General features: G+C 39.0%; 41 protein-coding genes (1 of these 41 running past the window's edge). 24 read left to right on the forward strand and 17 right to left on the reverse strand.

Annotated elements, in window-relative coordinates:
* Positions 1-406 precede the first annotated feature (406 nt).
* Genes HDE68_RS13320 through HDE68_RS13330 form a run of 3 tightly spaced genes read left to right on the forward strand, consistent with a single transcriptional unit; the run spans position 407 to position 2,869 of the window.
* On the forward strand, positions 407-961 hold the full coding sequence (locus HDE68_RS13320; RefSeq protein WP_183882716.1) for a PH domain-containing protein: 555 nt from the start codon (positions 407-409) through the stop codon (positions 959-961).
* Complete coding sequence (locus HDE68_RS13325; protein ID WP_183882717.1) at positions 962-2,470, forward strand: PH domain-containing protein; 1,509 nt, start codon at positions 962-964, stop codon at positions 2,468-2,470. It abuts the gene before it with no gap.
* A 33-nt stretch (positions 2,471-2,503) separates the two neighbouring features.
* Positions 2,504-2,869: a glyoxalase gene (locus HDE68_RS13330; protein ID WP_183882718.1), complete on the forward strand. Its 366-nt coding sequence runs from the start codon at positions 2,504-2,506 to the stop codon at positions 2,867-2,869.
* Here the strand turns inward: HDE68_RS13330 and HDE68_RS13335 are convergent.
* The 4 genes from HDE68_RS13335 to HDE68_RS13350 form a co-directional block, all read right to left on the reverse strand.
* Positions 2,866-3,288 carry a hypothetical protein gene (locus HDE68_RS13335; RefSeq protein WP_183882719.1) on the reverse strand — a complete coding sequence of 141 codons (423 nt, stop codon included), beginning with the start codon at positions 3,286-3,288 and terminating at the stop codon, positions 2,866-2,868. The genes HDE68_RS13330 and HDE68_RS13335 overlap by 4 nt on opposite strands.
* A 282-nt stretch (positions 3,289-3,570) precedes the next feature.
* A complete protein-coding gene (locus HDE68_RS13340; protein WP_221300732.1) occupies positions 3,571-6,690 on the reverse strand; it encodes a DUF4157 domain-containing protein in 3,120 nt (1,039 codons plus the stop codon).
* Positions 6,691-6,873: 183 nt separating this feature from the next.
* Positions 6,874-8,694, reverse strand: coding sequence for a DUF4157 domain-containing protein (locus tag HDE68_RS26365; protein ID WP_221300733.1), 1,821 nt, complete (start codon positions 8,692-8,694; stop codon positions 6,874-6,876).
* 321 nt (positions 8,695-9,015) lie between these two features.
* Complete coding sequence (locus tag HDE68_RS13350; protein ID WP_183882720.1) at positions 9,016-9,606, reverse strand: suppressor of fused domain protein; 591 nt, start codon at positions 9,604-9,606, stop codon at positions 9,016-9,018.
* Between the two features lie 244 nt (positions 9,607-9,850).
* Between HDE68_RS13350 and HDE68_RS13355 the strand changes: the two genes are divergently transcribed.
* The 7 genes from HDE68_RS13355 to HDE68_RS13385 all read left to right on the forward strand — a co-directional run bounded on the left by HDE68_RS13355 (position 9,851) and on the right by HDE68_RS13385 (position 18,932).
* Entirely contained in the window at positions 9,851-10,246 is a 396-nt protein-coding gene (locus HDE68_RS13355) for a helix-turn-helix domain-containing protein (protein ID WP_260171763.1), read from the forward strand.
* A gap of 79 nt (positions 10,247-10,325) precedes the next feature.
* The gene (locus tag HDE68_RS13360) at positions 10,326-11,492 is read left to right on the forward strand and encodes an FAD-dependent monooxygenase (protein ID WP_183882722.1); all 1,167 of its coding nucleotides are present in this window, start codon (positions 10,326-10,328) and stop codon (positions 11,490-11,492) included.
* 252 nt (positions 11,493-11,744) lie between these two features.
* Positions 11,745-12,266: a hypothetical protein gene (locus HDE68_RS13365; RefSeq protein WP_183882723.1), complete on the forward strand. Its 522-nt coding sequence runs from the start codon at positions 11,745-11,747 to the stop codon at positions 12,264-12,266.
* 155 nt (positions 12,267-12,421) lie between these two features.
* Entirely contained in the window at positions 12,422-12,754 is a 333-nt protein-coding gene (locus tag HDE68_RS13370; RefSeq protein ID WP_183882724.1) for a hypothetical protein, read from the forward strand.
* Between the two features lie 90 nt (positions 12,755-12,844).
* On the forward strand, positions 12,845-14,161 hold the full coding sequence (locus tag HDE68_RS13375; protein ID WP_183882725.1) for an alkaline phosphatase family protein: 1,317 nt from the start codon (positions 12,845-12,847) through the stop codon (positions 14,159-14,161).
* Complete coding sequence (locus HDE68_RS13380; protein WP_183882726.1) at positions 14,145-15,932, forward strand: cytochrome-c peroxidase; 1,788 nt, start codon at positions 14,145-14,147, stop codon at positions 15,930-15,932. The genes HDE68_RS13375 and HDE68_RS13380 overlap by 17 nt, the downstream gene beginning before the upstream one ends.
* Before the next feature lie 417 nt (positions 15,933-16,349).
* Positions 16,350-18,932 (forward strand): TonB-dependent receptor, encoded by a 2,583-nt coding sequence (locus tag HDE68_RS13385; protein WP_260171764.1) that lies wholly within the window; start codon positions 16,350-16,352, stop codon positions 18,930-18,932.
* A 285-nt stretch (positions 18,933-19,217) separates the two neighbouring features.
* Here HDE68_RS13385 and HDE68_RS13390 read toward each other — a convergent pair whose 3' ends face one another.
* The 3 genes from HDE68_RS13390 to HDE68_RS13400 form a co-directional block, all read right to left on the reverse strand.
* Entirely contained in the window at positions 19,218-21,668 is a 2,451-nt protein-coding gene (locus HDE68_RS13390) for an outer membrane beta-barrel family protein (RefSeq protein WP_183882727.1), read from the reverse strand.
* Between the two features lie 48 nt (positions 21,669-21,716).
* The gene (locus tag HDE68_RS13395; RefSeq protein ID WP_183882728.1) at positions 21,717-22,973 is read right to left on the reverse strand and encodes an MFS transporter; all 1,257 of its coding nucleotides are present in this window, start codon (positions 22,971-22,973) and stop codon (positions 21,717-21,719) included.
* Positions 22,974-23,153: 180 nt separating this feature from the next.
* Positions 23,154-24,008 carry a helix-turn-helix domain-containing protein gene (locus HDE68_RS13400; RefSeq protein ID WP_183882729.1) on the reverse strand — a complete coding sequence of 285 codons (855 nt, stop codon included), beginning with the start codon at positions 24,006-24,008 and terminating at the stop codon, positions 23,154-23,156.
* A gap of 385 nt (positions 24,009-24,393) precedes the next feature.
* On the opposite strand from HDE68_RS13400, the gene HDE68_RS13405 reads away from it, so the two are divergent.
* The 6 genes from HDE68_RS13405 (at position 24,394) to HDE68_RS13430 (ending at position 35,478) form a co-directional block, all read left to right on the forward strand.
* Positions 24,394-24,990 carry an RNA polymerase sigma factor gene (locus tag HDE68_RS13405; RefSeq protein ID WP_183882730.1) on the forward strand — a complete coding sequence of 199 codons (597 nt, stop codon included), beginning with the start codon at positions 24,394-24,396 and terminating at the stop codon, positions 24,988-24,990.
* A gap of 76 nt (positions 24,991-25,066) precedes the next feature.
* Complete coding sequence (locus HDE68_RS13410; RefSeq protein ID WP_183882731.1) at positions 25,067-26,020, forward strand: FecR family protein; 954 nt, start codon at positions 25,067-25,069, stop codon at positions 26,018-26,020.
* Between the two features lie 134 nt (positions 26,021-26,154).
* Positions 26,155-29,658 carry a SusC/RagA family TonB-linked outer membrane protein gene (locus HDE68_RS13415; protein ID WP_183882732.1) on the forward strand — a complete coding sequence of 1,168 codons (3,504 nt, stop codon included), beginning with the start codon at positions 26,155-26,157 and terminating at the stop codon, positions 29,656-29,658.
* 9 nt (positions 29,659-29,667) lie between these two features.
* Positions 29,668-31,428 carry a RagB/SusD family nutrient uptake outer membrane protein gene (locus HDE68_RS13420; protein ID WP_183882733.1) on the forward strand — a complete coding sequence of 587 codons (1,761 nt, stop codon included), beginning with the start codon at positions 29,668-29,670 and terminating at the stop codon, positions 31,426-31,428.
* 58 nt (positions 31,429-31,486) lie between these two features.
* Positions 31,487-32,398, forward strand: a complete 912-nt coding sequence (locus HDE68_RS13425) for a metallophosphoesterase family protein (RefSeq protein WP_183882734.1) — start codon at positions 31,487-31,489, stop codon at positions 32,396-32,398.
* A gap of 413 nt (positions 32,399-32,811) precedes the next feature.
* A complete protein-coding gene (locus HDE68_RS13430) occupies positions 32,812-35,478 on the forward strand; it encodes a TonB-dependent receptor (protein WP_183882735.1) in 2,667 nt (888 codons plus the stop codon).
* A 92-nt stretch (positions 35,479-35,570) separates the two neighbouring features.
* Here HDE68_RS13430 and HDE68_RS13435 read toward each other — a convergent pair whose 3' ends face one another.
* The 5 genes from HDE68_RS13435 to HDE68_RS13455 form a co-directional block, all read right to left on the reverse strand.
* Positions 35,571-36,827, reverse strand: a complete 1,257-nt coding sequence (locus HDE68_RS13435) for an aminotransferase class V-fold PLP-dependent enzyme (protein ID WP_183882736.1) — start codon at positions 36,825-36,827, stop codon at positions 35,571-35,573.
* A gap of 176 nt (positions 36,828-37,003) precedes the next feature.
* Positions 37,004-39,508, reverse strand: a complete 2,505-nt coding sequence (locus tag HDE68_RS13440) for a M1 family metallopeptidase (protein WP_260171765.1) — start codon at positions 39,506-39,508, stop codon at positions 37,004-37,006.
* Positions 39,509-39,887: 379 nt separating this feature from the next.
* The gene (locus tag HDE68_RS13445) at positions 39,888-40,328 is read right to left on the reverse strand and encodes a nuclear transport factor 2 family protein (RefSeq protein WP_183882737.1); all 441 of its coding nucleotides are present in this window, start codon (positions 40,326-40,328) and stop codon (positions 39,888-39,890) included.
* Positions 40,329-40,334: 6 nt separating this feature from the next.
* Entirely contained in the window at positions 40,335-41,168 is an 834-nt protein-coding gene (locus HDE68_RS26650; protein WP_221300734.1) for a helix-turn-helix domain-containing protein, read from the reverse strand.
* 4 nt (positions 41,169-41,172) lie between these two features.
* Positions 41,173-41,988, reverse strand: coding sequence for an SDR family oxidoreductase (locus tag HDE68_RS13455; protein WP_183882738.1), 816 nt, complete (start codon positions 41,986-41,988; stop codon positions 41,173-41,175).
* A gap of 222 nt (positions 41,989-42,210) precedes the next feature.
* Between HDE68_RS13455 and HDE68_RS13460 the strand changes: the two genes are divergently transcribed.
* A complete protein-coding gene (locus HDE68_RS13460) occupies positions 42,211-42,954 on the forward strand; it encodes an SDR family oxidoreductase (RefSeq protein ID WP_183882739.1) in 744 nt (247 codons plus the stop codon).
* 71 nt (positions 42,955-43,025) lie between these two features.
* Here HDE68_RS13460 and HDE68_RS13465 read toward each other — a convergent pair whose 3' ends face one another.
* Together HDE68_RS13465 and HDE68_RS13470 are read right to left on the reverse strand one after the other, a co-directional pair.
* Positions 43,026-44,567 carry a thiol-activated cytolysin family protein gene (locus HDE68_RS13465; RefSeq protein WP_183882740.1) on the reverse strand — a complete coding sequence of 514 codons (1,542 nt, stop codon included), beginning with the start codon at positions 44,565-44,567 and terminating at the stop codon, positions 43,026-43,028.
* Between the two features lie 130 nt (positions 44,568-44,697).
* Positions 44,698-46,638: a PAS domain-containing protein gene (locus HDE68_RS13470; RefSeq protein WP_183882741.1), complete on the reverse strand. Its 1,941-nt coding sequence runs from the start codon at positions 46,636-46,638 to the stop codon at positions 44,698-44,700.
* Between the two features lie 177 nt (positions 46,639-46,815).
* On the opposite strand from HDE68_RS13470, the gene HDE68_RS13475 reads away from it, so the two are divergent.
* The gene (locus HDE68_RS13475; protein WP_183882742.1) at positions 46,816-47,826 is read left to right on the forward strand and encodes a DUF4236 domain-containing protein; all 1,011 of its coding nucleotides are present in this window, start codon (positions 46,816-46,818) and stop codon (positions 47,824-47,826) included.
* Here the strand turns inward: HDE68_RS13475 and HDE68_RS13480 are convergent.
* Positions 47,815-50,031 (reverse strand): PAS domain-containing sensor histidine kinase, encoded by a 2,217-nt coding sequence (locus HDE68_RS13480; RefSeq protein WP_183882743.1) that lies wholly within the window; start codon positions 50,029-50,031, stop codon positions 47,815-47,817. The two genes, HDE68_RS13475 and HDE68_RS13480, sit on opposite strands and share 12 nt — an antisense overlap.
* 505 nt (positions 50,032-50,536) lie before the next feature.
* On the opposite strand from HDE68_RS13480, the gene HDE68_RS13485 reads away from it, so the two are divergent.
* Positions 50,537-52,504: a PAS domain-containing sensor histidine kinase gene (locus tag HDE68_RS13485; RefSeq protein WP_183882744.1), complete on the forward strand. Its 1,968-nt coding sequence runs from the start codon at positions 50,537-50,539 to the stop codon at positions 52,502-52,504.
* On the opposite strand, the gene HDE68_RS13490 is transcribed toward HDE68_RS13485, so the two are convergent.
* Complete coding sequence (locus tag HDE68_RS13490; protein WP_183882745.1) at positions 52,499-53,275, reverse strand: hypothetical protein; 777 nt, start codon at positions 53,273-53,275, stop codon at positions 52,499-52,501. The genes HDE68_RS13485 and HDE68_RS13490 overlap by 6 nt on opposite strands.
* Before the next feature lie 207 nt (positions 53,276-53,482).
* On the opposite strand from HDE68_RS13490, the gene HDE68_RS13495 reads away from it, so the two are divergent.
* Genes HDE68_RS13495 through HDE68_RS13515 form a run of 5 tightly spaced genes read left to right on the forward strand, consistent with a single transcriptional unit; the run spans position 53,483 to position 57,663 of the window.
* Positions 53,483-54,433 (forward strand): heme-binding domain-containing protein, encoded by a 951-nt coding sequence (locus HDE68_RS13495; RefSeq protein WP_183882746.1) that lies wholly within the window; start codon positions 53,483-53,485, stop codon positions 54,431-54,433.
* A 3-nt stretch (positions 54,434-54,436) separates the two neighbouring features.
* Positions 54,437-54,922, forward strand: a complete 486-nt coding sequence (locus HDE68_RS13500) for a hypothetical protein (protein WP_183882747.1) — start codon at positions 54,437-54,439, stop codon at positions 54,920-54,922.
* A 23-nt stretch (positions 54,923-54,945) separates the two neighbouring features.
* Positions 54,946-55,974, forward strand: coding sequence for a sensor histidine kinase (locus tag HDE68_RS13505; protein ID WP_183882748.1), 1,029 nt, complete (start codon positions 54,946-54,948; stop codon positions 55,972-55,974).
* Complete coding sequence (locus tag HDE68_RS13510; RefSeq protein WP_183882749.1) at positions 55,971-56,735, forward strand: LytR/AlgR family response regulator transcription factor; 765 nt, start codon at positions 55,971-55,973, stop codon at positions 56,733-56,735. Before HDE68_RS13505 ends, HDE68_RS13510 begins: the two co-directional genes overlap by 4 nt.
* A gap of 58 nt (positions 56,736-56,793) precedes the next feature.
* Positions 56,794-57,663: a cation diffusion facilitator family transporter gene (locus HDE68_RS13515; RefSeq protein WP_183882750.1), complete on the forward strand. Its 870-nt coding sequence runs from the start codon at positions 56,794-56,796 to the stop codon at positions 57,661-57,663.
* A gap of 5 nt (positions 57,664-57,668) precedes the next feature.
* Here the strand turns inward: HDE68_RS13515 and HDE68_RS13520 are convergent, their stop codons facing one another.
* Positions 57,669-57,671, reverse strand: the end of a protein-coding gene (locus HDE68_RS13520) for a LysR family transcriptional regulator (RefSeq protein ID WP_183882751.1). It continues 882 nt past the right edge of the window; only the last 3 of its 885 coding nucleotides appear in the window; its start codon lies beyond the right edge, outside the window — the gene reads right to left on this strand; the stop codon is at positions 57,669-57,671.

Raw genomic sequence — 57,671 nt, forward strand, 5'->3', positions numbered from 1 at the left:
TGAAACAATCAATGGAAACCGAAAAAAACAGGATCTTTCCTCCCCCTAAGAATTCCGCTGAAGCGTTGACCGATCTCTGATCAAAGTAATCAGGGTGTTTAATAATGATAAAATGAACTATAAAACAAGTGGTTCACTATACCATTATGTATTGAATTGCTAATCACAATTTACAGGCAATAACACTTTCAATACTAAACAGTGTAAACAAATTTGAGAGTTAGGGTATCAAGCTCTAACCCTTTATTCAAAAATAGCAATAAACTGATTCAAATTAACAGACAGTTACGTATCGGCGTTATCTCCTGTTTGCTGATCATTGCTCCGCTACTAACAAATTCATTCTGTTTTGTAACAAAACAATTCATCTTTCATCTATTAATAGATCAATTGTTTTATATATTTAATGGAAAGCTCAAACATCATGTCCCTATTTGAAAATGATCCGATCGATATTAGTAGAATTCCGCGCTACGAAGAAATTGAACTAAATAAACCACACCGGGATTACCTTAAAGTTATTTTCATCAACTTTACTATTTTTTTTATTGTTTTTGGAGCATTAATAGGTTTAGGAGTCACTTTTATTGATGAGCTTAAACTCAATATTGTTTTAATCCTATCTATATATCTGGTTTTTATGGGCCTGCTTATACTCCTATTTGTAGCGAGTTTTAAAAAAAGAGGTTATGCAATCCGGTCTAAAGATGTTATTTATAAAAGTGGGATAATCGCTGAATCTACTACGATTGTTCCTTTAAATAGGATTCAGCATATTGAATTAAATGAAGGGATTTTTTCCAGAATTTTCAAACTCGGCTCTATACAGGTTTTTACTGCCGGTGGCGATAGCGGACATTTAAAAATTAAAGGAATTCCTATTGATGAAGCTAAAAGCATTCGTGATTTGTTACTGAACACACTCAATTTGGCTGAAAATTCAACAATTATTGAAGAATAAATGGAAAACGATTTCAGTAAACCGCAGCGCCAATCAGCAGCAGGAATAATTATTATGGGAAGTCACACAGCTTTACAAATTGTGAAAATTTTTATTATTCCCTTTGCTATATCGCTGGTTAATATGAAAACCAATAGCTTAATATTCCTAATCTCCGGTTTGGTAATTGTTATTTTCCTGAGCTTTCTTTTTGCATATCTATGGTATTTAAAATTTACTTTCTTTTTAAATAAGGATAAGCAAGAATTCATTATTAACAAGGGAATTTTTAATAGAGATCAGATTATTATTCAACTTGATAAAATTCAGCAGGTAAACATCAATCAAACCATTCTTCAGAAAATTATTGGCGTTTATGGATTAAAGATTGATACTGCTGGCTCTAATGGTGTGGAAGCGAATATAATGGCTATTGATGAAAGTTCAGCTTATAATTTAAAAGAGCACTTACTTAATAAAAGCACTGATTTTGCACTTGATATTAAAGAAAATGATGAAGCAAATATCACCACAGAAGATCTCTCTATCCTTCAAATTAGTGCCTCGACTTTGTTTAAAGTTGGTTTAACTTCAAATTACGGAAGAAGTTCAGGTTTGTTAATCTTGTTTTTAGCCTCACTATTTCATGAGGGACAGCAAATTATTAAAGCTTTTAAAATCGATAGTATTCATTATATGTCGCTAATGAGCGGTATGGCTACCATGTTTTCTATTGCGATTCTAGTTGTTACGCTATTGCTGTTATTCTTAATTTTCAATTTAGTTAGCGTATTTTATAAATATTTCGAACTCAAAATTACCCGGCACAAGCACTCGTTACTAATATCTTACGGTTTATTTGCAAAGAAGAATACGTTAGTTAATCCAAAAAAAGTTCAGATTACAAAGTATACCCAAAATTTTTTGCAGAAAAAAATAAGGCTTTTAAATATGAGTTTAAAGCAGGCTCACTATGGAAAAAGTAAGGATGGTCATGAAATGCAAGGCAATACCCTGGAAATTGTAGGCTGCAATGCTAATGAACGAGATGAATTATTAAAAATGATATTGGGCAAAATTCCGGCTAAGGGTAAAATATTTATACCCAATTGGAGATTTTTAAACCTTCCAATCTTTTTCAATCTGGTTATACCAGTAGTTGTATTTTTAATTATTGGTTTCAACGTTGTAGAAATCAGTCCTTATTTACCGTTAGCAGGTTTTTACTTTTTAACAGGTGTATTGATGATTTACATTAGTTACAAAAGACATGATATTACTGTAAACGAAGAGTTTATCATAAAAAAAAGTGGCATTTGGGATATTTCACACGAAATTATCATGCCTGATAAAATACAAGCCATTACAACTTTTCAATACCCATGGCATAAAGGTGTAGATGTTGGTCATCTTTGTCTGCACACCGCCGCCGGACAAATCCGCTTTAAATACGGTAATTATACCGAAATTAAGCATTTGGTAAATTATTGGTTATACCAGGTTGAAAGTGGCAATAAAGGTTGGATGTAAATTAAGGAGCAAATAATTTTAAAATTTAATGCTATGGAACATAAAGGCAAATCAATCCGGCCATTTATCGGTGCTAAGGACTTTGAATTGTCCCGAAGTTTTTACCGTGACCTGGGATTCGAAGAAGGTGTAATAGACTCAGAAATGTCTGTTTTTCAAACTGGTACTTTATCTTTTTATTTACAGAACTATTATGCCAGGGAATGGATAGAAAACACCATGATCTTTCTGGAAGTTGACAGTGTTGATCGCTATTGGAAAGAGCTTGTTGCATTAGATTTACCTGCTAAGTATGAAAATGTCAGATTAACGCCTATCCGCATCGAAGACTGGGGTAAAGAATGTTTTCTGCATGATCCATCAGGAATCCTCTGGCACTTTGGAGAGTTTTTCATTTAATGTAATCTCTGAAATACAAATTTTGAGTGTTGATAATCTATCGGAACACCCTTTTTAAAGAAAGTTATATTCATATAAACTTCCATCTCCCCTATGCCCATGACTAGCTGATGATCTTTTTTTAATAAAGCTATCGGAATCCTTCGTTTTGGTCCTTTTCCATAACGCTGATAATAAAAACTCCCTTTTAAAGTATCCCCTTTTACAATCCCTGATACATCTCCGGAATCTTTATATAGCCCGCTATAGTTAACTTCCAGTTGACCATAAAACTCTTTCTTCTTGAGTATAATTTTAAGACTGGCTGTATCACTCTTGGCCACAGCCTGATAGGGTATTTTAATTTCATCCGAAGCGTTATTACAACCGGTTGCAGCTGCAACTATCCAAATATAAAGCAGTTTTATAGTATATTTCATTAATAGAGTTTGTTCCTTCATTTAACCTGAATAATCACGTGGATAAATTTGTTGTCCATATTTCTCATCAACCCCTTTGGTAATTATCTTCGGCAACGCTCAGTATTTCGCCCTGCAACTGATCAACAGTGCTGATATTCATTTCCATATTTTAATTGTGGATGATGATGAAACAGATGTTTTCTTAAAAAAAATCACATGATCCGGTTCAATGTTCTAAAATAAAGAAAATGTCCAGTTTTTCTTCTATTGTTCCAAAACACAAATGCAACTTTGTGCTAATTAATCTTCAGCTATAGCAACAGCTTCGTCTTTTATTGGGGCCGGTTTTCGAACATGATCCTGCAGCGCGGTAAAATGATTGATGCCATCATGATAAATATAAATCGGATGTGCTCCCCTTGTGGTAGTCTGGTCGGTACCATCACCGCCCTGGTATAAAACAATGACTCCCCGCGCCTGCAAGCCGAGTTGCAGGGTGATGATGTTTAAAATCCTTTCTGAGGCGTAAAGCATTTCACCCAGGGGTGCGCCTATAAGGTGCCGGATAGCAACCACCTGGTCGCCAGTCGCCCTTGCAATACCGGCCCCATCAGTAATGGCATTGATGAGGCAGTTATTAACGCTTGCCAGCCAATTACCATCATTTTTAAATGACTCCATCTCCTTGACATCGCTGGTGCTCAATTGTCTATCCGAGTCGTCTTCTTCAATATCCTGGGCAATGGGGGTTTTTGGAAGTTCTCTCTTTTCTACTGTGGATTCTCCTTTTGTAGCAAATAAATGAGCCTTTGGATAGGCCTGTCTAATAAAAGTGCCGTGTAAATCAAACATTTGCCCTGAACGGCCACCGTCATATAAGCCTGCAATTGCTGTTCGCAGTTCAGACTGGCTACCGTGCCCGTAAAACTCATACCGTAAGATTGTTTGTCGGTAAGTGCCTTCACCATGCCCGCTGGTGTTGATCTTATCAGTCGATACCCCAGGAATGAGATTATAAAATGAAAGAGTGGCATTGATCATTTGCTGAAGGACGATCAGATTAGAAGTGGCGGGATCTATGGCTGCGTACTTGTTCATCTCCGCGAATGATGTATCAAAAATATTAATAGCATTATCCCCCAGGTTTTTTTTGTTGGAGTATACCCTACTCTCCGCTAACGTCCGCACACTCGCCATCAAAACTAAAATTTCAGCAGTGGCCGCAGGAATATTTTTTCCGGCAATAATGTTCCGTATGCGGTCCAGATGTACAATCCAGGAAGTTGTATGTGCACCCATGGTTGCTTTAAATGGTGATGGTGGCCTGCCGCTTGATAGCATATCTCTAATTAGTCCGCCGGAGGAGTCCAGGACGATTTGTATAGACATGGTACTCATACCCATGGTCAGTGTGCTTATCGGAACTTTATTGTCGGAACCTGCTGATCCCTGCGGCCCCGGACGCTTATAACCACTCAGGTCCCGGGATGGAATATCTGATATAACCGGCTTAAAATCGGCAAGTGGGTTACCGTGCTGGTAAGCCTTGATATGATCAATTGTTCGTTTCGGGTCGTTACTGCTCGCGGTAAGTACTTTTGGCGCTTGAGAGGCAAGCATTTTCATAGCCATTTCACCTTCGATAGCCGGATCATATTGCGGGATCGTTCGGTTGACAGCCGCCTGGGTATTAAACAAAGTCTGTTCTATCTCACTGATATTGCCAGAAAACATTTTATCTGCTTGCCCATTAATTATATACATTTCTGACAAAAGTGCTCTGGCATCGCTTTGGTGCCCGTAAATACGCGCAATCGCTTCCAGTTTTTTCTGGTTTAATGCGCCTCTATAGACGATAGACCTGGTAAAATTCACCTGATAATCTCGCAAAGAGTTACCCAGAAGCGATAAATGTCTATTCATCTGAGTACGCAGGTCAATAAAGTTGATGGCTTTTACTGTCTCCAGGTTTTTAAGCAAATGCGTGGTATGTAAGCTGCCGTTTATTTTTGCATAGACTTTTGGGAACATTCTTTCAATGCTTCTTCTATGCTGCTCCCAAATGATCATAAACCTGGTTTCCATATCTTTGTAATCACCGAAAGACAAGCCGCCACTCATCCTCTGCACCATAGGTTCATATGGCTCCGCTGCGATCATGGCGGAAGACTGGTCATCAAATAATTTATATACTGCGTTAATGAGTGTAAAGTCTTCCAGTTTGTCGCCATTTCCGCGTTCGTAAGTACTTAGAATAGCTGCAGGACGGGATTCGCCGCGGCCCTTACCTGCCAATCCTTTACTTTTTGCCGCCACATTGATCGTACTGAATGGCACCAGTTCCCTTGCATTCAGATAGGCGCTCACGGCTAGTTGAATATGTTGCAGGCCCAGGTTAAAATCCACCATTTCACTGGTTAAAATGATCTTTAATGTATTAATATGGCCGTTTAATGCAGCGAATTCAGACATGAATCTTGCACCTGTTTCAGTTCCGACGCTGCCTGATGCACCGATTCCCATAAATTTCGCACCGGGTAAATGCTGCAAATCTTTCATCAGCAATTCAATATATACTCCGGCTTCCGGGAGTGTCTTACCCTGCAAGGCAATATTGATACCTTCTGTATGCACGATGAACGCCGTGGTGTGATCTCCCATAGAATCCTTGTGCACGCGCGGGGGGCGTCCACGAATGATCACCTGCGTTATCCGGTAACTATCATTCATGACGATCTGGGTCGTAATAAGTTGTATGACCTTACGCTGGCTGGTATCACCGGCTGTAGTTTTCATGTATACAGGCCGTGCAACAGGGCTTATGGATAAGGCTGCCTGCCCCATCTGATCCGCTTCCGCCTCCAGTCCGGTATCGTCATTGATCAGCACATCCTGCTTCAACTGCCTTGTCGCACTTACCCTGCCTTGCTTTTGCTGTACAACATGCCATGCCTCATGGGGTAAATGTTTTTCTTGCCCGTTGGCAATATGAATATCTGTCCCCTGTGCATAAGCGTGTGCATTGAGTTGTGCGGGTTTGCCGGAATTGTAATGCACCTTGACGTCACTTATGTCATAACCACTCAGGTTTTCTATTCCTGCTTTGAGGTTATCAGGTATGCCAGTGTTGTTAGCTTTCTTTTGAATAGGTCCGGATTTTTCATGAATAGGGTCTTCTTCAATATATTCTTTTCGTTGTTTTATTTTATGGGTATAACTATCAGCCATTTCCTGATAAGCTTTCAATTGCTGTATGCGGGGACTGTTATTTATAGTTTCCTGTAATTCTCTTTGTGCTATGGCTTCCGGTCTGTTATCAACAAAGTTAGCAGGTGAATTACTGCTGTTTTGTTTTTGAACAGTTATGTTAGCAGGTGCCTGAGCCTTGATTTGTTGAGTTTTGTCAGCGGGTAAGCTCATTGGGAGAGAATAATTTAACAGCAATATACAGATAAATATTCTCAAAAAAACGTACAAAGCTACAGTTCACTAATACTTCCGAAATATCGGAGCCAGGCAACTTCCATGCTACAAGTTGTCTGAATTTTGTCTGATAACTTTCTAACACAGCAATCCTTCTTTTAGAATAAACCGTATAAACCCCTATTTATAATAAATTCTTATCCAGCCACCACCGGCATTATCTAAACTCACTACAGTTACCGGAACAGATGAACCCGCAACTAAAATCTGACTACCAGGTTTCAGGGATAAGTCTGGTTTTCTGGTACTGATAAAATTTAAGTTCTTAACCGTATCCAATTTACTATGATTACCGGTATAGTCAATAGGTGGAGGAGCGCTACTGGAGCTGCTTAAAAATCCACTAGGCATCGTCGTAATATGACTTGAGGTGGGGACTATTTTAGAGGTCACCATAGCCGGCGAGGAGACAGATGGTTCATGCATCTGACCAGGTTGAGGAATTACGTTAGGAGTAGATTTACCACTGTTTAATGGAAAAAACAATCCATTATATTCTGTGGGTATATCAAAAGGTTCGTCACCTGCATTTTCGTATACCGATTGAATTTCATCCTGATGTTTGGCAAGAAATGCTATCCCTGCGGTACTCATTAATTGCCAGTGAAAATTAAACTTAGCGTTGATTGAATGTTGTCCGTTCTTTAATTTAACAGGAGCATCATGAGAAACTACAATTTCATATACGAGTACATAATTGTCTGAGATCTGTGCTTTAATATATTTTTCAACGAAAGCCAGGTGCTTCGCATTTGCATCGGCTGTAATAGGAAAAAGATTTAAACTTTCTCCTGGTCCGCCTACATGGTCATTCAACAGATGCCCTTTTATATATTTAGAATGATTAGAAACAGAGGTATTGCCCGCATTAGCCAATTGAGCCATCATAAGTGTTTGGTCACTATCAACAGTACTTTTGGAACCCGGTTCATGATCTGGAGCCAATGGCTCTGCAATCATTCTTTTTCCTACCATTGCTGCCTTAGTCCCAATAGTTAAGCTCTCAGATTCCCAATGTACATCAGTTATTGGCTTGCTGTGTATGCCAGTACCAATCATCCTCCAGATTACCTTTCCTGATGGGATTGCTTCTATAAACCAGGGGTTAATATGGAATTTTACTGCTGCCTGAGCTGTTCCAAGATCAACCATCATAATATCAATCAGGTTTAATTCATTTTTAATCGTTTCCAGGAAAGCCGAAAGTTCTATCGTGTCCTCACTTTTATCAATTGCCTTTCTGATTGAGGCTCTCGCTTCTGCTTCTTTTGCAGCGATAATGATTGTTTTACTTCTTGCAGTAGCTGCATTTTCTGCATCAACACCTTTTTCAGCGAGCGATTCAGTCAGCTTTTTTTTGGAATGAGAATCTGGTAAAAGGTTAATTTCTGGTATTCCATGATTGGGGCGAATTACCGATTCCAGCTGATGTACCTCAATACCCGGGGAAACATTTTTTAACAGTGGAAGAGATTGATCTCTGGCAATATTAAGCGCCTTTCCTCCCATTACATCCGCTTCACTTTCCAGTCCTTCATTATCATTTATTGCCAACCCTATACCTTTCATTTGCAAAGTTGGTTGTACTCTTCCTTGTTTTTGTTGCACCACATGCCAGGCCTCATGCGGAAGGTGTCTCTCCTGGCCGGGGGCAATATGAATATTTTCGCCCTGTGCAAAAGCATGTGCATTCAATTGTGCAGGTTGATTTGAATTGTAATGTACGTTAACATCATCAAGACTATAGCCTGAAAGCTGTTCCACACCAGATTTGAGTTGATCAGGTAAACCGGTATTATTCGATTTCATTTGTATAGGCTTTTCCTCCGGCTGCTGAAACACAGGAACGGCAGGCATACTGATTCCATTTGATGCAAAACGGTTATTGGATACTGCATTCGATGATTTTTCAGGTACCCTTTCTGTATGTTCGCTTTTCATTAATTCTGGGGATTTTATATTTTATTGATCATATAAAACGAGCTGAAACTGCCAAAGCTTTTTTGACTAAAAACAAAGATCAACAAGCAGCTCCAATCATTCTTTCGCATTTCTGACCAAAATATCATCTGAAATGACTTCTGCTATTTGATCTTCTTTTTGTTCGCGTATTTCAATACTTATAATTCTAATTTAGGAATTATATCTCTTTCATTCATAATGAATAGTCAATCTTATTTAACTTATGATGATGATGCGCAAACAGTTAAAAGTTCAGATCTTCGCGTTCATTGATCGTAATCATCTAATAGGATTTTCTCACTAAACAAGACTCTCTCTTCCCGAATTCAAATAATCAATCCCCTTATCTTCAAAAAGTTGTTCGAGTGCCTCAGTACCAGCTTCAATCTTATAATCCCTTTCTTGCTCCGTTATCGGAATAAGCCAATAACACCCTACTCCTTTCCCTTCAACTTCAAAAACAGCCAGATCTTCCCCATCCAAATAAGGCCATGAAATAAAACCATGGTCACATTTCGAATTATCCAGCCAGGGCTGGCCGATATTAACAGTATGATCCAAACCTAATGGAGATTTATTTCTGTGATACGATGCGCAAACTGTTAAAAGCTCAACCAACTGCATATCTGCTTTTGGAGCATAAACAAATAGTTCAATTAGATGATCATCGGATCTATCTACAGACATACCAACCGTACAATAACAGAACATTGCATTTTTATCAGTTGGTGGGAATTCCAAAACAACGAAATCGCTGTGTAATTTCTCAGTTGGTCCTTTAGTAAGTTTTAAAGGTTTACCTGGCAAACCAAAATAGGCTTGATAGTGTAAAGTCAATTCCTCAATATACCCTTCACAGACCCTATCCGAACTATTTGTAGTACTACTCATACTGTTTAAGATTAGAAATCAAATGTAATACAATCCTTCTGCAGATTGATTGAATAAAGAGATGAAAAACCTGTTTGATCTCCGCTTTCTGTATAATTTATTCAAAATCAAGGTAGTGTATACCTCTAAATATTTTTACAAACGAGCCATCAAAATCTAATTTTGATGGCTTAGGTCTACCAAAAAACTATCTTTACATCCAAAAACCCAGATGCCTAAAAAACCTTCCATTCCAATAAACCTGATGACCGACAAATTCGGCAAAGGAATTGCCATTGGAAAAGCATCAATTACAGAATTACGCACTTTCGACGAAGCATCACATGCGCACCGGGATGACTACCACTTATTCTTTCTCCAGGAAAAAGGTACCACTCCTATTGATGTTGACTTTCAAAAACTAAATATATCTACCCATTATCTAAACGAGTGCGTCAAAAATACAACTGGTCAATCCATTTCCTCACATATACAACAACGTATTATCCTGGAGGCAAAACGTTTACTTTACCATTCTGACAAATCCATAAAAGAAATTGCAGCTGAATTAGGCTATGATGATTATCCATATTTTTCGCGGCTGTTTACCAAAGTTGCAGGTATGTCCCCAAAGGTCTTTAAGAAGAAAAACTCCGTTTAGTCCAACACCTACTCCCTATTACCATATTTTATCCTATTTATACGACGTTCATTTGTAAATCAGATTAACTGTATAAAAAATGGAATCAATAAAAAAACACATACTCATCTCAGGTGCAGGTATCGCAGGGCTCAGCACAGCTTACTGGCTAATCAAATATGGCTTTAACGTCACAATTGCAGAACGTGCGGAACATATTCGTCCCGGAGGACAGGCACTCGATATTCGTGGTCCGGCATTACAAGTAGCTGCACAAATGGGGATATTAGAACTTATCCGTAACAACAGTACCAAACTAAAAGGGATGTCTGTAATTGATGCCACATCCGGAGAAGAAATTTTCAGCAGTACTGAACGTACAATGACCGGAGGCAAACTAGACAGCCCTGATTTGGAGATACTGCGTGATGATCTATGTCGTATTTTGTTTCAGACAGTTAATAATCAGGCAGAATATATTTTCAATGATACGATCATATCGATCCACCAAAATGAAACAGGTGTAGACGTAACATTCCTTCATGCAGCACCTCAACACTTCGACCTGGTTATCGGCGCAGACGGGTTACGTTCAAATGTACGAAGACTCGTATTTGGCCCTGATAAGCAATTTATGCGCTATCTCGGTAACTACGTAGCGACATTTACCATGCCTAATTTCCTTAATCTCGACCATTGGGAAGTATTCTTCCAACATGAAGGCATTCCTGTTGCAGTCAGTATCGTTAAAGAAAAAGACAGCGAAGCAAGAACCTATTTGGGGTTCAGTGCTGATGAACCTTTAGACTACGATTACCATGATATTAAGACACAAAAAGCTTTGCTAACCGAAAGAGTTCCAAATGTTGGGAATAACCTTCCAAAAATACTGGAACATATGCAAACCTCCTCTAACTTCTACTTTGACTCCATGAACCAAATCATTATGGACAACTGGTCTAAAGATCGGGTTGTTCTGGTTGGAGATGCAGGTTACAGCGTATCTCCTGCTACCGGACAGGGAACCACAATTGCCATGGTAGGTGCTTATGTTTTGGCAGGAGAATTAAGCACTAATAAACACGATCTGCTAATGGGATTAAATAATTATGAAAATGAATTACGCGGATACGTTAAAACCAATCAAGAACTTGCCTGTGATTCAGGCACTGATGAACATCAATCCTTTGGCAGTTTTACAGATGAAAATAGTGTGCCGGACTTTGGACTGTCAATGATACCTTTTAAGCTTAAAACCTATCATTGACAATCAAACTGACCACGATTATACTATTGGTGTTTTATTTTATATCTTTGTAAAAACACCATACATATATGTTATATACCTTACATATCAAATTAAACTCTGGCTGCAACGTCTTTGCGCTAGTAGTTTCGGGTATGAAATAGTACCATAATTTCTATTTCAGAAGGATTCCCTTCAACAAAATTCAATACATTTTTATTAGCAAATCATTGTTAAGACTTTATTAACGTCTGACAAACAAAATATATCCTTATGGAGATTTTATATACTGCGGACGAGAAATATCTTCAGGCAGTAGAAGAACTTACTTTTGGTGAGTTACCCAAAGCACTTCATTTATTTAATGAAATCATAGATGCTGATCCTGATTATGCCAGGGCACATTATCAATTAGGTTATTGTTATTTTTACGAGTTTAAAAATTATCAGACAGCTGGATATCACTTTAAAAAGTGTATAGATCTGGACCCTTCATTCCCTGATAGTTACATGGATTACCTAGAACTTTTAGTGACCTTAAAAATGCATAAATCGATTGCTCAGATTGCAGAAAAAGCACTGCTCATTCCTGGTGTATCATTGGTAGAATTTCATGCATTAATGGGGAGTTATGCTGAGCAGCAACAGGATTTTATTGCTGCTAAAGAACAGTATGAAAAAGGCAAGTTAGTCACCGCAGACCAGAAAGAATATGACGATTTTCAAGACCATATCAAACGTATATCAGCAAAGCAAAAATCAAAAGCGAAAATGATCTATGTCTATAATGGATAGTAATCAGTCACTCTTCTCATTTTAATCAAATCCCTGAACCCGAAAGATTCAGGGATTTTTGTTTTTACCCAAAAACTTACTGATCCCCCGCGATTACTAATCCCCTTCTTTTAGGAAAGTACAACAATAAACTGTACTTTCACCCCTTCATACTGATGGATCGTAAAAACAGAATCGGCATTTTTATCTTCACCCTTGGGGTGTTGATGTTATTGATGCGCCCTTTCCTGGTCTATCAGATCACTACCACTGAAAGTTATAAAAACAACCCGGCACATGCCTGGAGCCTGTTACAGCGGTTAGTCAAAAAAAAAGATGATAAACATGAACAAAATGCTGAAGTATCCAGAATCATGGTGCTTACACAAAAGACAGTAGTTAGTTCTATCTATCATTTTGCTAATACGATTATTAAAGACCTGCCCTGCTACCATATCTCCTGGTATCAGCAGCTTCTGCATCATTGTTTCCAGCCAGGCGCACCATAAAATAATTGATCTCTTCCCTTCAATAGCACATCTTCGTGCCTGCTCAATTACGTAAATCGTGAATTAAATTTATATTCATTTAATCTTTATATGAGAACAATTCTCAAAACCCCATTCCTTTTGCTGGCGGCTTTAAGTCTTTCAGCTGTGCCGGCATCTGCCCAATTAAATAAAGTGAAGCATGTTGTAGTGATCTACATGGAAAACCACAGCTTTGATAATTTGTACGGACAATTCCCTGGTGCAGATGGCCTGGAGCAAGCCCAAAAAGAAAATATTATTCAGCTGGACCACACAGGTCAGCCATATCAGACGCTGCCGCCAATTCCAAGAAGCAGTGCTTTTCCCACTAACCTGCCTAATACTTATTTCAATATTGATCAATATGTAGCCGCAGATCAGGTTACCCCAGATGTAACACACCGTTTTTACCAGGAGCAGTTACAGATTAACGGAGGTATGATGAATAAATATGCCGAGCATAACTTCACCAAAGGTTTTGCAATGGGTTATTACCGCACCAAAGATCTTCCTTTATATGAACTTGCCAGAAAATACACACTATGTGACCACTTCTTCCATAGCGTATTTGGTGGTTCATTTCTAAATCACCAGTGGCTGGTTGCTGCTGCCTCACCAAAGTTTCCTAATGCTCCTGCAAGTATCGTAGCTCAGGTTGATGCTAATGGCAAGCTCATTAAAGACGGTACTGTTACACCCGATGGTTATGCGGTGAACACCATCAACTCAATCAATCTGTATCCTGCGGGTGGAAATCCGGCATTCCTGGTACCTACGCTAACCGGACCTAACATTGGTGACCGTTTATCGGATAAAGGTATTTCCTGGGCCTGGTATTCAGGTGGCTGGGACAACGCTGTTGCTGGTAAACCAGATCCTTCCTTTACTTATCATCATCAGCCTTTTGCTTATTTCACACGTTATGCTCAGGGAACGCCAGGCAGAAAAGAACATCTGAAAGATGAAACTGAATTTCTGAATGCTGCAAAGAATGGAACTTTACCAGCAGTTTCATTTGTTAAACCTATCGGACTGGAAAACGAGCATCCAGGTGAATCGACTATAACCGGCGGAGAAAGTCATGCCGTAGAACTGATCAATGCAGTACTTAATGGTCCAAACGGCAAAGACGTAGCTATCATTCTTACTTACGATGAAAATGGCGGTTTCTGGGACCATATAGCTCCTCCTGTAATTGACAAATGGGGACCTGGAACGCGTATCCCAGCCTTGGTAATCTCCCCTTTTGCAAAGAAAAACTATGTAGACCATACCTCTTATGAAACTGTAAGTATCCTGGCTTTCATAGAAAAAAGATGGGGCTTAAAACCGCTCAATAAACGTGACCAGCAAGCAGATCCTTTAAGCAATGCGTTCGATTTCTAAACTAATCATTTTTGGTTTATTGGGGTTGGTAACGGTCTCACTGCTTTCTCTGAGACAGCCGGATATTCCGGCTGTTCAGATTAAACAACAATTAATTCACCAGGCAGACGATTTGCTTAGTGAGGTTAAATTGCTGCGGGCGACAAAAAAAGACCGGACTCAAAGCCAATTATTCCAGCAACAGTTCCGCAAGGTAAGACTAGCCTATAAAAGGCTGGAGTGGGCAACTGAATACTTTGTGCCATTAACCGCAAGACAAGTGAACGGCCCTCCGGTTCCCGAAACTGAACTAAGCGGACTGGTTACTCAACCATCAGGGTTGCAAGTCGTCGAGCAATACATTTTTCCTCACCCCGACCCAAACAAAAAACAAGAGCTGGAACACTTATTAAGCCAGATGGAGATCAATGCATCCGAATTCAGTGCATACTTTCAAAAGGCAGACCTGCATGACTGGCAAATAATGGATGCTGTAAAAATGGAGGTATTCCGGATAGAGACAATTGGGCTAAATGATTTCGATGATCCATTATCCAAAAGATGTTTTGCTGAATCAGCGGCTGCATTGCAAAGTGTAAAGGAGGCTACTGATCATTATGCTCCCCTGCCAGATTTTGATCCTGCAATTCGTTATCTGCAGTATCCTGCAACATTTGATCTATTTGACCGCGCCGCCTTTATCACCCAATATGCAAATCCATTAACCCGATCACTCCAAACATTAAAAACGAAACTAAAACTGCCTGATGTTCGCTATAACCGTCTGCTTAATCAGGATGCTGCAACCTTATTTGATAAAAATGCTTTTAACCGTAATGCTTTTACTGCCGAATTGGGAGATTCTGCAACTACTGAAAAAATAGCCTTAGGAAAGAAACTATTCTTTGATACCATGCTCTCCGGTAATGGTAAACGCAGCTGCGCTTCCTGCCATCAGCCAAATCTGGCTTTTACAGATGGGCTTATCAAAAATCTTGATGTCACCGGAAAAAGAATGATCAGGCGCAATACCCCTTCATTAATCAATGCAGCTTTGCAACCTGCACAGTTTTACGATTTGCGGGCACCTTCATTAGAAGATCAGGTCATGAGCGTGATACAGAACAAAGAGGAAATGCACGGAGATATGCTTCTCACAACAAATAAACTCTGGCGTGACAGCAGTTATCGCAAATTGTTCAGCCTCACTTATCCGCAAAAGGACCGTATCAGGATTGACACCTTCGAAGTCATGAATGCGCTGGCAAGTTACGTACGTAGCCTGACAGCACTCAACAGCCGTTTTGATTCCTATATGCAGGGCGATCAGCATGCACTTAAAAACGCCGAAATAAGAGGTTTTAATTTATTTATGGGTAAAGCACGCTGTGCAACCTGTCATTACCTTCCCCTGTTCAATAGTGTATTACCACCGCGTTATGTGCAAATAGAAGCAGAAGTAATTGGTGTACCTCAAAAAAGAAATGGCAAGCGTATCGATCCTGATTTAGGGCTCTATAGTATACAGGGCGGAGATTTTAACCGTCATGCTTTTAAATCTACTACCGTTCGAAACACTGCACTGACAGCACCCTATATGCATAATGGAGTATTCCGTACGCTCGAAGAAGTAGTCGATTTCTATAACAAAGGAGGTGGCGCAGGTACAGGTATCAGGATTCCCAATCAAACCCTGGACGAAGCGCCGCTGCAACTAACTAAAAAAGAGAAAGCTAATCTGATTGATTTTATCAAGAGCCTGAATAGCCATTTAAATCATACGCCATCCTAACCCCCGTTTTTCTATTCATATTTTCCTTATTAAAATAAATACTATAAAATCTATAGATATTATATGTTTAATAAAAAAGAATCCTATATTCGTATAACCAAAACCAACAATATAGAATCTAATGAAAACAGAACTACATTTCATGCTCATGAAAAAACATACATCTAATGAAGAAAGAATCCTCTTCCTATTAGACTGTAACTGTTGTTGTTGATTCTGTTCAGTATTCCGCTGGACAAGACAAAAACGTCTGCAAATCCCATCGCATATTTTGAATTCCAACAAATGCCAAAAACATTGATATGGCTTTGCTTTGCACGCTATCCCCTTTTTAGCTCATAAATAATCAGGCCCAAACTAAACGCATAAAGCCAACTGCCAGGCTGCGTATAACCAACTAACCATTTAAACCCTCAAATGATGAAGAAACATTTACTCATTATCCTTTCACTTTTGCTCACGGCAAATTTTGTCTTTGCCCAGAGTGCAATCACAGGTGTCATAAAAAGTAGTAACGGCACTACAATACCACATGCAACAGTAACGATCAGAGGTACTAAGATATCTGCGATTGCAGATGTCGACGGCAAATTCAGTATCGATTCAAAGCAAGACCTTCCATTTTATTTGCAGGTGAGTTCAGTGGGCTACAAATCTCAGGATTTTCAGATCTTAAAATTTCAGGATACACCTTTCGAGTTAGTTTTGATTGAAAGCGCACTACTGGACGAAATCGTGGTCACCTCAAGAAGACGTTCTGAGGTATTACAGGATGTTCCTATTGCAATTACTGTTATCGGAGGACAAGCTGCAGAAAATGCAGGGGCTTTCAACGTTAACCGTTTAAAAGAGCTGGTACCTTCTGTACAGTTGTATGCTTCGAATGCTAGAAATACAACGCTTAATATCAGAGGTTTAGGTTCGACATTTGGTTTAACGAACGATGGTATTGATCCCGGAGTAGGCTTTTATGTAGATGGTGTTTATCAGGCCCGTCCTGCCGCTACCTCTACTGATTTTCTTGACATCGAGCAAATAGAAATTCTTCGCGGCCCGCAAGGAACCTTATTTGGTAAAAATACTACTGCTGGTGCATTTAACATCACTACCGCAAAACCGACTCAAACACCAAGTGGAAAAGTTGAATTGAGTTTTGGAAACTATAATTTCATGCAGGCCAAAACATCGGTTACCGGAGCTGTTGCGAAAAATCTTTCAGCAAGATTATCGATTTCCGGAACTCAGCGTGACGGTACAATTTACAATACGAGAGAAGAGCGCAGATATAGCGGTCAAAACAACCTTGGTTTTAAAGGTCAGTTATATTTTACCCCCTCAGATAAATTACAAATATTGTTAAGTGGTGATGTCAGCATTCAGCATCCGGCAGGTTACCCTCTGGTAATTGCTGGTGTCACAACAACAGAAAGAAGTGCGTTTCGTCAATATGCAAAAATCATTTCTGATTTAGGCTATCAGCAGCCTGTAGTAGATCCGGCATCCAGAACAATCAATACCAATACGCCCTGGAAACATGATCAGTCAATTGGGGGTATCTCTGTAAATGTCGACTATAAGATTGGCAAAGGAACTTTGACTTCAACTACTGCCTGGAGATTCTGGAACTGGGACCCTACAAATGATAGAGATTTCTCTGAACTTGCAGCATTAACCAAATCTCAGGGAAACTCCCGCCACGATCAATATTCGCAGGAAATCAGATACGCTGGTAACTTATCGGAAAAAGTAAGTGGTGTTATAGGTTTATTTGCCCTTGGCCAGAACTTAAAAGGATTAGACCAAACCGAAGAAGTTGGTAAAGATCAGTGGAGATTTGTACAGACAAGTAATACTGGTACTCAGGCCTTATACTCAACCCCTGGTTTGTTAGATGGCTACGGTATTAAAACCAATTCAACTATCAAATCATTAAGTGCTGCTGTATTTGCTCAGGTGGATTGGGAATTTTTAAATCACTTTCACATTTTACCTGGATTAAGATATACTTATGATAAAAAAGATGTGAATTATGATAGGGTAACCTATGGTGGCCTGCAAACCACAAATGCCGATTTGCTTGCGCTTAAAGCTGCTGTTTACAGCAATCAAAGATTCACTACCAATGTAGATAACAATAATTTATCTGGTAATATCACGCTTTCCTACCGTCCTTCTCCAAAGTTAAATGCTTATGGAACTTTCTCTACTGCTTACAAACCAGTTGGTGTGAACGTGGGTGGTTTGCCAACTACATCTACTGGAGAAGCAGACTTGTCTGTAGCTGTAGTTAAACCAGAATACGTTCAGCATTACGAATTAGGTGTTAAAACCAAACCTGCTAAAGGTGCGATAGTAAATATCAGTGCATTCACTACAGATATCAAAGACTATCAAACCAATGTGCAGTCACCACAACTGGGTGTAAACAGAGGTTATCTTGCCAATGCAGAGAAAGTTAATGTGAAAGGTCTGGAAATTGATGGAATTTATCAATTGGGCAGGTTCCTGACTTTAAATGCTGCTTTGGCTTATCTTGACGGAAAATATGTGAAATTTACGAATGCACCGCTCCCATTAGAAGAAACCGGACATACAGAAGTTGTGAATGGCGTAGCTACGCAGGTGGCATTTAAAGATGCCTCAGGAGGCAGATTACCAGGTATTTCTAAATGGAATGTTTCAGGTGGTGCAGAATTCAGTAACCCTGGTAAGATAGCGAACATCACAGGCAGATATTTTATCGCAGCAGATGCGAGTTACCGCTCAGAATATTCTTCAAACCCAACACCTTCACGTGTATTAAATATACAAGGTTATGCACTGCTGAATGCCAGATTAGGATTTAAGTCAGATAAATTCTCCGTATTCTTCTGGGCAAGAAACATTGCGAATAAAAACTATTACGAACAATTACAGGCAGCTGCAGGTAACTCTGGTTTATATGCAGGTGTACTTGGTGATCCGAGAACATATGGAATTACACTCCGTTATAATTTCTAGAACTGTTTGATCATTTTATAGAAAGCCGTCTCATAGCAAGTATGAGATGGCTTTTTTTTGAATATTGCTTACCTATCATGACTTCTTAATGCTAATTCAAGATAAGCTGACTGCTCATATTTTTCAGAGTCCTGATGACTGATTTCTACCATAAAAAAAACGTTCTCTTTTTTATAATTAGCATAAATATGACTATCTAAATCCTTATTAAGGCTTTTATCAAGATGCTGTTTGATTTTTTTAAAGAAAACGAGTTTTTATTGATGTATAAAATCATTTTCTGCCCTAAGAAGCTCCCTCCTTATTATTCCTGATACGATCAAATTTATAACCAAAAATAACCCCAAAAGAACGCATTGTTTGTTGTCTTAAATTGGTTTGCGTAAAGCCTGTGCCATATGCGCTGGAATATTGATTTGTATAATGATTGAAAGGATTGGTGGTCGTCACACCAATACTGGCCCTATTACTAAACAATTGTTTCCTAACAGCAATTGTATAATTATAAGAACCGGGACGAATACTTTGAAAATCCGTCCTTTTCGAATCTATCATACCAAACGCTTCGGCAACCAGATCTTCTCTCAGTTTATAAGTAGCATTCAGGTTCGCATTATAGGAAAATCCGCCAACACTGGGTAAGCCCGGAACAAGGTTGTTTTTTTCAAGTAAAAGCAGATTAGCACGTAAGCTTAACTTATCATTGATAACTGCTGAACCCGAAATATTTAATCCTAAAGTAGTCTGTGATCCAATATTTGCAGTCTTCGTAAGAGAAACATTATTATAAGTAGTCCCATTTGCAACATATATGGGGAAAAAAGTTGTAAAATGCTGGATATCATTGCTATTTCTGTTATAAAGCACACCTATATAAAGACTACTACTATTAGCAAAGCTTTTGCTGTAACCCAATTCAAATTTCCTGCCTGTTTCATTTTTCAGCTCAGGGGTTCCGGTACTGATATTGCGTGGGTCAATAATCTCCAGAAAAGGGTTCAGGTCTCCATAATCCGGTCTTTGTATCCTGTAAGCATAGCTGAACTTAACCGACTGCGTTTCATTTAGTTTATGCTGAATTAAAAGATTTGGTGCCCATATATTATTTCCCGGTATAGCATCATTTGATAAGTCCGAATGGATATCCGTTCTTTCGTAACGGATACCCGCTTTTCCATTTAAAAAGTCATTGAACAAAGAAAAGGAAGTTGAAATATAACCTGCATAGATTTTCCTTGTAAAATTAAACTTATAAGTCTGACCCGGATTATTTACAAAAGTTCCGTTATTTAACAAACTGTCTGTAACCACACTGTTATTTATATTTTCAAATACAGCTTTTACACCGGTTTCTATCTTGAAATTCTTTGCTAAGGGCTCAACATAGTCTATGGAAATATCAGTTTCCCGGTCATTTCCAGGATTATCACTTTTGATTCCACTATTTGGGAATGCTCCATTCTGATAACTGGTCAGCTGTGAATCGTAATTCTTGTTTTGGGTCGCACTGGCTACATAAGCAAAGTTCAGTTCCCTGCCTTCTTTCAAAAACGTCTTTTTATAAAGCAAACTCCAGTTTTGAGAATTTCCACCAAAATCTGTAGCATCTGTACGCTCACTCGTAATATCCGACAATACCCTGCCAGTAGAAAGATAAGTTTGCTGGTTCTGCATAATTCTGCCAGTTCCATGAGTAATATTCTGATTTAGTCCCACAGTAGCTGTCAATACATCTTTAGAGGTAATATTCCAATCTATGCTTAAACCTGATTGATAGCCACTTTTTGTAAACGGACTAAAGCGGTCCTGCACGTACCGGGTTAAAGTATCTTTAGCAGAATTAAAAGATAACCTGTCTCCAAGATTGGCGATATTAGAATTTAATTGTTTATTTGCACTAAAAAAGGCACTTAAACCCAGATTTTTATTCCTGGCATTCAGATTAAAAGAACCGTTTTCAAGACGGGTTCCCGCCGATAAGTTCACACTGCCATTGATACCTTTGATCAGGTTATCTTTCAAAACGAGATTAATAATTCCAGCTGTGCCCGCAGCATCATATTTTGCCCCTGGACTGGTCATCACCTCAATATTTTTTATCTGACTGGCCGGGACAGATTGTAAAACATCCGATATCTTGGAGCCAAATATATTAGCCGGTTTGCCATTGATCAGAAACCTGACATTTGCATTTCCCTGTAATTCTACATTGCCGTCTATATCTACAGAAACCATGGGAACCTTTTTTAACACATCAGTAGCTACCCCGCTTTGAGAAGTAATATCGGCAGCTGCGTTATAGACTAGTTTATCAGCTTTATTCTCCATAACCTGAACTTTAGCCTGAATCACTACTTCCCTGAGCACATTTCCGGCAGCAGACAATCTAATATTGCCAAGAGCAAGGCCTGGCATTTTAGCAGCTATAACGACAGGATTAATAATTTTCCGGCGATAGCCGATAAAATCAATAGTAAGCCGGTACACTCCCGGAAGAATATTTACAAAATGGAATTCACCCTTTTGATTTGTATTCATCAGAATAAAAGGTTCGGGAGCACCAGCTTTGAATAAACTGACCGTAGCGAAATCGACACCTGCATTCGTAACAGAGTCAACTACTGCTCCTTTAATCTCTCCTTTATCAATAGATTGTGCCTCGCTTAAGAATGAATTGGCGATAATAAATAATAGAATCACTGCTATACGCATGATCAGCGATGAAAATAACTTCATAAAATTTAAGATGATAAGGTTTCCCTTGTTTGAAAAAAACTGCTTTTGCTAATGGATATCTTCAACAGTTAGCAGCAGGAACTTTTTAGTTTTATAATACGTGACCCCAACCACTAATAAAGTCATACATCCGCCAAAAATGACCGCTGGTATTGTACCAATAAATCCCGCAACGGTGCCAGATTCAAAGTCACCAATCTCATTAGAGGAATCTATAAACATGGACGTTACTGCCGATACCCGGCCCCGCATGGTTTCTGGTGTTAGTAATTGCATGATAGTCCCACGGATTAACATATTTATACTATCAAATCCACCACTGGCAAAAAGCAGGAAAAGTGACCAATAAAAGTTCTTAGACAATCCGAAACAGATGATGGACAGGCCAAAACCAGTAATCGCTAAAAGCAAATTCCGCCAGGGTTTGTTCATCGGGGAATATTTCGTCATCAGCAGCATCACTAAAATTGCACCTGCAGAACTCGCAGCACGCATTAGTCCTAATCCTTGCGGCCCAACCTTTAAGATGTCATTTGCAAAAACCGGTAAAAGAGCAACGAAGCCTCCAAAAAAAACAGAGAACAGATCAAGGCTCATTGCACCCAGCATCATTTTATTCTTGAAAACAAACTGTATCCCTTCGGCAAGGCTCTTCCAGAAATTCTCTTTAGGGATAAAAGCAGGCGGGTACTTTTTAAGAAAACAGGCTGTGATCAGGGCGATTAAAATAAAAATAACAATTAATCCTAATGCAGCAGTTATTCCAAAATAACCATATACCATACCTCCCACGGCTGGCCCCAGAATAGATCCTGCCTGTCTTATGGTACTGTTCCAGCTGTTTCCATTCGCATAAGCATCTTTTGGCAGGCTATCAGTATAAATTGTAAAGTTTGCAGGTCCTAAAAATGCACGCGCTACCCCATTACAGAAAACAAGAAAAAAGATGATTTTTATTATTGCCCCGGACGATATATATGACCTGACACTAGTCATTGTAACTCCTGACATGACCAGCGAAAAGAGTAATACAGCTGTATAAATCCAGAGTAACACCTTTCTCTTTTCTGACTTATCAGCAACGTAACCGCCATACAATGAAACTACAATTGCTGGCACAGCTTCAAAAAGCCCGAACAATCCCAGTAAAAAGACACTATTTGTTAAGTGATAGATGTAAAAACCAGTAATTACAGTTTGCATCTGATAGGCGAAAGTAAAAAACAAACGCGTACCAATATATACCCTGAAATCCCTATGCCTTAAGGCTGCAAAAGAGTCGCTCATGACCAGAACCCTTTCCATATAACCTGCACAGTTATATTTACCTTTTTCAGATATCCGGCTTGCAGCAATAATCGTTCACCGATCAAATTGCCATGTACTTGTTGAAGAGAATCGTTTTGCATATACTATGATTTAGTACAGGCAAATTGACGCAGATTTAGGGTCTGCTGAAATAGCAATACACGAGTTAATTTAGCACTATTTGCGGTATTTCGCCCGAAAAGCTATAGCAGACATTCCTGTTATTTTCTTAAAGAATCTGGAAAAATAAGATTGATCATCGTATCCTAACAAAGTTGATATACCTTTGATATCCAATTGACTATAATAAAGCTGTCTCTTTGCTTCCAATATGATTTCCTGGTTTATCCAGAAGCTGACAGGGAATCCAGTCACTTTTTTTACGACTTCATTCAGATAGGATTCAGAAACATTTAACCTGTCAGCATAAACAGACGGGCTCTTGATCGTTTTAAAGTTTTCGATAACCATTCGCTTAAACTGTTTGGATATTTCAACGGGTCTGGATACTTTAAAGCTGATATCCGGACCTGAGCTGAAACACTTCGCGGTCATGGCCAGAATTAACTGGACCATGGCATGAACTATCGGTATATAGAAAGGATCATCCTGATCTTCATTATACTTTACATCGAGTAGTTTCAGCATACTGCTCCACTGCTTTAGTTGAACTGAATTCAACAAGTAAGGTTCTTGAAGCAATGAAACATGATCAAAAATATTAGCGTAATCAAGTGGGATTAAAGCGGGGTCTAATGCCAGTATCCAACCCCTGGCATCTTTGTTATTGATCCGGTGATGCACCTGAGAAGGCAGAACATAATATAATGATCCGGCTGTAAATTGTCTTTCCTTAAATTCTACCTGGATAGAAGCATGTCCTTCTTCAATAAAGAAAAACAAATAATGATCATCTCTATGGGCGCCCATGGTCTCCATTTTGGCGTCAGAGAAATCATCCATTTCAAAATATTGCACCTCTACTCCTATAGCAGTGCTGAGTTCAAGTTTATGAACAGGTATATCTTTCATCTTTATTACTTATAATATCTTATTGGCTCTGATATTGATCCAATACTAAAATGAGCTGCTTTTTTGAACGAAGCATGGCGCAATTTAACGATTTACTGTATAACCGCTTGACTTCTTTACGCTGATAACCACTAAATGAAACTGCAGTGGCCGCATAACTGTATCGCGGAACCGCTATTTTCCCTATCCCACCAGGATTTGTACGTGTATCCTTAATTTATTTCCTTTAAACTTACCGTTGCGCCAGGAAAGGCAATAAACTGTTCATCTATTACAGCAATATTAATTACACCAGAACACATCAAAAAATCCTGAATTATAATTATAACAAATCCTTAACACATAGCCGTCTCCAATCAACCACTAAACTCTCTAATTTTGAGCCGTGGACTCCAATCATATCTCTGATACCTATATTATCGCTGCTATTCAGGCAAACGATCAGTCTGCATTCCGTTTGCTCTATGATAAATACTGGAAAGACCTCTATCTGAGGGCCCGTAAAGGAGTAGACGAAGATGAAGCTAAAGATATGATCCAGGAAGTGATGCTTTCCGTCTGGAACAGAAGGCACCATATCAAAGCACTGGAAAAAGATGATCTTGGAAAATATCTCTTCACAGCCTTAAAATATCGCATAATCAGCTTTTACGCAAATACTTCAGGTCAGATCAAAAAAGCACAGTTGCTGGAAATCCCTCTGGACACTGCTCCTGATATCCTGCTCGAAAACAAAGAACTTAAAACTGTAATCGAGGCAGAAGTCAAAAGAATGCCCGGTAAAATGCAGCAGATCTTCCGCATGAGCAGAGATGAAAACTTCTCTGTAGCCGATATTGCGGCCCAGCTCAATCTCTCTGAACAAACGGTAAAAAATCAAATTGGGCAGGCACTAAAACGGCTACGCAACACAGTTATCCATCACCACGAAGGAGACTGGGTAGTTCCGGTACTTGTAATTTGCTATCTGTCCGCTTCATAAAAACTTAACATACACTTCACATACTTCGTATAGTACCCGAAACCACTTTTTCAGATAGTAGGTTAAAAGGATACGTATGAGCAGCAGCAAGCCCAGGCAATTATTAAAAAATTACCTGCAACATAAAAATTCAGCAGCAGAAAAAGAGATTGTAGACAACTGGTACCAGCAGCTGGACGATACAGAACCGATGCTATTGGATACTAAAAAAGAAACGCAGGTTAAAGAAGAGATCTGGGCATCGATAGCCCCCGGACTAAAAACCGGGCCCAAAAGATTCCGGTTGAACTGGCTAAATGCTGCTGCAGTCCTGATTACGATCAGTTCCATAGCTTTATTATTTTGGAAAATCCCCGGTCCGGCTAAGCCAGTGAAAGAACAATGTCCGGGAGGATGCTTCACAACAGTATCAACCCAAACCGGCGAAAGAAAAACTGTTACCCTGCCTGATGGAACAATGTTGATGCTCAATAGTGTTTCCACCATTAAGATTTCAGAGAACTTCAGTACCAAACGTATCGTTCAACTTGTTGACGGAGAAGTTTTCTTTGATGTAAAACACGATTCCAAACGTCCTTTTATGATCAAAATCGGACGTTTAACTACACAGGTACTGGGTACTGCATTTAATATCCGTGCTTACAGCCAAATGGAAAAAATGACAGTCGGTGTAATCCGTGGCAAAGTTGGTGTCCGTTTAGACAACCAGCCCAGTCATTTCCTGATCAAAGGCCAGCAACTGGCTTATCAGCGTAACAATCAAAGTATTCGCCTGATGCCGCTGGATGAAAAAAACCTGGCCTGGCAAAAAGGTAACCTGGTTTTGAACAATGCTTCTTTTGAAGAAATGTCAATTCTGATGGCCAAAAACTTTGGTATTCAGATACACACCAGCAGACAGGATCTCCATACAAAACATTTCACAACCACAATAAGCACCTCTACTCCTGCCCTCAAAGCCATGGAAATTGTTGCAGCAATACACCAGTTAAAAATTAAAAAAAGGAGGAACGACATAGAAATCTACTAATCAAAAAAAGACAGTTGCTCGAACAACTGCCTTCATTTTTAGGCCCATAAGGCAAAAAAAAGCTTCCAATCATTTCACAATTAAAAGCCATACAATGTATGAAATTAAAACTTAACAATGTCATAATTCAAACGATGAGATTCACTTTTGTCTTGTTAACCATTCTTTGCACCATTTCGCTGCTGTTTCCGTCATTTGCCGGAAACGGGCAGGTTTTGGAAAAAAGGATATCGGTCAGCATTAAACATGCGACCATAGAAACCGCTATTAAAAACCTGGAGTATCAGAGCAAAGTGAATTTTGCCTATGACCGCCACCTGCTGAATCGTTATTCTACCAGCAATTTCACTTTTTCAAATGAAACAATTGGAAACATCTTAAAAAAACTATTCGAATCTAAACCGATGAGCTTCAGAGAAGTAAATGGGGTCATTGTGATCAATGCCATGAGCAAAGAAGAGATCAAACAGCAGGAACCAGGTAAACTCTCCGGGAAAATCACGGATGAAAAAGGTCTGCCCCTGCCAGGTGCGACCATTAAAATCATTGAGCTCAATAAATACGTACAGAGTGATGAACAGGGTAATTATAAGATTCCGGCACCAGAGGGAACCTATACTATTGTAGCCAGTTATATCTCTTATGAAAATCAGCAGTTCCAGCATATCCAGATTAAAGCGGGACAGACCACTGTTATGGATATTAAACTTTCACCAGGACAAAACGGCCTCAGTGAAGTTGTGGTAGTTGGTTATGGAACACAAAAAAAGGTAAACCTCACTGGTGCTTTAAGTCAGGTAGATTCCAAAGTCTTCGAAGACCGTCCTGTTGCCGGAATCGCCCAGGCACTGCAAGGTGCTATCCCCAATCTGAACATTACTTTCGGAGATGGTCAGCCAGGTAGTCCAGGAAAATTTAACGTACGTGGTTTCGCTTCTATTACTAACGTAAGCGGTTCTCCCCTGATCCTGATTGATGGAATACCCGGTGATGTAAACATGATCAACCCGCATGACATCGAAAATGTAACTGTTTTAAAAGATGCAGCTTCTGCAGCTATATATGGTGCCAGAGCAGCTTTTGGTGTGATCCTGATTACAACCAAAAAGGCCGAAGCAGGAAAAGTAAGTGTAAACTACGGGAGTAACTTTAGTTTGCAGCAGGTAACGACTAAAACAGACTTTATTACCGATGGTTATACGCAGATGAGATTAGTTGATGAGGCTTTCTCCCGTAATGTTGGTAACAGTTATAGCGGTTATAATGCAGATGATTATGCGCAGCTTAAACTCAGACAGACCGATAAGACCTTACCGCAGGTAGTGGTACAAAACAGAAACGGACAAGACCAGTATGTATATTATGGAAACACAGACTGGTGGAACTTCCTGTTTAAAAAAGATGCGCCAACCATGGAACATTATTTAAATGTTACAGGCGGAGATAAAAAGGTTGACTTTCTCTTATCAGGCAGATACTATCAGCAAAAAGGCCTCTTTCAATCTTATTTGCGCGAAGATGTTTACAACGCCTACAACTTCAGGGCAAAAATCAATGCACATCTGTCCAAATGGCTTACTGTTTTCTCCAATACGCAATTTGCTGCTAATAACTATACCTATCCTGGTCATGGCTATAAATCTGATGGCCCGGGTTTCTATAACCATGCAATGGCAGCTTATGTACCACAAAATCCGGACGGCACATTTACTTACCGTACAAACCTGAACAATTACGGAGCGAATGAATATGCCAGTCTGCAAAACAAAAAGACTTTTGGAGGGACTCAAAACTATGATTTAACAAATACGATTGGTTTCAATGCAAATATAATACCTGACTTAATTTTGACCGGTAATTATGCTTATCAGCTTCGTCCGGCTTCCAATTTCCAGCGTCAGGCGGTTATCCCCTGGTCCATTAACCCAGGTCTCATTAAATACGAAGGGAACGATAAATACCAGGAAGGTAATGATATGGATCAGCACCATTCCGTAAATTTATATGCAACCTACGAGAAAAAAATAAAAGACAACAACTTTAAAGTCACTGCAGGTTATAACTACGAGCTGCAAAAGTATAAAACAAACACAGCACTCCGTTTTGACCTCCTTTCTGAAGACCTGAACCAGATTGATCTGGGTACCGGGGCTCAACAAGCTACAGGCAGTGCCAGTGAATGGGCTTTATTAGGATATTTTGGCCGTATCAATTATGACTACAAAGGGAAATACCTGCTTGAATTAAATGGAAGATACGACGGTACCTCCCGCTTTCCGAAAACAAGCAGGTTTGGTTTCTTCCCTTCAGTATCAGGCGGGTGGAGAATCAGTGAAGAATCCTTTTTTAATGCATTAAAACCTGTTGTCTCAGAATTTAAACTGAGAGCTTCTTATGGCACACTAGGAAATCAGGATGTAGGTACTGGTTCGAATAATCTCTATCCATATATTCCTGTGATCAATTCGACTTTATCCAAATGGGTAGTCAATGGAAATCAGGCACAAACGTTAAGTGCCCCTAACCCTGTTGTACCTGATTTTACCTGGGAAAAATCTACCTCACTCAATTTTGGTGCGGATATGGCCTTTTTCAATAACCGCCTCCAGACTTCCCTTGATATCTACAGACGTAAAACGACCGACATGCTAATCAATGGTAAAACACTTCCCTCGGTTTATGGAGCTGACTCTCCTAAACAGAATGCAGGAGATCTGCTAACTAAGGGCTGGGATATCAGTGTTAGCTGGAAAGATAACGGAACATTAATGGGTAAACCTTTTGGTTATAACTTCGGGGTGGTCCTGTCAGATTACACGGCAAAGATTACCAAATTTGATAATCCCAACAACCTGCTTAGCAATTATTATGCAGGACAGGAACTTGGAGAAATCTGGGGCTACAGTATAGATGGTTATTTCAAGTCCGATCAGGAAGCACAAAACTGGAAAATCAATCAGGACTATGTAGACGGACAGCGTACCGGATCGCCTGGAGAATGGAGCAAACTACATGCAGGTGACCTGAAATTTAAAGATCTCAATGGAGATGGGGTAATCAATGATGGTAAAAACACTTTACAGGATCACGGTGATTTGCGCAAAATTGGTAATTCACTTCCAAGATATTCTTTCGGTATCAATGCAGGTTTCAACTGGAGTAATTTTGACCTTTCTGTTTCCTTACAGGGAATTGGTAAACAAGACTGGTATCCGAATACAGAGGCAGGAATGTTCTGGGGAACCTTTGGAAGACCTTACTCTTCTTTCATTCCTAAAGATTTCGAAAGTAAACTCTGGAGCCCGGAAAACCCGAATTCTTATTTCCCTTTAAACCGTGGATATGCTGCATACGATGGTGGAGAACTGTATTATAACAACGATAAATACTTACAGAACATAGCTTATGTGCGTTTAAAAAATCTGACTGTAGGTTATAATCTGCCTGCCTCGATGATTAAAAAATGGAAAATAGAAAAGCTCAGGTTCTTTTTCACCGGACAGAACATGCTTACGCTGACCAAACTTAAAACCAAATATATCGATCCGGAACAACTCACACCAGATGGTACAGACAAAGGCGGAAGGGCTTATCCTTTCATGAAAACCTATACCCTTGGATTGAACGTCACATTTTAATAGAAAAACATGAAAAGAATTATATATCTGGCCCTGGCAGCCATCACCCTGATTACGGCCTGTAAAAAATCACTCGATCTGGAACCGCTTTCACAGATCTCTCCAAACAATAGTTTCAATTCAGAAAATGAACTCAGGCTGTATGTCACTTCATTTTATGATAAGATGCTGCCTAACGCAGACAACGAGGATAAAGCTTTCACAAGTTTGTATACTGAGAGCAGTGATAATATTGTACTCAACGGACTGGATAAAAAGATAACAGGTAACCGCGTAGTCCCTGTTGCCGCTGGAGGCTGGAACTGGGCAGACCTGAGAAATGTGAACTACTTTCTTCAAAATTATCAGCGCGGTGGTGTAAGCCCTGCGATCTCGGTTAAATATGCTGCAGTTGCTAAATTTTTCAGAGCTTATTTCTACGCCAATATGGTCGCCGCTTATGGAGATGTACCCTGGTATAGTAAGCCCATTGAAACCACTGATAATGCTGCCCTGACCAAAAGCAGGGATTCGCGTACGCTGGTTATGGATTCTGTGCTGAATGATATCGATTTTGCAATAGCCAATTTACCAACAGCGCAAACATTTACCGAAGTTAATAAATGGACTGCACTGGCCTTGAAATCAAGATTATGCCTGTTTGAAGGTACATTTAGAAAATATCATACAGAATTTAACCTGCCGGATGCTGATCGCTTTTTACAGGCCTCTGCAGATGCAGCAGAACAATTGATCGATAAAGGGCCATACAGTGTATATACCAGCAGCCCCGATAAAGCATATACTGATCTTTTCCATGCACTAACAGTAAATCCGGCAGAAATAATCCTGGCCAGACAATACAGTACCAATCTCCAGATTAATCATAACGTGAATTATTATACGGTATCCCCTTCTTTTGGTAAACCCGGATTAGAAAAAAAGCTGGTAAACAGTTATTTAATGAAAGATGGTTCCCGTTTTACTGATAAGCCAGGATATGCTGCGCTGGGCTTTTTAGAAGAAACAAAAGACAGAGATCCACGCCTTGCTCAAACCATCAGGACACCCGGCTATAAAAGAGTAGATGGTACCAGTGTACTCGCTCCTTCTTACAGCGGTACCGTAACCGGTTATCAGCTGACCAAATTCGTAACCTCGGCAGTGAATGATGCCAATAGTAAATCCCCAAATCCACTTCCTGTTTTCCGCTATGCAGAGGTATTGCTTAATTTTGCCGAAGCTAAAGCAGAGCTCGGTACTTTAACACAGGGAGATCTTGATAAATCTATTAAAAAACTAAGAGACCGGGTAAATATGCCGGGTATGAACCTCGCCCTTGCGAATAGCAATCCTGACCCTTATCTTGCCGGACAATATACGCATGTGAATAGTGCTAACAAAGGGGTTATCCTGGAATTGCGTAGAGAAAGAAGAATCGAGCTGGTGATGGAAGGATTCAGATGGAATGATCTGATGCGCTGGAAAGAAGGCCACCTGCTCACAGAACAATTCAAAGGTGCTTACTTCCCTGGTGCAGGTAATTATGATCTTGATGGCGATGGTAAAATTGACCTGGTCATTTACACCGGAAATCAGCCTGCTGTACCGGATGCACAATTCCTTAAATTAGACGTTGATATTTCTCTTGAAAATGGATCGTCCGGTGGGAATATCGTGGTTAACCCTAATACACCAAAAACTTTCAGAGAAGAAAGAGATTATCTATTTCCTTTGCCAAGCCAGGATTTACTGCTCAACCCTAACCTGAAACAAAACCCTAATTGGTAATCTAATAATTCAGCAGCCCCATAAATTAACGGGGCTGCTTTTAAATTAATAAACACAAATGAAAAGAAGATCAGTTCTTAAAAATCTGGCCGGTCTGAGTGGCCTTTTACTGGCCCCTTCCATCAGCATGGCTAACAAGCTGACGGCAAAAACAAAGGTGATGCGAATTGCCCATCTGACTGATATCCATTTAAAAGATGATTTCAATGCGCCTAAAAAATTCACTAAATGCTTGCACCATGTACAACAGCAGCACCCAAAACCAGATCTGATCCTGAATGGCGGTGATATCGTATACGATATGAACAAAGAGCAATTAACCACGATCGATGCGCAATGGAAACTGGTACAGGGAATAATGAAGCAGGAATGCAGTATTCCCGTACAATACTGTTTGGGCAATCATGATATCTGGTGGAATGAAAACAATAAAGGTCAGGCTATCTATGGTAAACAGTACGCTATGGACCAGCTGAAACTTTCCAGTCCTTATTATAGTTTTATAAAAAATGGCTGGAAATTTATTATCCTGGACAGTGTACATCTGGATATTGATAACACCTGGTATATTGGCAAACTTGGAGAAGCACAATTTAGCTGGCTTGAAAATGAACTAAAAAATACAGCTGCCAATATCCCTGTGCTGGTCATGTCTCATATTCCTATTTTAACAGCGACCCTGATGATAGAGGATAACATTATCAATAAATGGGAAATGCTTGGGGGTGATATGCACACCGATACGGCTAAAATAATAAAACTGTTTTATCAGCATCCCAATGTGAAACTATGTCTCAGCGGACATATTCATCTGCGTGATAAGGTTCTCTACAATGGGGTAACTTACATTTGCAACGGAGCTGTCAGCGGTGCCTGGTGGGACGGCAATAAGCGCGAAACTGCACCTGGATATGGTTTGATAGATTTATATTCGGACGGAACTTTCGATGAACATTATATAAACTATTAATGATATCATTGAAATTGATCAATCTCAATCAGTTCTGTCAATCAGTGGTTACTATATCCCTGAGTGACAGAACTGATAAGTAGCAGTAAAAAAAAGAATTAAGCTTTAAATTTATTCTGACCGTCATCTTTGCGGGTTCTTCTTTAACAGCTAATAATTTTACGTTTTCTAATCAGATTTTCAATAATGAGATAGCTGATATGGCCAATGGCATTTTATTATTGATTACAAATTTAGAAAGTATCGCCTGCCTGTAAATACTGGAAATCTTAACCATATCCCCTCTCAAACCTATGTAGACTACGATAAACATGTGGTAACATCAACTTCATATGGACAGGACATCTTTGTCAAAAAATATAATATTATATATGAAAACTATGTCAACCAGCTTTAAAAAAATGTTTGGTCTAATGGTTCTATTCACGCTATCAGCAGGTACTTTAAAAGCACAGTTCACCCTAAGAGGTAAGGTAGCTGCTGAAGAAAACAGCCGTCTGATAGAAGGAGCCACAATTACTTTAAATCCTGTACACAAAATGACAAAATCTACAGCAGATGGTTCATTCGTACTCACAGGATTAAAAACCGGGGAATATCAGCTGGAAGTTTCCAGTGTAGGCCTTGGTAAATACACTAAAACGATTAAATTAACCAGAGATACTATCATCAAAGTGATGCTGGCCGATAACTCATCTAACTTAAACGAGGTCAGCATTTCGGTTGGTAACAGAGGGAAAAGCAGAAGTATAATCAAATCGGCAGTACCGGTTCAGCTGATTTCTTCGCAGGAGATCAAGACTTCCGGTTATACCAATACCGCCGAATTGATACAAATGCTTGTACCTTCATTTACCCAAAACCGTATTGTACGTGGAGATGGATCAGAAACCATCAGGCCTAGTACCATGCGCGGAATGGGAACCGACCAGATGCTGGTATTAGTCAACGGAAAAAGAAGACATATCAGTGCCTTTCTGATCGCTGACAATACTGGTGTAGATTTAAATGCGATTCCAGTATCGGCAATTGAATCTATAGAAGTATTAAAAGATGGTGCGGCGGCTATCTACGGCTCTGATGCGATTGCCGGAGTAATCAATATCATTCTAAAAAAAGATACCGGGGGCAGTGTGGACGTACAGAGCGGAATCACTTCCAGAGGAGATGGATTCAATACCAAAATTGGTATAGATAAAGGTTTCGCCCTGAAAAACAACGGTGTATTAAATGTCGCTATACAAGGATTATATGCTGAAAAGACAGTGAGAGCTGGCGCCGATCAAAGAAAGCAGTATTTTGGAACCATTAAAAATGCGGCTGGTGATGTGATCTTTTCAGATCCTGTGGGAGACGCCAAAAATGCTGCTTATGCTGCCAATCCAAAAGTAACGATGATTGAAGGAGATCCGCAGAAAAAGGTTCTGGGAACCATGTTCAATTATTCACAGCCTTTAAAAAATGAAGGTAAAATTTATGCATTTGGAGGGGTAAACTACAACAACACCTTAAACGGAAGTAACCGTTTCAGATTGCCAAGTGATGACGGTACTGTGCGTTCTATATATCCTGACGGCTTTTTGGCCAGAGGTAAAATAGTAACCACAGACTACTCTTTTGCAGGCGGTTACAAACAAGACTTCAAGTCGTTAGGTATGATGGATGCGAGTATTTCCATGGGTGGAAACTCGGTACAGTTCAACCTGTTAAACTCCGACAATCCATCTTTAGGCGATAAAAGCCCTACAAACTTCTATTTGGGTACACACCATTTCAACCAGTATGCTGCCAATCTTGATTTTGTAAAGCCACTCGATCAGAATAAAGTTTATTCATTAGCTTATGGTGCAGAGTTCAGGGTAGAAAACTATTCGATCAAAGCAGGTGAAGAAGCTTCATATATAGATGGCGGAGTGCCTATTCTGGATGGACCGAATGCAGGAAAAAGAGCTCCTGTAGGTTCACAGGGTTATGTAGGTTACCGTCCAAGCAACGAAGTTGATAAAAGCAGGAATACAAGTGCTGTTTATGCAGAATTAACTGCCGATTTCACCAAATCTTTTACCGTAAGTGCAGCATCAAGATATGAATATTACAGTGATTTCGGTTCTACGCTGAATGGAAAAATCTCTGCCCGTTATGAATTTATAAAAGGTTATGCGATCCGTGCTGCAGCCAATACAGGCTTCAGGGCACCTTCATTACAGCAATCGTATTTCTCACAGACACAAACCAATTATACCCTGGATCCCGCAGTTGGTCAGATCGTTTCAAGAGAGAACAGTACTTTACCGATCAACTCTCCTGCTGCTATTGCTTTAGGTGCACAACCTTTAAAACCAGAGAAATCATATAATGTGAGTGCCGGATTAACTGCTTTACCAGTAAAAAACCTCTTCATCACAGCCGATCTTTATGCGGTAAGGGTAAATGACAGGATTGTAAGGACCAGTTTTTTTACGACAAGCAATCCTTTGATCAAAAAATTATTTAGTGATTATAATATCGTTGGTATCCAGTCTGCCAGATATTTTGCGAATGCGATTGATACCCGTACCCAGGGTATAGACATTGTTGCACAATATGAATTACATGCCAATGATTTAGGACATTTTACTTTCCTTGCTTCTTATAACTACAACTTGCTTACCATTGTAGGTGTACACAACCCGGCAACTTTGGCTTCATTAAATGAAACTATTTTTAATGCCGAACGTGTTGCTGCAACCGCAACCAAACAGAATAACTTCACCATGTCTATTGTACATAACCTGAAAGGCTTTACAAGTTCACTAAGAGTTTACAGGGCCGGAGAGTTATCTAACAAATATCCGATTCCTGAAAAAGTGATTGGTTTAAACACCATGCCGGCACTGACTACACTAGATGCTGAGGTTTCTTATCTTTTCAAAAACAAAGTAAGATTTGGAATAGGTGCAAATAATATCTTTGATAAAATGCCTCCATTGAATGATCCAAGCCTGAGTTTCAACGGAAACTTCAAGTATTACAATGGTAACAATAGTCAGTTAGGTGTTACAGGTGCTTATTATTACGCTAAATTAGGGTATAGCTTTTAGCAGCTGATCGTTAAAAAAAACGGGTGGGCCATCTCATCATGCCCCACCCGTTTTAACACAAAAAAACAGACAATAAACCTGTTTATCCAACCTTAAGACTTATTCAGTACCGTCATTGCTCTGATCAAACGTTCCGTATCTGCAATTGTACTGTAAATCTGAGGAGTAATCCTGATACAATCCCCTCCTTTCAGGTTCCTTACAACGCTCAGAATCTGATGATCAGCCCATAGTTTATCAACTACACGTTTAGCATCCATATTTTTCATCCTGAAAGCCCCTATACCACAGGACCATTGCGGATCAATAGGTGTCAATACTTCTACTGCCGATAAATTCTGTACCCCACTAATCCAGTTTTTCTTTAATTCATGCAGGTAATTCTGTTTAACCGCGGGGGCAATCTTTTGCTGAAAAGTCATTGCAGCCTGTATGGTCATTATATTGGCAAATGGCGTAGTACCAAAATGAGTTAATTTGTAAATACTGTTTCCTTCATGTTTAACATCTCCGAACAATGGGTTCATGGCGCTGATCAGTTCTGGCTTAATATAAAGTAAACCGGTACCTACAGGAGAACCGAACCATTTATGAAGATTGATCGCTACCAGATCAGCTCCAAGGTCTGTAACCGAATAATCTATATGTGCAAATGAATGTGCTGCATCCAGTATAGTTTTCACGCCAGAAGGCTTTAAAGCAGCAGTAATTTCTTTTATAGGAAGAATCAACCCGGTAAAATGATTGATATGTGTAAGATGAACGATTCTGGTCTTGCTGGTCACTGCATTTTTATACAATTGAACAATTTGTTCCGTAGATACAGGATGAGCAGGGATGTCCAGATAAACCAGTTTTATCTTTTTCGTATTTTGCAGCATTTCCCAGGTTTCAACCATACTGTCATAGTCAAACTGACTGATCACAACCTCATCACCTTCAGCTAAAGGATAACCCTGAATAGCAATATTGAGTGCTTCTGTGGCATTTCTGGTAAAGATGAATGAATTTGAAGGTAATTTCAGATAAGTTCCCGTCAGGATCAGCGCGTCCCGGTAAATCTTCGGAAAATCCAATCTTGCGAAGCCTGATAATCTGCTGTTAACAATTCTGGTGTTTTCAATAAAAGTATTCAGAACAGGTTCGGACATGACCCCAAAAAAACCATTTTCCAGATTGGTAAATGATTGGTCTGTTTTATAATATTTCTGGAATTCCCGGATAGATAACTGATCTTTTTCATTTTCCAGTACTATAGACGCAGCATTTTCCTGTGCGGCTGCATAATCACTGATTAATAATGAACCTGACAGGATGCCAATGGTCTTCAGAAGCTCTCTTCTATGCATTGTTTTTACATTAAGCTGCAAATAAAATGCATTGATATGGCCTGCATATTAAGTTAATGTTTTGTTTGGGGTCAGATTGGGCCCTAAAGCATACCTCACAAATTCTTTACAATCAAAATGGCCGCTAATCCTAAAAACAGGCGGCCATTTTGAGGTTTTAAAAATCTTAGCAACTACTATTTTGCAGTATTAATCTCTTCAATCGCTCTATTTATAAATTGAACTGAAGCATCATCACCCATTTGCTTGCGTGCTTCTTTAATCCGGTTCAGATCTTCAATTGCTTTAGCTCCAAATCCATATTCCTTAAGTCTTATTCCAAAGTCTTTAATCACTGTAACGCCTTGCTGTGTATATTCAGGATTTTTCAATCTTTCGAGCATCCCTGTAAAATCTTTCATGACCAGGATCTTACTGCGGGAATTAGCCTCTAGAAAGTTTTTATAGACATAAGGCCATTCCGTATCCTGTCCATATTTACCATAAACGCCTATAATAGCCGAAACCAAACGGTCTGTACTTCCTTTTTCATAGGTTTTGGCCATTTTCACACCTTCTGCATGATCAATATCAGCCAATGCACTCAGTGACGCTCCCATGATCGCATAAGATTGGTTTTTCAATTCAGCTTTAAAAAGTTCTGATTGTTGCGGGGCAATCTTAGAAGCACCGATCACCTGAATTGCAGCTGCTTTAACCAGGTTATTCTCATCACTTTTAGCTAATTTAAGAATGATAGGAAGAGCCTGCTCATTTAAGTTACTATTTGCAGGGTCTATACTTTTAAGAGCTTTCAGACGCAAACCATAATATTTGTCCTGCAAAGCTAAAATTAGAGTTTTCTGTGCAGTTGCATCCTTTTGAAGGGCTAAAGCAGCATTGATTGCTTCATATCTGTCCATATACAAAGGGGCATTCTGATACTGGAACAAGAACTCAGCGATACTTTTGTGATCCGTTTTTTGACTGAGTATACTCTTTTCTGCATCCACATTAACCAATTGTGGTTTCTCAGCAAGCTGATAACTCAAAGTATCAGACTGGTTATTCATCCGGATCTTATGACGCTCTTTTTTCCCACCAGCATAAATGTCAACAAACATCGGCAGTATAAAAGCTTTGCCTGGCTGAGTCTGTTTCAGATAAATGGTTTGTGTATGCGTTTTTTCCTCCCATTTATAACTGATATCCAGTAACGGATGTCCTGCGCCGTAATACCACTGGTCAAAGAACCAGTTGAGATCTTTACCACTTGCTTCTTCCATAGCTAATCTCAGCTGCTGGGCCTCTGCTGTCTTAAATGCATTGGTTTTAAGATAAATATTCAAGCCTTTATAGAAAGCCGGTCCGCCAAGATAGTGACGCAGCATATTTACAATACGTCCACCCTTCTGATAACTTACCGGATCAAAGACATCTTCGGTTTTACGGTAATGGAAACGTACCAGGTCTTTATCTGCATACTCAGTATTTTCCAGATAGAGTTCAAGATCTGCGTTGTTATGGTCGTCGGCAACATCCTGTCCATATTTATGTTCAGCCCACAGGACTTCACCAAAATTAGCAAATGATTCACCAACGGTAATATTGCCCCAGTTTTTCGCGGTTACATAATCACCAAACCACTGGTGAAACAGCTCATGAGCAATTGTACTTCTTCCCGCATCATAATAACGGTCTGCCAGCTCACGTGAAGTGCCCTGAATATAAGTACCATGTAAAGTTGCTGTTGTATTTTCCATAGCACCGCTGATATAATCACGTACAACGATCTGCGAATATTTATTCCAGGGATAGTCAATACCCAGTGTTTTCGAGAAGAAATCCATCATTTGGGGCGTATCCCCAAAAATTTCTCTGGCATAGGGTGCGTATAGAGGCTCCAGATAATAATTCACCTCCTTATCCCTCCATTTATCATGGTAAATTTTAAAATCACCAACAGCCATCATAAATAGATAAGGAGAATGTGGTAATTCCATTTTCCAGGTATCCGTTCTGGTGCCGTCAGTATTGTTTTTCTGCGATGCCAGTCTGCCATTAGATAAAGTCACATATTTGGCCGGCACAGTCATACTGATTTCATCAGTCGTTTTCTGACCTGGTTTATCTATAGTAGGAAACCATGCAGAAGAATTCTCAGGTTCACCATCTGTCCAGATCTGTACAGGTTTATCTTTCACCGTACTATCCTGATTAATAAAATAAAGCCCCTTAGCATCAGGTGCAGGGTTGTATTTGCCATGCTTAGGCTCATCGGGTTTAGCTGTATACGCAATAAAAACGGTGTAATTTTCGGTATGCTGATACTCCTTGTCCAGATTTATAGCTAATGAGAGCTGATCGTAGGTATACTTCAAAGGAATATTTTTTCCATTTTTAACCAGTGCCACTGTTTGAATATCCATCCCTTTTGCATCCAGTCTTAAGGTATCTGTTGGATAAAAATGAGGCTTAATGGTCACCCATTCTTTGCCATACAGATAACGCTTTTTATAATCAAAACGGACATCCAGTCTGGTATGGATAAGGTCGTTTATTCTGACAGGGGTCTCCCGGTTAATTTTCATTAAGGGATCATCCGTTTTGAGTTGTGCAATGGCCGCAGATGTAAATGCTGTTCCAATTAAAAGGAGCATACCAGCTAATGCCTGAGCATAACTTTTTTGGTTAATTTTCATATGTAAGTTGTAGAAAAACAGCCGCAAATCTATGTGGTCTAAACAATAACTACAAGTGCATTCTTACTCAAAAAGGCTATTTTTCCTCAAAGAAACTATACTAAATCCATATAGAAAAAGAACTATAAAGCCTGTTTTATCCTCCGTTGAAAACAATTTAAGCGATTAGTTTATCCTTACAATTTTTCTCATTCATGAGCTTCTCAGAAAACAATAATTGAGCTTTTAAGGAAAGTGTCGATTAGCGCCCTTGTTTATCTTTGTAACATAAAAATCATGAAAACAGCAAAAAAGCAGAACGGATTCTTTGGCTTAACCAGGTATATCGTAGGTGAAGATTTGAAACCCCGAAATAAAAATCATTCCGGGGTTGCCGGGTTTATCTGTTTTCAATCCAGTCTACCAGTAATTTCCGTTCTGCAAAAAGCCATTTCCCCTCCTGTTTTACAAAAACATCATGATAACGGATAGTAGCGACCATTAAATGCTGTCCCTGCTCATCAATTGTTAAATGATGCGCAAAACAATAGGTAATTCCGGTTGCACGGTCATCTTCCAGCTTTACAGTACTTTGCCCGTTGAAGTGCATCGTAGAATTATAAGTATTCAGATTTTCAAACACTGGCAATAGATCTGCCCTGTTATTTATAATTTGACCTGGCGTATCAGATTTGCTGTCCATATAAACTACAAAGTTTGTATCCACTGTAAATAAAGACATTTGTCCCTTTGCATCACGTGTATCCGCACAGTAAGCATATTGATCCACTAATTCGCGGATGGCGAGACGGTCACGGGTCTCTTGAATAAATTGTTCCATTGTGAATTATTTTGAAATGATATTTGCCGGGGTTACCCCGAATTTTTCTTTAAAAGAAGTATAGAAATGAGAGAGATTTTCAAAACCCAGATCCAGATAAAAGTCGGCAGGTTTCTGTTGTTTTTTCATAATGAGCTCATAAGCCTCTGAAAGTCTTTTTTCCTTTAGCCATTTGCGTGGCGAGCTTTGAAATATCTTTTCAAAATCACGCTTAAAACTCGCCAGGCTACGCCCTGTCAATTTTGAAAAATTCTCCAGGGGAACGTTGTACTGATAGTTTTCCAGCATGAATTTTTCCAGATCAATTTTAAAAGGCTCAGAAAAATCAAATAAGAAAGTTTTAAGTTCCGGGTGATTTTCCAACAGTAAAGTCACAATTTCATTTACTTTCACTATTTCCATTGGTCTGCTCACTGCTGCCGATTGCTCAACATAAGGCAGCAAAGATTTGAAATAACCTTCCAGAAAGACATTAGACTGCAGCGGAATATTAAAATCACCTGTATATCTTTTATCCGTAGCCATGTGGTTTTCCATAGCATACCTTTTCAGCCGGTCTGCATGCAGTACTACCGAAACTGAACTATATTCCTTATCCTTCGCAGGATACTTGAAAGCTTTTGCCAGTTGATTTCTATGTGCAATTGCCATTTGTCCTTCTTTCAGAATCAGGATTCCTTTCTGATGACTGATATGTGTTTCTCCGGCAATCTGGAAAAACACAATATGTTCTGAAACAAACTGCTCATAACCAAAAGCTTTCTCGAAATAACAGGAATAGACAAAGGCATTGCCCATATCACCGTCCTCGTTGCATATTGATTTTATTAATTCCGCCACAATATTATAAGCCAAATTGTTCTCTAAATCCTTTAATAAAGGTTTCGTCACTCTCCTGATCACGTTTCTCTAACAAAGCCACCGCGTCTGGTGTTGCCGGATAACGCAACCGGTCAGTACCATCTGTAGCAGCCTCAAATATTTTTTCAGCCACAACAACCGGAGAAACACTATTTCCTCCCAGTTCCTTCATCATATTCATCAATGTATTCATTAATCCCTGATACTCTGCTATAGTCTCATCGTTTTTGAAATCAAAAGATCTTCCGGCGAAGTCCGTTGCTGTAGCACCCGGTTCAATAATTTTGACCTTTACACCAAATGAAGCGACCTCAAAACTCAACGATTCAGAGATACCTTCTACAGCAAATTTAGTTCCATGATATAAAGAACCAAAAGGAAAAGCAAATTTACCGCCCATAGAAGAAACATTGATAATTATCCCATCTTTATTTGCTCTGAAATGAGGTAGAACCGCTTTGATGACGTCTAATAACCCAATAACATTCGTATTGAACTGACGAATTATATTTTCTCTTTCAAATACTTCTAAAGGCCCATATGCGCCATAACCAGCATTATTAACTAAAACATCAATTTTGCCGAAACGTTCAATACCTTCATTTACCGTTTTTTGAATACTAACCGGATCAAGGACGTCTAATGCAGCTACCCAAACATTTTTTAGGTTGTTCAGTTCTTCCTCTTTTTCAGGGTTCCGCATGGTCGCAATCACGTTCCAGCCCTGCGCTGCGAAAAATATCGCGGTAGCCTTACCAATACCACTGCTGCTGCCTGTTATTAAAATGGTCTTACTCATCTTCTTTTGATTTAAATAAATTATTTAACAAAGTTCTGCAGTTCAAGGGTATTATAGTTTTCTCTGCGGCTCAACTTTTATTTGGTGTACAGCTCATTTTTAAATTTGAGTTATCGCATTAACCCTGATAAGAGCTGAGCTTTCTGCCAACAAAAGAATGAGCTGTAAAGCAAATAATACGGAGATATCATTTCTGAAATTTGTCTTATAAAATCAAAGAAAATGAATACAAATATTTCAGGAAAAGTTATTGTTATTACCGGTGCCAGCAGCGGAATAGGTTATGCCACAGCAAAAAAACTAAGTGAACAGGGTGCTATTGTAAGCTTAGGCGCCAGACGGATAGAAAAATTGGAGGCTCTGGTTAAAGAAATCACAGCTCATGGTGGTCAGGCGCTTGCCCGCCGTACTGATGTAGGCCAAAAAGAAGAACTGGCAGCATTGGTATCAGATACCGTAAAAGCTTTTGGTAAAGTAGATGTTATTGTAAACAATGCAGGCGTAATGCCTTTATCTTTAATAGAAGATTTAAAGTTTGATGAGTGGGATCAAATGATCAATGTCAATATCAAAGGCGTATTATATGGACTGGCAGCAGTCTTACCTTATTTTAAAGAACAGAAATCAGGTCAGGTCATTAATGTTTCTTCAGTTGCAGGACATATGGTCGCTCCGACTTCTGCCATATATTCAGCAACTAAATCTGCCGTTCTGATGATCAGCGAAGGCTTCCGTCAAGAGGTAAAACCTTATAATATCCGCACCACGATTATCTCTCCGGGACTTACAGAAAGTGAACTGTCAGATACGATCTCTGTAGCAGCAGTAAAAACTTCAATTGAAGAACTTAGAAAAATGTCGATTTCTGCAGAAAGTATTGCCAATGCCATTGCTTATGTTATTTCGCAGCCAGAAGACGTAGATGTGAGTGAAATGATCATTCGTCCAACTACACAGCCTATGTAATTCAGTATATGAAAAAGATGCCTTATCACTTTATTGAAGTGATAAGGCCTCTTGATCTTTATCCTTAAAATTTATCTTGGGAAAGCGTAAAAATTAATTCCCAGGTTTCTCCAGCCATTTTGCTCATAGGCATACTCGCCCGGATAAGCCGTATAAGTATTCTTATTGTTAGACGCGTGATAAAAAGCATAAACCGGTAAAGCTCCTGGTACCTGGCCAGGATAAGCATAGAATGCAATTCCAATATATCTGCCACCTTCGCCCTCATAATTCCAATCGTATCTGTTAATGGTATAAACATGGCGGTTAGCACGTTCATAAAGGAACAAATGAACAGGTAAAGTTCCTGGTATCTGATTCCGGTAAGCATTAAATTTGACCCCGAAATTTTGCCAGCCATTTTGTGCATAATTGTAATCATTCACATTAATGGTAAATGCGTGCCCTCCCGTTCTCGGGTGAAAAAATTCAGTAACACCACCTAATTGTGAACTGCAGTCCGAAGTATAGTAATCACCGTTAATCAATGTTTTATAGATACCATGATCCTTCGCATTACGCAATTTATAAGCAATCACTTCTCCTCTTGAATCAGGTCCCATATTTCCGCTGTTGACTACATATTCCTGGAAAGCCTGCAGGCCGGAAATGGTTTTAACAGCGTCGGACGAAGATCCTCCAATTACTGTCCCGCTGATTTTCATGTTATCCATCACATCTTTTTGTTCTTTGGTCACTGATCCGCCGCCACCAATTTTCCAGAAACCAAATGACGCTTCTAAAGATTTGTAAACGCGTGATGAGTCATAAGAACTTTCAATCAGTAAATAAGCACTTCTTCCATAATCAATCGTAGAAATGTATACAGGAGCAATAGTACCTGTATAATCAGCAGGTTTATTGAATAAATTACCATCAGAAGGAATGTTAATATCAGCTGAGAAAAACTTCTGATAAATCTTTAACAGGTAATAGTTTTTTGTACTGAGCTGGCTTTCTTCATAATTTCCTAAAGAGCTAAAGAAACTGCTAAACTTTAGATTAGCTTTTATTTTCATTTCTATCTCTCTTTTAGAACGTGCATGCTCCAATTCAAAAGTAAAATTAGCAGGCTGCTGGCCAATAATATTGGCATTCATGATTTCCTGCATAGAATTCCTGAAACTTGCAAGATCCGGAGAGATTGTCTTACTGATAGCCTGATTTGATCCCTGAATAGATACAGAATAAGTAATCGGTTTACGTACATAATCAGCACTTAGGAATATGGGCTTATAGGTACCTTCCTGAATACTTTGCCCATCCAGCAGCGAACCAACATACATAATATCCGTAGAAGGGTCTAAAACAGATAATTTGTCAAACTCTGCAGATTGCTGATGTAACACGGCTGTACATCCTGAGTTCACATCGGCTGCAACAGATTGTGTTTTTGTTAGATTTTCAGATTTTGATCTGGATGTCTGAGGAGCTTTCAGATCTTTAAACTGATTAAGTTCATTTGTGATTTGCTGGTCCGTACCCGGGTCCTGAAAGTTGTTTTGCTTTTTACAGCTCCCTAAAATAGCCGCAAAGGCAAGGATTAAACAGGCGTTTTTTGTTTGTTTGTTCATGTTTGTTATAGTGGTTTATATGTCATATGCAGTTATTATTTTTGCTAATATGATTTGTTTACACCTCAAAACAATTTTTATTACACGAACAGGCAATTTAGCTGTACTAACACTAAATTTACAAAGAAAATTACGTCATTACAGGAAGCATAAGGGTAAACACAGATCCTTTACCAACCTGGCTGTCAATGGTTATCTGACCATGATGCCTGCTGATAATAGATTTTGCAATAAAAAGTCCTATTCCAAAGCCAGAAAAAATCTGGGTAGATTGCTCCTCAACACGGTAAAAACGTTCAAATACTTTTTGATGTTCTTTCTCATCTATACCAATTCCATAATCCCTTACACTAACTGCTGCCATGCCGTCTTCAGTTTTAAAAATGCTGATATCCACCACTTCACTATGGGGAGCATATTTGATTGCATTGCTGACAAAGTTGATTAAGACCTGTGAAATCTTGTTTTTATCTGCCATGACCATGGCATCCAGATGGTAGTTGACATTGATCTGGTGTTTAGGGTTAATGAAACTAAAATCATCCTTAATTTCCTCCACCAGTTCTTTCAGGTTCAAACATTCCATTTTCATCTTTACACGATCGGTCTCAATTCTGGTCAGGTCCAGCATATCAGAGATCAGATTGGTCAACTGTACAACAAGTTTATCAATACGGACCAGAGAGGTTTTCATTTTTCCTGAAAATAGCGTCTCCTCTTCCTGATTCGCTGCTTTCAACAATAACTGCACATATCCTTTGATCGAAGTTACCGGAGTTTTCAGTTCATGACTCAGCATACTTACAAAATCCCCTTTACGCTGCTCCTCTTCTTTCAGTTTTTGAATATCTGTGGTCGATCCTACCCACATTTTGATCTGTCCATGTTCATCCAATATTGGAGAGACAATATTTAAATGCCAGATATATTTACCATGGATATTTCTGAATCTCATTTCCATTTCTAAAGGAACACCACTCTGTGCTGATATTTTCAAACGTTCCTGAAATTCAGGGATTTCTTCCGGGTGCATCATTTCATAGTATCCAAAATCCCTGAACTCTTCAAAGCTCATATTTGAAAAATCCAGCCATTGTTTATTGAAAAAAGTAATTTCTCCATTAGCCGCGGCATTGTTGATCTTGGCCGGAACCAGGTCTGCCAGGTACCTGAAATGCAGCTCGCTCTCCTCAACTTTTTTCCTTGCAACAACCTGCTCTGTAACTTCATAAACAAAGGCCATTATCCCTTTTAACCCGCTAACTGAATCCTTAATTGGCAAATAGTTAAAAGTAAAATACCGTTCTTCGATCTCACCACCCTCTAAACTGGCAACCGGTATGGGTAAATCATGCTGAGTCTGGCTTTTTCCGGTATGATATACATTCAATAAAATTTCCTCTATAGGCTGTCCGGCAAGTTCCGGCAAAGCTTCAAAAATTGGCTTGCCGATCAGCTGCCTTCCTGGTATTAATCTTTGATAAGCTGGATTAACCAGTTCATAGACCAGCTCCTGACCTCTCAATACACATATCCCGGCCGGGGCCTGCATCACAAAATCTGAAAGTCGCTGGCGCTCCTGTTCTGATTCTTTTTGAGCCAGGATCAACTCTTCATTGATTACATTCAGGCGCTCATTAGCAGCTATCAATTCTATATTAATCAATTTAAGATCATGATCCAGCATCCCTACCTTCTCCATAGATAAGTGGCGGGATGTGACATCAGTAGCTGTATGAAGAATACATTCTGTCTCACCGTCCTGATTTTTGATCGCTTTATACAAAAAATCAAAATACCTGGTTTGCAGCTTGCCATTTACCAATAGCTCTGCGGACATATCTTCAGCCTGGTAATCTTCTCCGCTGAGATAAACATTTTTTAAAATCTCCAGAAAAGGCTGTCCGCGAAGTTCAGGAACTCCTTCGCCCATTGGTTTACCTATAATGTCCCTCTTTTTAGACCATAGTGCAAGCATGGCATCATTGGCAGCAAGGATGGTTATATTTTCACCAGTATAAATTCCGGTTGCATTAGGTGAAAGTGAAAGTACTTCGTACAAGTACTCCATTGAAAAAGAATTGGCATTAACAGGCATCAGGTAACTATTTGGGTAAAAATATAGAGTTCATGCAAATCCCGTGCAAAAAATAGTTGTTAGTCATTGTGTTAATACGGTTTCCCGTAAAATCAGCCCGAAAACCTACCTACTTTTGCTCGTAAATCAACAAAATTAGCATCCCAAAAAATGGCATGGAGTTTCCACAAACAAATAAAACTGATCCCGGGAGTTCATTTGAACTTAAGCAAAAGTGGTCTGTCGATTACCATCGGAGCCGAAGCAATAAATAACCTTTACGAACCATCCGGCACCATTAACCCTGTTTTTAGTACAGATGTCCATCCAATAAAAACGCCGGGTATGCCGGGTGTAAAAGAAGCTATTATCCTGTCGCGCCAGCAAAGAAAAGAATTAAGGAATGATTTGCTGAGTACTCAAACATCCCTGAGGATTTCGCAATTTAAATTAATCATCAGTTACCTGTTTCTATATGGTTTTATAATCAGGACAATTCCTGAGCACTTAAAAACAGATATAAAAACACAAAGAGAGACAATTAAACAGATTAGTGAAGAAATAGAGAACTGTTACGTAAGCCTGGACATTAATTTTGAACCAGAAATCAGGATAAAATATGATCAGCTGGTCAACGCTTTTAAAAATATGATGAGCAGTCATCAAATCTGGCACATTACAAACACCCATTTTCAGGACCGTGTGGCCGCAAGATCTTCAGCCAGTACAATAGTCGATAAGAAAAATGTAAAATTCTTTTTCAGGTCCCTTCCCGACATCAGGTCTGATTTTCAGTCACTTTACTTCCAAACCACAAATGGAGCAGACTTATACTTCTATCCGGGCTTTATTGTCATACAATCAAGCGAGTTCGATTTTGCAATTATCAGTATTGAAGAAATAAACCTGCAGCAGAGTTCCATCCGGTTTACAGAAACCGGGGCTGTGCCGCCAGACTCAAAAATAATTGGTACTACCTGGTTCAACGTCAATAAAAATGGTACACCAGACAGGAGATTTAATGATAATTATCAAATCCCAATTGTTCAATACGGTGAACTTCGGTTATTGACAAATAACAAGTTTAATGCAGAATTTGAATTGAGCAATTATGAGTCAACGGAACAATTCAGCAGCATATTTAAAGAGTATCAAATGATAATTATACGCTCAAAGATGTAATGCACTGCCGGGAATTGTAAAATAGAATGTACTGCCGGCACCCAGCTCGCTATTTATCCAGAATTCGCCACCGTGCCTCCAGACAAAATCAATTACAAGGTTTAATCCAAGCCCCGTGCCTTTTTCTCCGGACGTACCATAAGTTGTGTAGTTTGATTTATTATTCAGCAGCTCCCGGACTTTTTCTTTTGGTATGCCTATTCCGTTATCCCTGACAGAAAAGAGAATATCATTTGCTCTTTTGGAGACATTTACAGCGATCTCCCCTCCTTTATGCGAGAATTTGATAGCATTGGATAGTAAATTTCTGATGATAGTTTCCAGCATCTCTTTATCTGCATAAATTTTCAGTGCAGGCTCCAGTACAGGAGTTATCCGGATAGATTTTTTGTGGGCCATTGGCAGCACATTCTGAACAGAACGCTGTATAAGCGAAGATAGTTCTGCAATTTCTACCGGACGAAAACCAATTTCATTAAACTGCGATTTTGCCCAGATCAACAAACCTTCTAAAAGTTCATTCGCATTCGATAATTCCTGTTTGATCATAGAGAGATGTAAATGAACATCATCTGCCGAAATAGAATAAAGATCGGCTATGGTCATTTCCAGAAGTTCTAAACTCCCGGAGATTGGATTCCTCAGGTCATGTCCAATAATTGATAAAAGTTTATCTTTTTGTTTATTAGAAGCAGTCAGCTCCAGGTTTAATGCTTTAAGTGCATTCTCCTGAAATTTCCTCGCAGTGACATCCCGCATACTTCCTTCAGTCCCTACAATACGTCCATCTTCGAAAATTAGCCTGGCGTTAACAGATACGTACCTTAATTCCTTATCGATTGTCATTAATCTAACCTCGAAATCAATTACCGTCCCCTCGTGTTTCAAACAATTGATAATCCTTTCTCTGTCATTCGGATAATAGTAAAAATTGGAAACAGGCTGACCAATAATAGCCTCCCTGGTATAGCCAGAATATTGCAGGATTGAAGGACTTATTTCAGTAACCAGACCAGTCTGATCTGCCTGATAAAATACATCCTGTACGTTTTCGAATATAGAACGGTATTTCTTTTCACTTTGCTTTAAATCCCCTTCAATTTCCTTTCTTTTGGTGATGTCTTCAATTTGCGAAACATAATGAAGTGGTTTGCCAAGGCTATCTTTCAGCATAGTAGCCGCAATAACGACCCAGATCACATTCCCATTCTTATGGATATAACGCTTTTCCAGCTTCACACTTTCGGTGATGTTCTCAGCAAGTTCAGTAAGTCTTTCAGTGCTTTCCAATAAATCGTCAGGATGCGTAATATCCTGCATATGCATCATTTGTAACTCTTTTTCACTATAACCAGTAATTTCGCACAGACTGGCATTCACCCGTTTCCAGCCTCCATCCGGCGAAATCAAAGCCATACCCACCAAAGAATGTTCAAATGCCTGCCGGAACTGTGCTTCACTCTGATACAGGTTCTCTTCAAGCTGTTTATGTCTGGTCACATTAAAACCGACAGCCCCAACTAAACTCATCTTTCCTGCGGCATCTAAAAAAGGAAATTTACAGGTCAGAAAATATTGAGGGAAACCCTCCTGATCACGAAAAGTTTGTTGAAATTCTTTACTCTGTTTTGTCTTTAATACCTCCGAATTGTTGATATACGCATCATTAGCGACATCATATCCAAAAATATCCTTTTTATTTTTACCGATAACCTCCGCCGGAAGCTGATGTATATCGAGAAAACGTTTATTGGCATAGATGAGCACATTTTCTGCATTGGTGATCCAGCAAAGCCCGGGTATATAGTCCATAAAGAGGCGAAACTGCTTTTCCTGTTTTTCAGGTTTTTTAGTTTTGGTGATTTCTTCACAACATAACACAATTCCCCCGGCATTTAATCCGGCGGTAGTCCATTGATGAGCCTGCCATTTTATCCATACAGCGGGTTGATTTAAATTGGCAGTTCTTTTTTTCTCACCACTATAATCAATTCCCCTAAAACAGTTTGCGAAAATGGTCTGCCATTCATCTTTTTCTTCAGGAAATACCTCAGCATGTAATTTCCCGTTAACCTTTGTATCTTCAAGCCCGTTAATGATTAACCACTGTTTCGATACAGCCTGAAATCTTAGGTTTAAGTCAAGAACAGCCATGGAAACCGGGCTGCTATTGAGTATATTATTTAAATCAGAAGAAGAAAACATAATTACAAATAAATTTCGAAACCATATACCTATTTGATGGACAGCTAAAACAGAGTGCCACACCAAATTAACCGTTAATTAATAATGCGTCTGATTTAAAACAATCAAAACTTGAACAAGGCTGAACTGCATCTTTAGCTTTGTTTAGCATTTTGGACATTTAAATGCATAATATAGGCAAAAAAGCAATATTTATAAAGAATTTATGAGCTGTATTATACTATAACGTTTTACTTCTTATTTATCATATATTGGAACCTAACTGGAAAAATAAATTCTTATATGTTATTCTATATTTTAATGAAAAATGATACCTTTCCAAAATCACCAATTAATCAACTTAATCTCTATTAGCATCGACAATCTGACTTTCATAAGTAAAAATATATAAAAACTAAAAGTTAATATTAATTTAGTTATCTTATCAGGAGAGCTTAAAGAAATACAAATCCCTCTCCTTTTTTATATATTTATAAAATATCATAAGTAAAGTTTATTCTTATCTATGGATAAAAACCAACATCATTTTCTACAAGGGGGCGGCGAAATGGGAGCCCTGATCAGATCATTTAACTGGGATAAAAATCCATTAGGTAATCCGGAAAGCTGGAGCAGCTCCTTAAAAACACTAGTTAGCATGATGCTGACAACCAACTTCCCCGTGTTAATTTGTTGGGGTAAAGATTTTACACAGTTATATAATGATAATTTCAGGCCAATAAATGGCCTTACAAAACATCCTGATGCATTAGGCGGCACTGCCAAAGAAACCTATGCAGAGATATGGGATACCATAGGCCCTATGTTTGAAGGTGTGATGCAGGGAGAAACCTTTGGTTTCCCGAATTTCAAGGTTCCACTGCACCGCAATGGCTATTTAGAAGATTGTTATTTTGATTTCTCCTATAGTCCTATCCGGAACGAAAATGGAGAGACAGATGGTGTTTTAGTAATCTGTAATGAAAAGACAAGGCAGGTCAATGCTTTTAAAGAATTACAGCAGGCAAAACAAGAACTTGATTTTGCAATTGGTGCCGCAGAATTAGGTACCTGGGATCTGGACCCATCTACCAATAAATTTATTGGAAATGAACGTTTAAAATCCTGGTTTGGCCTCTCTGCAGACGAAGAGATAGACCTTAATAAAGCAACCGATGTGATTGCTGAAGAAGACAGAAGCAGGGTTTTGGCTGATATTGCGCAAGCACAGATTTATAAAACAGGAGGACAATATGATACTAAATATCATATCATTAATCCTGAATATTCTACCCCGAGACGGGTATGGGCAAAAGGTAAGGCACTGTTTAATGAAAACAAAGAAGTTATAAGGTTCAGTGGTATTTTACAGGATATTACCAGTGAACACAACATCTTACAAGAGCTTAGAGATAGTAACCGTCAGCTAGAACTTGCCCTGGAGCAATCCAGTCTTTCTAAGATCGCAGCCCAGTTGGGGACCTTTGACCTCGATCTTGAAAAAAATACCATGGAATGGGATGACCGCTGCAGGGTTCTATTTGGAATAAATCACCAGAATCAAGTTTCCTACCAGCATGATTTCACCAACGGCCTTCATCCGGATGACCGGGAAAGAGTATTGGATATGATCAGTGACGTATACATCAAATCTAAAACAAATGGAGATTATGATGTTGAATACAGAACTGTAGGTGCAGAAGATCATAAAATACGCTGGATAAGGGCCAAAGGAAAAGCCTATTTTGATGCTCAGGATAAACCCATAAGATTTATAGGATCTGTATTAGATATCACAGAGCAAAAATCTGACGAATTACGCAAGAATGATTTTATTGGTATGGTCAGCCACGAACTCAAAACCCCTTTAACATCTCTTAAAGCTTATATACAAATCCTGAAGGCCAAAGCAAATAATAGCAGCGCTGAATTTGTTGCAGATCTTCTCCAGAGATCTGAAGCGCAGGTAAAGAAAATGACATCATTGATCAATGGTTTTCTGAATATATCAAAATTAGAATCAGGAAAGATTTCTCTGGAAAAAGAAGACTTCAATTTAACAGAGCTTGTTGATGAACTTATTGCAGAATTCAGGATATTAGCCTCTTCACATGAGCTTGTTTATCATTCCTGCCCGGTCATTCTAATTAATGGAGACAGAGATAAGCTGGGATCAGTGATTTCAAACCTGATTAGTAATGCCATCAAATATTCACCGATTGGTTCAACTGTTGAAATTGAATGTAAAAAGACAATAGACAAAGCTATGATCAGTGTAAGCGATCAGGGAATTGGAATCAGTGAAAATGATAAAGACAAGCTTTTTGAACGTTATTACCGGGTTGAAAATAAAAATACCAAAACCATTTCAGGTTTTGGTATCGGATTATATGTCAGTGCAGAAATCATGCATAGACATGAGAGTAAAATTCAACTGGAAAGTCATCCTGGAAAGGGATCAAAATTCTTCTTCGAACTACTGCTAAAATTATAATTTTTCAAAAAATTTGCCTTTAAACTGATATCTGATCTTTTGAGCAGTTACCTCACCATCTGATTTGATTAAGGGAATAGCTAATATTTTAGCCTTTTTATCATAAACAATTGAATAGTCAGGAGTATCCTGGTCCCTGTTAGCTTTACTGCTCAGATCCACTTCATAGCCCAGTTGATTTCTGATACCAGTCTTTGTCTTGATTAAAACAGCTTTGTCATTTAACTGACCATGCTCAATAGAGAAGATTTTTATATTGTGATAAGACAAGGCCGAACTTAAAATAGAGACACTTTGCGTGACATAAAATGTTTTATTTCCAGAAATCACATCATTGATCTGCGTATAAAAAGCACTGCCCGCCCCTTCCTGATTATTCTCATTTGATTTGACCATAACTTTTTTTCCATCTCTGAACTGATAGATCTGGTTAAATCTCCTCATTGTTCCGCCCGTTTCATCATCCCATGAATATATCCTGAAATTCCCATCCTCAGAAGTCACGATTCTCATCCCGTTCTTTTCCAGGGCATCGAAATTATAATGTATCGTCTCTGGATTTGTGGCAGTGTATTTCAAAAGCATTTTGCTAAATATTGAATCGTATTTCCATGCCGAATCCATAGGGCTGATTTTATCATCAGAATTCTGATAAGAAGCCCAGTAATTAATTTTGGCAAATGTATCATTCAGTTTTTTCTCCCCGCTTCTGGTTTTTTGTCCGAATGCTGAGGTAGTTAACAGTAAGAAAAGAGGGATTATTAATTTCATTGATATAGATAGATTAAGCTTTGCCAGTTTCAACGCTAAAATTAGGAAACAATTATCATACCAGTCAGTTTGCATTTTCATGGTTTTATATGGAGCGGCTCCCCCCTGCTATTGTCCAGCTTAAGGATCATTTGGCCAGCATGCCCATTTTAAGCTTTTATAAAGCTTTGGTTTTCGTAAATTTAGATACAGGAAATAATTCTAAACATGAATCAACCTTTTTATAAACGAAGAACAGCAAAGGTATTAGTTGTACTTTTGATTTGTTTTGCTGCCATGCAGCTCTTTAGACCGGAATTAAAAAAGCAACCGGTAACCGCAGATTTTAATGGCCCTGAAAATGTAAAAGTCATTTTCAAAAAAGCCTGTTATGATTGCCATTCCAATGAAACAGATTTAAAGTGGTTTGATCATTTACAACCTGCTTACAGTATTGCTGTTGCAGATGTAGAAAATGGCAAATCTGGCCTTAACTTTTCAGAATGGGCTAATATGGCCCCTGGCGATCAAAAAGCCAAGTTATTCGAAATTCTTAACCAGATAACTACGGGGACGATGCCTTTGAAAAGTTATCAGCTATTGCATCATTCAGCAATCCTGAGCCCTGAGGAAATCGCTGTAGTCAAAAACTATGCGGCAGGTATGATTAAAGAGCATCCTGCAGATACTGCGCTGATCAATACCGCAGACAAGCAATTCAAAAACTGGAAAATACAAAATACCCAAACTCCAGAATTACCAAAAACCCTGACAGGTATCCCCTTTGAGCCCGATTATAAAAACTGGCAGGCCATTAGTTCAACTGACCGGACAGACAATGGGACCATGCGCGTAGTTTTCGGAAACCCAATTGCCGTTAAAGCCATAGCAGAACATCATATTAATCCATGGCCCGATGGAACTATTATCGCTAAAGCTGCATGGGACAAAATTGAGGATGCGGATGGGAATATAAAAGCCGGAGCTTTCAAGCAAGTAGAATACATGATTAAAGACAGCAATAAATATAAGAGTACCAAAGGCTGGGGCTGGGCCAGATTTAAAACGATGAAATTACTGCCTTACGGTAAAAATATAGGATATACCACCGAATGTATCAACTGTCACCGTCCTGTTTCTAATAATGATTTTGTATTTACCCTCCCTGTTAAACAATAAATTATGCAATTAAAACCACAATATTCAGTCTTTGTTCTGCTATTGCTAGTTGCAATAGGCTGTAAACAACCAAACAATCATGCAGGTGAGTTAAATGATGCAGCGGGTTTACCACAAGCATTAAAATTCGATCAGCTGGGCTTCAAAGTCATTACCTCTATGATCAATAAGAAAAATGCGACCATGTCTACCCTATATGGTAATCCCGGCGCATTGGATTATTCAAAAGCTAAAGCAGATAGCAATGCCAAAGACATGATCTTTGCCCTGGTTACCTGGAAACAGCAGGATGACGAAAGATGGTTCGGAGCAAAAATCCCCGGACAATTTCAAAGTGTAGAAATGGTGACATCCAAAACCAATGGCCCTGAAATCCAGACCTCCTATAAGATCTATAAAGGAAAAGAAGGCAAATGGCAGAACGATCCTTTAACTGAAAAAGCAAGAATAAAATATATCTTAGCGCAAACAGCTTCAGTAATGCCGTAAATTTGATCAAATCACTTGATTTAATGACTCCAGATAAATTCAATAATTCAGCTAATAAATCAATTTTCTTTGTCTCCGCAAAAATCATTTGGTTTAGTTCCCTATTTATGGGGATACTGGCCTCTGTCCCAAAAATTCTGCAGCTTCATATTACAGCTGCAGAATTAGTAATGGATGCTGTGATTGCTTTTGTATTCTCCATTTCTGTCTGGTATTTCAACATCTATGGATTGCCAAAATTTTCGAACGTTCAGGTTACCAACAGATTTTTTAATCTCAAGCTTCTTTACAGTCTCTCAACTGGCATAGTCTTTATGTTGGTTTTTGTGGTTTTTCATCAGCTATTATTCCCGAAATATGATTTTCAGTCCATGATCCTGATGTACCAGTTTCGTGGGATACTGATTAATCTGACTATCTGCATGTTTTTGTATTTTCTTTATCAGACCTATAGAAATCATCAGATTGAGATTGAATTGGGGAATGTTAAAGCCGATCACCTATCTGCACAATATGAGTTACTGAAACATCAGGTCAACCCGCATTTTCTTTTCAATAGTCTGAATACCTTAAAATCAATGGTAGAAATTGATGACGAACATATCTCAGAATTTATATTGAACCTATCAGATTTTTATAGATTTACCCTCGAGAAACGTAAACAGGATCTTATTCCTTTAGCAGACGAATTGAATATTTTGCATTCTTATATGTTTTTGTTGCGTGCCAGGTTCGAAGAAGGAATTATTTTTGATGATCAGATGTCCGAACAATATGCAACATCATTAATACCTCCGTTTACCTTACAGCTACTAGTCGAAAACTGTATAAAACACAATGTAGTTTCACTTGAACAACCCTTAACTATCTCTTTATATATCAATGACAATATGCTGCATGTTAAAAACAATCTGCAGTTAAAAATGACCTCCGATCCTTCTATTCAAATGGGACTGGAAAATATCAATGAGCGTTACCAGCATCTGACCCGCAAAAACATTGCAATAGAGAAAAATCAAGATTCATTCACTGTTAAACTTCCATTGATATGAATATTGTCATTATAGAGGATGAGATTAAAACTGCTAAAGCATTAGCGAAAATGATCACATCCATTCAACCTGGTGCTAAAATTACAGCGACCATTCAAAGTGTCAAAACAGCAGTGACTTATCTTTCGGCGAATGTTCATCCTGATCTTATATTTATGGATGTTCAACTGGCTGATGGCAATTGCTTTGAGATCTTTAAACAGACGCAGGTACTTTCTCCCGTCATTTTTTGTACAGCTTTTGATGAGTATGCAATGGATGCTTTTAAGACCAACGGTGTAGATTATATTCTAAAACCTTTTTCGCAGGAGAGCCTGGACATTGCATTTAAAAAAGTTGCTTTACTCCAGAACTTCTTCCAGGTCAATGAACAAGCCTCAGCCAGAATCAATACACTGCTGGATAATAAAGAGACAACTGGTAAAAAAGGCTTTTTGGTGTTTAAAAACAATAAATACGTGACCATTCAAACTGATGATATTGCCTTTTTTTATATCATTGATGAGCTGACCACACTGGTAACCTTTACGCAGCAGGAATATGGGATTTCACAATCGTTGGAAGAACTTTACAAGGTGCTGAACCCAAAACAGTTCTTCCGGATTAACCGCCAGTATCTGATCAGCTATAGTGCTGTTAAAGAAGTAGAGCATTACTTTGCCCGTAAACTGATCGTCAAACTAAATATCTCTACCAGCCAGCAATTAATAGTTGGTAAAGATAAGGCCACTTTATTCCTGAACTGGCTGGACAACCCCTGATTATCCAAATGATTTATTTTACCTTTGGAATCTAAAAAGCAAAGATTAAAAGGGATTCATGACAAATCATCAAAAAGCTATACGGACAACATATTTCAGTATAGCGAGTAATACTGTACTTGCAATCATCAAAGGAGTTGCAGGCATCTTCGGAAACTCTTATGCTTTGATAGCCGATGCAATAGAATCAACTGCAGATATTTTCTCTTCATTTCTCGTTCTTTTCGGGCTTAAATATACCAGCAGGCCAGCAGATGAAAATCACCCTTATGGTCATGGAAGAGCAGAACCTCTGATTACCTTCCTGGTTGTCGGTTTCCTGATTACCTCTGCTACGATTATAGCTTACGAAAGTATTCAAAACATAGGGACTCCGCATGGTTTACCCAAACCCTGGACTTTATTTCTACTTGCAGCACTCATGGTATGGAAAGAAATCTCTTTCCGTAAAGTCATGAAAAAAGCGATAGAGACCAATAGTTCTTCCTTAAAAGCAGATGCCTGGCATCACCGCAGTGATGCAATTACTTCTGTTGCAGCGTTTATAGGGATCTCAGTTGCATTAATTTTGGGTAAAGGTTATGAGTCAGCAGACGATATTGCAGCTCTTTTCGCTGCCGCTTTCATCCTTTATAACAGTTATAAGATTTTCCGTCCGGCTTTAGGGGAAATCATGGACGAGCATTTATACGATGACCTGGTGATCAGTATTAAAGAGGTTTCAACAACGGTAAAAGGTGTCATCGATACTGAGAAATGTTATGTACGTAAAGCCGGCATGCAATATCATGTTGACCTTCATGCTATCGTTGATGCAAGTATCAGCGTAAAAGAAGGTCATGAGATTGCACACCGTCTGCAGGATACACTGCGTGAGAAAATGCCTGAACTTGCCCATGTTTTAATCCATATTGAACCAAACAGCTAAACAGGTTA

Origin of the sequence: Pedobacter cryoconitis (assembly GCF_014200605.1) — a bacterium.
GTDB classification, from domain to species: domain Bacteria; phylum Bacteroidota; class Bacteroidia; order Sphingobacteriales; family Sphingobacteriaceae; genus Pedobacter; species Pedobacter cryoconitis_B.

Bases quoted from the DNA above. Each gene is read 5' to 3' on its own strand.
- HDE68_RS13425 (WP_183882734.1), top strand. From the start codon at position 31,487: ATGAAAAGAAGATCAGTTCTTAAAAATCTGGCCGGTCTGAGTGGCCTT.
- HDE68_RS13355 (WP_260171763.1), top strand. From the start codon at position 9,851: ATGACCGACAAATTCGGCAAAGGAATTGCCATTGGAAAAGCATCAATT.
- HDE68_RS13480 (WP_183882743.1), bottom strand. From the start codon at position 50,031: ATGTTTTCTTCTTCTGATTTAAATAATATACTCAATAGCAGCCCGGTT.
- HDE68_RS13495 (WP_183882746.1), top strand. From the start codon at position 53,483: ATGAATCAACCTTTTTATAAACGAAGAACAGCAAAGGTATTAGTTGTA.
- HDE68_RS13360 (WP_183882722.1), top strand. From the start codon at position 10,326: ATGGAATCAATAAAAAAACACATACTCATCTCAGGTGCAGGTATCGCA.
- HDE68_RS13460 (WP_183882739.1), top strand. From the start codon at position 42,211: ATGAATACAAATATTTCAGGAAAAGTTATTGTTATTACCGGTGCCAGC.
- HDE68_RS13465 (WP_183882740.1), bottom strand. From the start codon at position 44,567: ATGAACAAACAAACAAAAAACGCCTGTTTAATCCTTGCCTTTGCGGCT.
- HDE68_RS13430 (WP_183882735.1), top strand. From the start codon at position 32,812: ATGGTTCTATTCACGCTATCAGCAGGTACTTTAAAAGCACAGTTCACC.
- HDE68_RS13455 (WP_183882738.1), bottom strand. From the start codon at position 41,988: ATGAGTAAGACCATTTTAATAACAGGCAGCAGCAGTGGTATTGGTAAG.
- HDE68_RS26365 (WP_221300733.1), bottom strand. From the start codon at position 8,694: ATGAAAAGCGAACATACAGAAAGGGTACCTGAAAAATCATCGAATGCA.
- HDE68_RS13435 (WP_183882736.1), bottom strand. From the start codon at position 36,827: ATGCATAGAAGAGAGCTTCTGAAGACCATTGGCATCCTGTCAGGTTCA.
- HDE68_RS13510 (WP_183882749.1), top strand. From the start codon at position 55,971: ATGAATATTGTCATTATAGAGGATGAGATTAAAACTGCTAAAGCATTA.
- HDE68_RS13390 (WP_183882727.1), bottom strand. From the start codon at position 21,668: ATGAAGTTATTTTCATCGCTGATCATGCGTATAGCAGTGATTCTATTA.
- HDE68_RS13500 (WP_183882747.1), top strand. From the start codon at position 54,437: ATGCAATTAAAACCACAATATTCAGTCTTTGTTCTGCTATTGCTAGTT.
- HDE68_RS13365 (WP_183882723.1), top strand. From the start codon at position 11,745: ATGGAGATTTTATATACTGCGGACGAGAAATATCTTCAGGCAGTAGAA.
- HDE68_RS13440 (WP_260171765.1), bottom strand. From the start codon at position 39,508: ATGAAAATTAACCAAAAAAGTTATGCTCAGGCATTAGCTGGTATGCTC.
- HDE68_RS13505 (WP_183882748.1), top strand. From the start codon at position 54,946: ATGACTCCAGATAAATTCAATAATTCAGCTAATAAATCAATTTTCTTT.
- HDE68_RS13350 (WP_183882720.1), bottom strand. From the start codon at position 9,606: ATGAGTAGTACTACAAATAGTTCGGATAGGGTCTGTGAAGGGTATATT.
- HDE68_RS13415 (WP_183882732.1), top strand. From the start codon at position 26,155: ATGAGATTCACTTTTGTCTTGTTAACCATTCTTTGCACCATTTCGCTG.
- HDE68_RS13475 (WP_183882742.1), top strand. From the start codon at position 46,816: ATGGCATGGAGTTTCCACAAACAAATAAAACTGATCCCGGGAGTTCAT.
- HDE68_RS13335 (WP_183882719.1), bottom strand. From the start codon at position 3,288: ATGAAATATACTATAAAACTGCTTTATATTTGGATAGTTGCAGCTGCA.
- HDE68_RS13395 (WP_183882728.1), bottom strand. From the start codon at position 22,973: ATGGAAAGGGTTCTGGTCATGAGCGACTCTTTTGCAGCCTTAAGGCAT.
- HDE68_RS13485 (WP_183882744.1), top strand. From the start codon at position 50,537: ATGGATAAAAACCAACATCATTTTCTACAAGGGGGCGGCGAAATGGGA.
- HDE68_RS13445 (WP_183882737.1), bottom strand. From the start codon at position 40,328: ATGGAACAATTTATTCAAGAGACCCGTGACCGTCTCGCCATCCGCGAA.
- HDE68_RS13320 (WP_183882716.1), top strand. From the start codon at position 407: ATGGAAAGCTCAAACATCATGTCCCTATTTGAAAATGATCCGATCGAT.
- HDE68_RS13370 (WP_183882724.1), top strand. From the start codon at position 12,422: ATGGATCGTAAAAACAGAATCGGCATTTTTATCTTCACCCTTGGGGTG.
- HDE68_RS13400 (WP_183882729.1), bottom strand. From the start codon at position 24,008: ATGAAAGATATACCTGTTCATAAACTTGAACTCAGCACTGCTATAGGA.
- HDE68_RS13470 (WP_183882741.1), bottom strand. From the start codon at position 46,638: ATGGAGTACTTGTACGAAGTACTTTCACTTTCACCTAATGCAACCGGA.
- HDE68_RS13380 (WP_183882726.1), top strand. From the start codon at position 14,145: ATGCGTTCGATTTCTAAACTAATCATTTTTGGTTTATTGGGGTTGGTA.
- HDE68_RS13490 (WP_183882745.1), bottom strand. From the start codon at position 53,275: ATGAAATTAATAATCCCTCTTTTCTTACTGTTAACTACCTCAGCATTC.
- HDE68_RS13515 (WP_183882750.1), top strand. From the start codon at position 56,794: ATGACAAATCATCAAAAAGCTATACGGACAACATATTTCAGTATAGCG.
- HDE68_RS13420 (WP_183882733.1), top strand. From the start codon at position 29,668: ATGAAAAGAATTATATATCTGGCCCTGGCAGCCATCACCCTGATTACG.
- HDE68_RS13410 (WP_183882731.1), top strand. From the start codon at position 25,067: ATGAGCAGCAGCAAGCCCAGGCAATTATTAAAAAATTACCTGCAACAT.
- HDE68_RS13330 (WP_183882718.1), top strand. From the start codon at position 2,504: ATGGAACATAAAGGCAAATCAATCCGGCCATTTATCGGTGCTAAGGAC.
- HDE68_RS13375 (WP_183882725.1), top strand. From the start codon at position 12,845: ATGAGAACAATTCTCAAAACCCCATTCCTTTTGCTGGCGGCTTTAAGT.
- HDE68_RS13385 (WP_260171764.1), top strand. From the start codon at position 16,350: ATGATGAAGAAACATTTACTCATTATCCTTTCACTTTTGCTCACGGCA.
- HDE68_RS13325 (WP_183882717.1), top strand. From the start codon at position 962: ATGGAAAACGATTTCAGTAAACCGCAGCGCCAATCAGCAGCAGGAATA.
- HDE68_RS13340 (WP_221300732.1), bottom strand. From the start codon at position 6,690: ATGAGCTTACCCGCTGACAAAACTCAACAAATCAAGGCTCAGGCACCT.